Annotated in this window: 47 protein-coding genes and 1 pseudogene (1 of these 48 only partly in view); 28 read left to right on the plus strand and 20 right to left on the minus strand. The window is 72.9% G+C overall.

The features are described from left to right. From ACFUJR_RS08530 to ACFUJR_RS08570, 9 genes and pseudogenes are all read right to left on the minus strand, one after another. Positions 1-2,326: pseudogene (locus ACFUJR_RS08530) on the minus strand (hypothetical protein); the annotation flags it as partial. 9 nt (positions 2,327-2,335) lie between these two features. Next, on the minus strand, positions 2,336-2,494 hold the full coding sequence (locus ACFUJR_RS08535; protein WP_018492281.1) for a DUF6760 family protein: 159 nt from the start codon (positions 2,492-2,494) through the stop codon (positions 2,336-2,338). Further along, a complete protein-coding gene (locus ACFUJR_RS08540) occupies positions 2,491-3,006 on the minus strand; it encodes a hypothetical protein (RefSeq protein WP_383178500.1) in 516 nt (171 codons plus the stop codon). The genes ACFUJR_RS08535 and ACFUJR_RS08540 overlap by 4 nt, the downstream gene beginning before the upstream one ends. Then, the gene (locus ACFUJR_RS08545) at positions 3,003-3,443 is read right to left on the minus strand and encodes a phage tail protein (protein WP_383178503.1); all 441 of its coding nucleotides are present in this window, start codon (positions 3,441-3,443) and stop codon (positions 3,003-3,005) included. The genes ACFUJR_RS08540 and ACFUJR_RS08545 overlap by 4 nt, the downstream gene beginning before the upstream one ends. Positions 3,444-3,464: 21 nt before the next feature. After that, positions 3,465-5,018: a phage tail sheath family protein gene (locus tag ACFUJR_RS08550; RefSeq protein ID WP_383178506.1), complete on the minus strand. Its 1,554-nt coding sequence runs from the start codon at positions 5,016-5,018 to the stop codon at positions 3,465-3,467. Positions 5,019-5,337: 319 nt separating this feature from the next. Beyond that, positions 5,338-7,659: an ATP-binding protein gene (locus ACFUJR_RS08555; protein WP_383178512.1), complete on the minus strand. Its 2,322-nt coding sequence runs from the start codon at positions 7,657-7,659 to the stop codon at positions 5,338-5,340. Positions 7,660-7,712: 53 nt separating this feature from the next. Then, positions 7,713-8,411, minus strand: a complete 699-nt coding sequence (locus ACFUJR_RS08560) for a DUF4255 domain-containing protein (RefSeq protein WP_383178509.1) — start codon at positions 8,409-8,411, stop codon at positions 7,713-7,715. Continuing rightward, positions 8,408-11,593, minus strand: a complete 3,186-nt coding sequence (locus ACFUJR_RS08565) for a hypothetical protein (protein WP_383450286.1) — start codon at positions 11,591-11,593, stop codon at positions 8,408-8,410. The genes ACFUJR_RS08560 and ACFUJR_RS08565 overlap by 4 nt, the downstream gene beginning before the upstream one ends. Positions 11,594-11,708: 115 nt before the next feature. Beyond that, positions 11,709-12,353 (minus strand): response regulator transcription factor, encoded by a 645-nt coding sequence (locus ACFUJR_RS08570; RefSeq protein WP_383174143.1) that lies wholly within the window; start codon positions 12,351-12,353, stop codon positions 11,709-11,711. 215 nt (positions 12,354-12,568) lie between these two features. Between ACFUJR_RS08570 and ACFUJR_RS08575 the strand changes: the two genes are divergently transcribed. After that, positions 12,569-13,909, plus strand: a complete 1,341-nt coding sequence (locus tag ACFUJR_RS08575) for a hydrolytic protein (RefSeq protein WP_383174201.1) — start codon at positions 12,569-12,571, stop codon at positions 13,907-13,909. Between the two features lie 213 nt (positions 13,910-14,122). On the opposite strand, the gene ACFUJR_RS08580 is transcribed toward ACFUJR_RS08575, so the two are convergent. Beyond that, positions 14,123-17,068, minus strand: a complete 2,946-nt coding sequence (locus ACFUJR_RS08580) for a BTAD domain-containing putative transcriptional regulator (protein WP_383174146.1) — start codon at positions 17,066-17,068, stop codon at positions 14,123-14,125. A gap of 152 nt (positions 17,069-17,220) precedes the next feature. Here ACFUJR_RS08580 and ACFUJR_RS08585 point away from each other — a divergent pair, with 152 nt between their 5' ends. Next, positions 17,221-18,036 (plus strand): hypothetical protein, encoded by an 816-nt coding sequence (locus ACFUJR_RS08585; RefSeq protein ID WP_383174149.1) that lies wholly within the window; start codon positions 17,221-17,223, stop codon positions 18,034-18,036. Between the two features lie 103 nt (positions 18,037-18,139). Here ACFUJR_RS08585 and ACFUJR_RS08590 read toward each other — a convergent pair whose 3' ends face one another. Then, complete coding sequence (locus tag ACFUJR_RS08590; RefSeq protein ID WP_383174152.1) at positions 18,140-19,198, minus strand: Ku protein; 1,059 nt, start codon at positions 19,196-19,198, stop codon at positions 18,140-18,142. 49 nt (positions 19,199-19,247) lie between these two features. Between ACFUJR_RS08590 and ligD the strand changes: the two genes are divergently transcribed. The 7 genes from ligD (at position 19,248) to ACFUJR_RS08625 (ending at position 28,753) form a co-directional block, all read left to right on the plus strand. Then, complete coding sequence (gene ligD / locus ACFUJR_RS08595; protein WP_383174155.1) at positions 19,248-20,132, plus strand: non-homologous end-joining DNA ligase; 885 nt, start codon at positions 19,248-19,250, stop codon at positions 20,130-20,132. Next, positions 20,129-21,046 (plus strand): DNA ligase, encoded by a 918-nt coding sequence (locus tag ACFUJR_RS08600; protein WP_383174158.1) that lies wholly within the window; start codon positions 20,129-20,131, stop codon positions 21,044-21,046. The genes ligD and ACFUJR_RS08600 overlap by 4 nt, the downstream gene beginning before the upstream one ends. 239 nt (positions 21,047-21,285) lie before the next feature. Continuing rightward, a complete protein-coding gene (locus ACFUJR_RS08605) occupies positions 21,286-23,400 on the plus strand; it encodes a PBS lyase (protein WP_383174161.1) in 2,115 nt (704 codons plus the stop codon). 397 nt (positions 23,401-23,797) lie between these two features. Further along, positions 23,798-24,586 carry a hypothetical protein gene (locus ACFUJR_RS08610; RefSeq protein WP_383174164.1) on the plus strand — a complete coding sequence of 263 codons (789 nt, stop codon included), beginning with the start codon at positions 23,798-23,800 and terminating at the stop codon, positions 24,584-24,586. Beyond that, entirely contained in the window at positions 24,583-25,851 is a 1,269-nt protein-coding gene (locus tag ACFUJR_RS08615) for an ATP-binding protein (protein ID WP_383174167.1), read from the plus strand. Before ACFUJR_RS08610 ends, ACFUJR_RS08615 begins: the two co-directional genes overlap by 4 nt. Positions 25,852-25,907: 56 nt before the next feature. Continuing rightward, complete coding sequence (locus tag ACFUJR_RS08620) at positions 25,908-27,287, plus strand: FtsW/RodA/SpoVE family cell cycle protein (protein WP_383174171.1); 1,380 nt, start codon at positions 25,908-25,910, stop codon at positions 27,285-27,287. Continuing rightward, on the plus strand, positions 27,284-28,753 hold the full coding sequence (locus ACFUJR_RS08625; RefSeq protein ID WP_383174175.1) for a penicillin-binding transpeptidase domain-containing protein: 1,470 nt from the start codon (positions 27,284-27,286) through the stop codon (positions 28,751-28,753). The genes ACFUJR_RS08620 and ACFUJR_RS08625 overlap by 4 nt, the downstream gene beginning before the upstream one ends. A gap of 28 nt (positions 28,754-28,781) precedes the next feature. On the opposite strand, the gene ACFUJR_RS08630 is transcribed toward ACFUJR_RS08625, so the two are convergent. Together ACFUJR_RS08630 and ACFUJR_RS08635 are read right to left on the minus strand one after the other, a co-directional pair. Next, positions 28,782-29,606, minus strand: coding sequence for a hypothetical protein (locus ACFUJR_RS08630; protein ID WP_383174178.1), 825 nt, complete (start codon positions 29,604-29,606; stop codon positions 28,782-28,784). 68 nt (positions 29,607-29,674) lie between these two features. Further along, the gene (locus ACFUJR_RS08635; protein ID WP_383174180.1) at positions 29,675-30,823 is read right to left on the minus strand and encodes a ferritin-like domain-containing protein; all 1,149 of its coding nucleotides are present in this window, start codon (positions 30,821-30,823) and stop codon (positions 29,675-29,677) included. 172 nt (positions 30,824-30,995) lie between these two features. Between ACFUJR_RS08635 and ACFUJR_RS08640 the strand changes: the two genes are divergently transcribed. From ACFUJR_RS08640 to ACFUJR_RS08665, 6 genes are all read left to right on the plus strand, one after another. Beyond that, on the plus strand, positions 30,996-31,931 hold the full coding sequence (locus tag ACFUJR_RS08640) for a diiron oxygenase (RefSeq protein WP_383174183.1): 936 nt from the start codon (positions 30,996-30,998) through the stop codon (positions 31,929-31,931). Positions 31,932-32,004: 73 nt separating this feature from the next. Next, on the plus strand, positions 32,005-32,727 hold the full coding sequence (locus ACFUJR_RS08645; protein ID WP_383174186.1) for a TetR/AcrR family transcriptional regulator: 723 nt from the start codon (positions 32,005-32,007) through the stop codon (positions 32,725-32,727). A 10-nt stretch (positions 32,728-32,737) separates the two neighbouring features. Continuing rightward, positions 32,738-33,007: a hypothetical protein gene (locus ACFUJR_RS08650; RefSeq protein WP_383174189.1), complete on the plus strand. Its 270-nt coding sequence runs from the start codon at positions 32,738-32,740 to the stop codon at positions 33,005-33,007. A gap of 77 nt (positions 33,008-33,084) precedes the next feature. Further along, positions 33,085-34,383 (plus strand): NlpC/P60 family protein, encoded by a 1,299-nt coding sequence (locus tag ACFUJR_RS08655; protein WP_383174192.1) that lies wholly within the window; start codon positions 33,085-33,087, stop codon positions 34,381-34,383. A 109-nt stretch (positions 34,384-34,492) separates the two neighbouring features. Further along, a complete protein-coding gene (locus ACFUJR_RS08660; RefSeq protein ID WP_383174195.1) occupies positions 34,493-35,161 on the plus strand; it encodes a histone deacetylase in 669 nt (222 codons plus the stop codon). Between the two features lie 177 nt (positions 35,162-35,338). After that, a complete protein-coding gene (locus tag ACFUJR_RS08665; RefSeq protein WP_383174198.1) occupies positions 35,339-35,878 on the plus strand; it encodes an RICIN domain-containing protein in 540 nt (179 codons plus the stop codon). A gap of 55 nt (positions 35,879-35,933) precedes the next feature. Here the strand turns inward: ACFUJR_RS08665 and ACFUJR_RS08670 are convergent, their stop codons facing one another. Genes ACFUJR_RS08670 through ACFUJR_RS08690 form a run of 5 tightly spaced genes read right to left on the minus strand, consistent with a single transcriptional unit; the run spans position 35,934 to position 41,709 of the window. Beyond that, positions 35,934-37,193 (minus strand): styrene monooxygenase/indole monooxygenase family protein, encoded by a 1,260-nt coding sequence (locus ACFUJR_RS08670; protein WP_383174679.1) that lies wholly within the window; start codon positions 37,191-37,193, stop codon positions 35,934-35,936. 26 nt (positions 37,194-37,219) lie between these two features. Next, positions 37,220-37,885: an ATP/GTP-binding protein gene (locus ACFUJR_RS08675; RefSeq protein WP_383174676.1), complete on the minus strand. Its 666-nt coding sequence runs from the start codon at positions 37,883-37,885 to the stop codon at positions 37,220-37,222. Further along, positions 37,866-38,285, minus strand: coding sequence for a DUF742 domain-containing protein (locus ACFUJR_RS08680; RefSeq protein ID WP_383174673.1), 420 nt, complete (start codon positions 38,283-38,285; stop codon positions 37,866-37,868). The genes ACFUJR_RS08675 and ACFUJR_RS08680 overlap by 20 nt, the downstream gene beginning before the upstream one ends. Beyond that, positions 38,282-38,764: a roadblock/LC7 domain-containing protein gene (locus ACFUJR_RS08685; protein WP_383174670.1), complete on the minus strand. Its 483-nt coding sequence runs from the start codon at positions 38,762-38,764 to the stop codon at positions 38,282-38,284. Before ACFUJR_RS08685 ends, ACFUJR_RS08680 begins: the two co-directional genes overlap by 4 nt. Then, on the minus strand, positions 38,761-41,709 hold the full coding sequence (locus ACFUJR_RS08690; protein WP_383174684.1) for a nitrate- and nitrite sensing domain-containing protein: 2,949 nt from the start codon (positions 41,707-41,709) through the stop codon (positions 38,761-38,763). Before ACFUJR_RS08690 ends, ACFUJR_RS08685 begins: the two co-directional genes overlap by 4 nt. 385 nt (positions 41,710-42,094) lie before the next feature. Between ACFUJR_RS08690 and ACFUJR_RS08695 the strand changes: the two genes are divergently transcribed. Next, positions 42,095-42,877 carry a hypothetical protein gene (locus tag ACFUJR_RS08695; protein ID WP_383174668.1) on the plus strand — a complete coding sequence of 261 codons (783 nt, stop codon included), beginning with the start codon at positions 42,095-42,097 and terminating at the stop codon, positions 42,875-42,877. A 29-nt stretch (positions 42,878-42,906) separates the two neighbouring features. Here ACFUJR_RS08695 and ACFUJR_RS08700 read toward each other — a convergent pair whose 3' ends face one another. Continuing rightward, positions 42,907-43,389: a MarR family winged helix-turn-helix transcriptional regulator gene (locus ACFUJR_RS08700; RefSeq protein ID WP_383174665.1), complete on the minus strand. Its 483-nt coding sequence runs from the start codon at positions 43,387-43,389 to the stop codon at positions 42,907-42,909. A gap of 210 nt (positions 43,390-43,599) precedes the next feature. Between ACFUJR_RS08700 and ACFUJR_RS08705 the strand changes: the two genes are divergently transcribed. Further along, positions 43,600-44,421: a lysozyme gene (locus tag ACFUJR_RS08705; protein WP_383174662.1), complete on the plus strand. Its 822-nt coding sequence runs from the start codon at positions 43,600-43,602 to the stop codon at positions 44,419-44,421. Between the two features lie 337 nt (positions 44,422-44,758). Further along, positions 44,759-45,622, plus strand: a complete 864-nt coding sequence (locus tag ACFUJR_RS08710) for a lytic polysaccharide monooxygenase (protein WP_383174659.1) — start codon at positions 44,759-44,761, stop codon at positions 45,620-45,622. 128 nt (positions 45,623-45,750) lie between these two features. Here ACFUJR_RS08710 and lon read toward each other — a convergent pair whose 3' ends face one another. Beyond that, complete coding sequence (gene lon, locus ACFUJR_RS08715; protein ID WP_383174656.1) at positions 45,751-48,162, minus strand: endopeptidase La; 2,412 nt, start codon at positions 48,160-48,162, stop codon at positions 45,751-45,753. Between the two features lie 192 nt (positions 48,163-48,354). On the opposite strand from lon, the gene ACFUJR_RS08720 reads away from it, so the two are divergent. From ACFUJR_RS08720 to ACFUJR_RS08765, 10 genes are all read left to right on the plus strand, one after another. Continuing rightward, positions 48,355-49,005: a DNA alkylation repair protein gene (locus ACFUJR_RS08720; RefSeq protein WP_383174681.1), complete on the plus strand. Its 651-nt coding sequence runs from the start codon at positions 48,355-48,357 to the stop codon at positions 49,003-49,005. A gap of 157 nt (positions 49,006-49,162) precedes the next feature. Next, positions 49,163-49,867 (plus strand): RNA polymerase sigma factor, encoded by a 705-nt coding sequence (locus ACFUJR_RS08725; RefSeq protein WP_383174653.1) that lies wholly within the window; start codon positions 49,163-49,165, stop codon positions 49,865-49,867. Beyond that, positions 49,833-50,072 carry a hypothetical protein gene (locus tag ACFUJR_RS08730; protein WP_383174650.1) on the plus strand — a complete coding sequence of 80 codons (240 nt, stop codon included), beginning with the start codon at positions 49,833-49,835 and terminating at the stop codon, positions 50,070-50,072. The genes ACFUJR_RS08725 and ACFUJR_RS08730 overlap by 35 nt, the downstream gene beginning before the upstream one ends. Continuing rightward, positions 50,069-50,317 (plus strand): hypothetical protein, encoded by a 249-nt coding sequence (locus ACFUJR_RS08735; RefSeq protein WP_383174647.1) that lies wholly within the window; start codon positions 50,069-50,071, stop codon positions 50,315-50,317. Before ACFUJR_RS08730 ends, ACFUJR_RS08735 begins: the two co-directional genes overlap by 4 nt. A 16-nt stretch (positions 50,318-50,333) precedes the next feature. After that, complete coding sequence (locus ACFUJR_RS08740; protein ID WP_383174644.1) at positions 50,334-50,909, plus strand: hypothetical protein; 576 nt, start codon at positions 50,334-50,336, stop codon at positions 50,907-50,909. A 514-nt stretch (positions 50,910-51,423) separates the two neighbouring features. Next, positions 51,424-51,831, plus strand: a complete 408-nt coding sequence (locus tag ACFUJR_RS08745) for a glycoside hydrolase family 3 C-terminal domain-containing protein (protein WP_383174641.1) — start codon at positions 51,424-51,426, stop codon at positions 51,829-51,831. Between the two features lie 116 nt (positions 51,832-51,947). Continuing rightward, complete coding sequence (locus tag ACFUJR_RS08750; protein ID WP_383174638.1) at positions 51,948-52,613, plus strand: spermidine synthase; 666 nt, start codon at positions 51,948-51,950, stop codon at positions 52,611-52,613. 59 nt (positions 52,614-52,672) lie between these two features. Further along, the gene (locus ACFUJR_RS08755) at positions 52,673-53,410 is read left to right on the plus strand and encodes a response regulator transcription factor (RefSeq protein ID WP_383174635.1); all 738 of its coding nucleotides are present in this window, start codon (positions 52,673-52,675) and stop codon (positions 53,408-53,410) included. Next, entirely contained in the window at positions 53,407-54,504 is a 1,098-nt protein-coding gene (locus ACFUJR_RS08760; RefSeq protein ID WP_383174633.1) for an ATP-binding protein, read from the plus strand. The genes ACFUJR_RS08755 and ACFUJR_RS08760 overlap by 4 nt, the downstream gene beginning before the upstream one ends. 280 nt (positions 54,505-54,784) lie before the next feature. After that, positions 54,785-57,483: the 5' portion of a multifunctional oxoglutarate decarboxylase/oxoglutarate dehydrogenase thiamine pyrophosphate-binding subunit/dihydrolipoyllysine-residue succinyltransferase subunit gene (locus tag ACFUJR_RS08765; protein WP_383174630.1), read on the plus strand. 1,147 nt of this gene lie beyond the right edge of the window; the window shows 2,699 of its 3,846 coding nt (coding positions 1-2,699); it begins with the start codon at positions 54,785-54,787; the stop codon falls past the right edge of the window.

Raw genomic sequence — 57,483 nt, forward strand, 5'->3', positions numbered from 1 at the left:
GCGTCCGGGTCGCGTCGGGCCGGGCCTTCGCACGTTGCACGGGAGCGGACGCGGAAGCGGACGTGGGGCCGGGCTGCGCCGAGAAACCTTCGGGCACGCCCGTACTGACGACGAGCGGACGGTCGGCGAGGAGCCGGCGCGCGCGCTGGACGGCGGTGACGGGGGCGGAGGTCCGCCCGACCGCCGGTCGGGACTGAGCGTCCCCGAGGGGCGCGGTGGGCCCCGCCGGGCCCGTCGTCCTTCCGCCGGTACGAGCCATCTGGACCAGCGGGATCGGCAGGCTCGGCGGGGTCGGCGGATCCGAAGGCCGCTGAGACGAGCTGGAGACCGGGGTTACGGAAGTTCCCGCCGGGACCGCCGGGGCGTCGCCCGGGTGCGCCACGTCACGCTGGACGGAGCTGCGGTCCGTGGGCGTGGCCGGCCGCCGCTCGGGGCGAGCGGTCGGGGCGGGGCCGCCGAGCAGGGGCGCCGCAGGGGTGGCCGTCGGGGGGAGCTCTCGCAGCGGGGCACCGAGACCGGAACGCGTCGTGGGCCTCGGACCGGTCGTCGCGTCGGCCTCCGTCACGCGCCTCATGACGGGCAGCGGTGGTGCCTCGCTCGCCCGCGCGGGAGCCGGGGCCGTCGGGTTCGTGAGGTCCGTACGCCGTGCCGTGACCGGGAGTTCGGCGAGCGGTTCGCCCAGGCCGGGCCGTGCGGCGGGCGTACGGGGGCTCCGGTCCGCCCTCGCGGGCGGTGCCGACTCCTCTCGTACGGAACTCTTCTCGGGGTCCGGCTTGGGCGCCCGGTCGGCGGTCGTGGCCGGTGCGCTCGGCGGTACCACGGCGAGCACGCGCGGTGCGACCGCCGGGCGCCTGGCCACGACCAACGACGTGCCGACCGGGCGTGGCCGGACAGGTGCCGGCCGGGTCCGCCGGGGGGTGGCGGACGATTCGGGGGTCCCGGGGGCCCGCTCCGTAGCGGTCGATCCCGCGGGGTCGCCGGAGGGGTCCGGGCGCGACCCGACGACGGGCAGGACGGTGGGCCCGTTCGCATCGGGCCGGGCCGGTGCGGCCGGCTCCGTGCGCCGGAGGATCGTCGGCATGCCGGTGCCGGTACCGAGGGTCCGGGCCGCGGCTGAAGGATGGCGCGGCAGCGGGCCGGCGTCTGCGGCCGAGGCGTCGGGCGTGGCCGCGTCGCCGTTGGGAGTGACCGCTGCCTTCGGCGCGGCCGAGGCTTTCGGCGTGGCCAAGGCGTCGGGCGTGGCCAAGGCGTCGGGCACAGCCCGCCGGTGAGGCGTGGCCGAGGTGCCGGGGCCGGCCGAGGCGGTGGGCGTGGCCGCGTCTCGGCCGGGCCCGGCCGGCCTGTGAGGAGTGGCCGGGTCGCTGCGCGTGCCCGACCTGGCTGACGTGGCCGAAGCGTCGCGCCCGGCCGAGTCGCTGCGCGCACCCGGCCCGTTGGACGCGGTCGAGGTGTGAGGCGTGGCCGGCTTCATCGGCGTGGCCGAAGCGCTCGGTGCGGCGGTCGCGGAGTTCTTGGGCGCCCCGGTCGTCGCGGGGGTGGCCGGGGACGGACCCGTACCGGGCTCGGCTCCCGTCCGCCGGGAGACGACCAGCGGGTCGGTCGCCGCCGCCGTGGAGCCGCTTCCACTCGCGTCCACCGTCCGCCGCGACACCGTCAGCCCGTCGGACGCCCCGGAATCCGCGCCCAGCACAGGCGCGGCGGCCGACGACCCACCCTCCGCCGCGTGCCCGGAAGCCGACGCCGCCCGCCGGGGGGCGGCGGGCGGCGTCGGGGTACCGGGCTCGGCTCCCGTCCGCCGGGAGACGACCAGCGGGTCGGCGGTCTCGGACCGCTCCGGGCTCCGCGCGGGTACGGCCGCGGGAGCCGGTGTCCCGGTTCGCCGCTGGACCGCGTGCTGGGGACCCTGCGACGGCGTCGCCGACCCCGGCTGGACGTGCGTCCCGGTGTCGGCGTCGGCGTCGGCGTCCCGCACCGCGCGCAGCAGGAGCGGGCCGCCGCCCTCGACCGTGGTCGTACGCGGGCCGGTGGCGGGACGGGCGACGCCGTGGATCAGGCCGACGGGCGCGGACGGCATGAGGCCGTGACCGAGTCCCGAGGTGAACGTGGGGTTCTGCCAGGCTGCGAGGCCCGAGCGGAAGCGCAGTCCGTCGCTGACGCCCAGGGCCGAGCGCGCGATCGTGACCGACGGCGGGGCCACCTCGCGCCAGCCGCCGTCCCAGTCCGGGCGCCCGGCCGGCACCTCCGGCGCGGCGGCCGTGTCGTGCGGCTCGGGCGCGGCGGGCGCCTGCGCGCCGCCGCCCCGTCGGAACCTGTCCCAGAAGCCCATGCCCTCACCTCACCCGCCCTCGTTCACCCGTGTGTTGATCCGCGCTATCTCCCGCACCCACTGCTGTCGCTCGGCGTGGGTGAGGTCGAGGATGTCCTCGCGCTGCCAGTGGAAGTGGTAGGCGACGTACGCGATCTCCTCCCGCAGCCGGGGAAGGGCGTACGTCACGATTCCCCCAGGCGCCCGCCCGAGAGGTCCACCTCGAAGTCGCCCTGGCAGTGGGGGCAGGTCACCGCGGCGTGCGTGTGCCCCTCGCTGTTGATCCGCCGGTAGAAGTCCTGGAGGAAGGCGACGTCGGTCGCGTACATCCGCTCGACGACTCCGGCGTGGACGTCGGTGATCGTGCCGAGCGTGGTGATCACCTGGCTGAGCAGGACCACGCTCAGGTACGCCGGGTTCTCCTTCACCCGCAGGTCGATCTGCGGACGCAGCTCGTCCCGGGCGGTCGCGAGCCGCATGGTGCCGGTGCGGTGGACCGTGCCCTCGTCGTCGACGTACCCGCGGGGCAGCTCGAAGGTGAACTCGGTCTGGAGTTGGTCGCGTTGCCGCGCCGCCGGCGGGGGCGGGGCCGCCGCCGGGGCCGGGGCGGCCGCCGGAGTGGCGGCCGCCGCGCGCTCGGCGGACGAGGCGGCTTCGAGGAGTTCTTCGAGGCCGCCCGAGGTGACCGTCCTGCGCCTCATTCGATCACGATCTCCTCGAAGGTGATGGTCACCGTCTCGGTGGCGGCGCTGGACTCGCCGGCCTTGAGCGAGGGCCCTTCCCACTTGCTCGCCCAGCCCTGCAGGAGCTGGATGCGGCGGACGGTCTCGCCGGCGGCGTCCTTGACCTCGATCGTGAGGTTCTGCCGGGCCGAGTCGACCGCGCCGTTCTCCAGCGTCTCCTTGACCCACTTGGTGAACTCGGTGCTCTTGTCCATGCCGCGGGTGATCGTCACCTCGCCGGCCTGGCGCGCGCCCGGCTGCTTGCGGATGAGCAGCTTGCCGTCGGGGGTCACCTGGCGGACCTCGACCACGTCCTCCTCGTACGACAGGCCGCTGATCTCCTGGATCGACTCGACCATGTAGCCGCCCAGCTGCACGCCGAAGACATGAGTGGAAAGAGCGTCGCCCTTTGCCATGACTGCTTTCACCTTTTCCTGTTACTCGTTGACGAGGCTGGTGCTGTCGGAGAACTGCGAGAGCCGGAAGATCACGAACTCGGCGGGCTTGACGGGTGCGACGCCGATCTCGCACACCACCTGGCCGAGGTCGACGGACTCCTGCGGATTGTTCTCGCGGTCGCACTTGACGTAGAACGCCTCCGCCGCCGTCCGACCGAAGAGCGCGCCCCGACGCCACTCCTCGGTGAGGAAGGCGGTGACGTTCCGCCGGATGCTCGCCCACAGCCGGTCGTCGTTCGGCTCGAAGACCACCCACTGGGTGCCCAGGAGGATGGACTCCTCCAGGTAGTTGAAGAGCCGGCGGACGTTGAGGTAGCGCCAGGCCGGGTCCGAAGACAGGGTGCGGGCGCCCCAGATGCGGATGCCCCGGCCCGGGAACGCGCGGACGCAGTTGACGCCGATCGGGTTGAGCAGGTCCTGCTCGCCCTTGGTGAGCCGGACGTCCAGGTCGACGGCGCCGCGGATGACCTCGTTCGCCGGGGCCTTGTGCACACCGCGCTCGCCGTCGCTGCGCGCCCAGACACCCGCGACATGGCCGCTGGGCGGCACGGTCGTGTTGCGGCCGGTGGCCGGGTCGAAGACCGAGATCCAGGGGTAGTACAGGGTGGCGTAGCGGGAGTCGTAACCGGCCTCGTCCTGGCGCCAGGTACGGATCTGCTGCGCGTTCATGCTCGGCGGGGAGTCGAGGACCGCGACGCGGTCGCCCATCTGCTCGCAGTGGGAGATGACCGCGAGCTGGACGGTCCTGACACCCTCGGCGTCGATCTCGCCGCGCTGGTGGGCGCCCATCAGGTCGGGTACGGCGACCATGGTGATCTCGTCGATGGCCTCCAGACCGGCGAAGCCGGTGCGGGCGGCGGAGTCGCCGACGTACTCGGTGGGGTCGATCCGCGCGACGCCGCCCGGGGCCGTGGCCGCCGGGGTCGCGGCGGGGGCGGCCGCCAGCGTGACGGTCTGCTTCTCGGGACGGGTCTGCGCCGTGCCGGGCTGCTCGGCGACCTCGATGAGCTTCGACTCGCGTACCTGGTTGAGCAGATAGCCCTTGACGTTCTTGCGGACGGAGGCGTCGTACGTCTCCACCACCTTGCCGCCCTGGCGGACCAGCAGTCTGAACTTGTCCTCCGGCGGGTTCTCGCCGTCGGCGTCGGCGATCTCGACGGAGACGTCCGCTCCGGCGCCGGGGCGGGCCGAGAGCAGGAAGCCGCCGAGCGCGGTGGGCCGGGGCGCCTGGAGGGCGGCGGAGCGGCCGTCGTCGGCCTGGTCGGCCGCCGGGCCGCCGACGCGGACGACGTACGCCGTGCCACCGCCGTTGGCGAAGTAGCCGTAGACGGCGTGGGCGAGGTAGGTGCCGGTCGTGAAGCCGCCGAACGTCTGGACGTACTGGTCCCAGTTGGTCACCAACGTCGGCCGGTGAAAGGGCCCCTGCTCCGCGAAGCCGACGAAGGCGGCGACCGCGGTGCCGACTCCTTCGATCGGCCGCGCACCGGACTGCACCTCCTCCACATACACGCCCGGGGTGAGGTACGACGGCATACTCGCTCCTTCAAGTGGCCACTGGGTCACCACCGAGTCTCATCGCCCCGACATGCCTGGTCATAGGCCCCCAGGTCCCCGGCGGAGGGCAACGGCTCTGCCTGAACGGGCAGGTCGGAGGGGGCGAACCGGCAGGCCGGCCCGCCGGTCGCCCCCGTCCGGCGCTGGTCCCGTCCGCCGCTCCGCCGGTCGCCCCTCGTCCGGCCCTGGTCCCGTCCGCCGCTCCGCCGGTCGCCCCTCGTCCGGCCCTGGTCCCGTCCGCCGGCCCGCCGGTCGCCCCTCGTCCGGCCCTGGTCCCGTCCCGTCGGGCCGCCGCCGGTCAGCCCGCCGTCAGGGCCTGTCCGCTCCGCAGCCAGGGGCCGAACTCGCTCTCCAGGACCAGGCGCCCGAGCTTGCGGTACTCCTGCAGCACGGCGGAGACGAGCTGGGACATGCCGAGCGGCCGGCCCGCCTCGGCCGCGAGGTAGGCCGCCGTCACCGCGCAGGCGCGGATCGAGCCGCCCGCGAGCTCGAAGCGGTCGGCGCAGAACGGCAGGTCGAGGTCGTCGCCCCGGGGCATCTCGGGGCCCAGGCAGCGGTCCCACAGCGCCAGCCGCTCCCGCGCGTCGGGCATGGGGAAGTCGGCGATCACGTCGATGCGGCGGGTGAACGCCTCGTCCAGGTTGGCCCGGAGGTTGGTGGTGAGGACCGCGATGCCGTCGAAGGACTCCATGCGCTGGAGCAGGTACGCCGACTCGACGTTGGCATGGCGGTCGTGCGCGTCCTTCACCTCGGAACGCTTGCCGAAGATCGCGTCCGCCTCGTCGAAGAGCAGGACTCCGTTGATGTCCGAGGCCTCGACGAAGATCCGCTCCAGGTTCTTCTCCGTCTCGCCGACGTACTTGTCGACGACCGTGGAAAGGTCCACCACGTAGAGCTCCATGCCCAGTTCGGCGGCCACGACCTCCGCGGACATCGTCTTGCCCGTACCGGACTCGCCGGCGAACAGGGCGATCACGCCGCGTCCGCGCCCGCCGCCGGGACGCATCCGCCAGCGGCCGAGCACCTGGTCACGATGGCGGGCGCGCAGGGCGAGTTCACCGAGCTGGCGACGGGTGGGCGGGGGCAGGACGAGGTCGTCCCAGCCGACGGCGGGGTCGATGCGACGGGCGAGGCGTTCGAGGCCCGCGCCGTTCTGGGCACGTACGGCGGTCCGCAGGTCCTGCGGTACGACGGGCCGCCGCTGCGCGACCGCCGTGCGGACGGCGACCGTCGCGGCCTTGCGTACCTGCTCGGCGTCGAGGCGGTACGAGGCGACGGCCGCGTCGAGTGCGTCGTCGTCCGGAAGGGTTACGGGAGCCGAGTGCGGGACCTCGGCCCCGGAGGCCCCGGAGGGCGCGGAGGCCCCGGAGACCGCGGAGACCCCGGAGACCCCGGAGACCCCGGAGACCCCGGAGACCCCGGAGACCGCGGAGACCCCGGAGACCCCGGAGACCCCGGAGACCCCGGAGACCGCGGAGGGTACAGAGGTCCGGGAGACCGCGGAGGGTACAGAGGCGGCCGCCGCGTCCGTCAGGGCCTGGCGCCACTGCGCCGCCCTGCGTCCGGGGGCGGGCGGGCCGACGGTGAAGGGGACCGGGCTGTGCCGGGACCAGAGCGGGTCCCAGTTCTTCGAACCGTGGGTGATCAGCGGGAGACCCGCCGCGGCGGCGCACAGGTCGCGCAACCAGCGGGCCCGCTCCGGGCGTTCGGGTTCGAGGGCTTCGAGCGGTCCGACGACGATGCCACCGCCGGAGAGCCGGGCCTCGGTCGCGAGGAGCCGCGGCAGGCGGGCCGCCTCGGGGTCCGTGGTGAGCGCGGCGACGTCGAGGACCAGAGGCCGGCGGCCCGCGGCGGTGAGCGCCTCGACGGCGGCCCGGCCGGCGTCGCCGCCCCGGGCCTGGAGGTGGACCGGGCCGGTGCCGGGGGCGGCTGCCGCCGCCACGCGCAGCACCGTCTCGTCGTACGGCCCCGGGGCGTACGCGCCCGTGTCGACCAGTCCCGCGAGCCTGCCGTCGGGCTCGTCGTTGCCGAGCAGATGTGCGGCGACCCGGTCGGGGACGCGCAGGGTGCGCGAGAGGAGCGGACGGTCGGGTTCCGTGATCTCAAGGAGACCGCCGCGCACCAGGGGCGCGGCCGTGGAGAAACGGAACCGCCCCGGGCCGGCGACGGGTTCCCCGCTCAGTTCGAGGGCGAGGCCGATGGTCGGGCGCCGCCGGGTGAGGTCGTCGTTGAGGTAGCCGTAGAGCGCCTCGAATCGGGCGTCGACATCGGGGACGAGGGCGACGAGCAGCAACTCCTCGTCCAGCGGGAGGAGTCCGAAGTCCTCGGCGAGGCGGCGCAGCCGGGACCCGGGGGATACCGGGGGCGCGTCCGCCGGAGCGGCGGCGGGGTCCGTACCCGGGTGGTAGGCGGCCGGGGCGCGGAGAAGCCGCTCCGCGCCCTCCGGGGTGAGGTACTGGCCCCGGTACGGGTCGTCCGGTGCCGGGTCGGTCGCGTGGCGGGACGCCACCGCGTCGCGGACCCGCAGTTCGACCCGGGCCAGCCGCTCCCAGAGGTGGGCGAGCCCGGCCGGATCCCCGGCCCCTCCTCCGGCCCCGTCCTCCCCGACGTCCGTCTCCACGTCCACGTCCGCCTCCGCCTCCGCCACCGCGTACGTCCGTACGTCGTCCTGGATCACCGGACGGGCCCCCGGTGGCGGCGAGTCGGCTGGGGTCTGTCGCGCGGGATGGCGAAGCCCTGCGGACCGGGGTCGCCGGCACCGTCGTAGCGCAGGCGCCGGCCGGGGCCCGACGGTGTGTCGTCGGCCGCGGGGGTGACGCGTACTTCCATCCCCTCGGTGACCGGCGGCGCGGCGTCGATGAGCTCGCCCGCCAGCGGAGCCAGGACCCTGAGGTCGATCGCGGCCTTCAGCTCGCCGCCGAGGGCGGACCAGACGTCTCCGGCCGACCGGCCCTGCGTGCCGCCGCCGGCCACCTCGATGGGGACGGCGAGGCCCAGCTCGGCCAGGGTGCCGGTGCGCAGCCGGGCGGGCAGCACGTCCGTGCGGGCCATGCACCGCAGCACCTCGGAGAGCAGCCGGTGCTCGTCCTGGGGCCGGTTGGTCCAGGCCGTGACCAGGTAGGTGAGGTCGAACCAGCGCGGCGGGGTGCGGTACGCCACGATCCGCCCGGTGTCGTCGTACTCCTCGAGCCTGCCGGTCCGGCGCCGTTCGACGTCCTCCCTGATGTCGTAGAGGAAGACGCTGACGGTCGGGGCGTTGCGGCGCGCCGCCCACTCACGGGTGGGCGGGTCGAAGACCAGGTCGACCCCGCTCTCGGTCAGGCCGGACTGGGTGAGCAGCAGGCGCAGCCCCTCGTCGACTTCGTGGATCACCGGCGCGCCACCTCGTCGGGCGGGGCGACGTTGCCGGTGACGACCAGGAAGGGTGTGGTGACCGGCGAGAACCCGGCGCCCTTGGCGGTGATCGTGCGCGGTCCCGTCTCGTCCTTGGCGAGGATCAGGAGCTGGGCGATGAACGTTCCGTCCGCCTTGGGGACGGTGGGCACGGCCGCGGCGGTGATGCCCGGCTTCCAGCTCAGCGTGACGGGGGTGCCGGGCGGGAAGTCCTTGCCGCGCACGGAGGTCACGAAGCCGGGCTTGCCGACGGCCGGTAGGGCCACGATCTTCGGCTGGAGGATCCGGATCCGCAGCCGGTCGGCGTTGTCGGACGCGTCGGCGTCGGTGCCGGAGGTGGTGATCCGGCCGTCGGCGGTGGCTGTGATCGCCTTGTCCGGGTACAGGACGATCGTGACGACGGTGGAGGCTCCGGGCGCGAGGTCGCCGAGGGCGCACACGCCGTCGACGCACCCGGCGGGGGCCTTCCCCGCCGGGATGCCGCGGGGGAGACCGAGCCGCAGGGAGATACCGGTGGCCAGCGCCTCACGGCCGTTGCGGACGGTGTACGTGAGGACCACGCGGCCTCCGACGTACCCCGGTTCGGGCTGGGCGGTGAGGGTCAGCGCGGGGCCTGCCTCGGGCGCGGGCGGCGGCGGGACGGGCCTCGGCGGGGTCGGCGTGGGTATCGGCGTCGGCGTCGGTGTGGACGGGGTCGGGGTCGGCGTCGGGGGCGCCGGGGCGTCGTCGACGGGGACGAGGGTCCGGGTGGCGTTGTCGGACGGGCTGCGGTCGATCACGGCGCCGGTGACGGACCAGTCGATCAGCTGGTCGCCGGGGGTCACGCCGGTCAGCCGCACGAGGACGGTGACGCTCTCCCCCGGGGCGAGGACGCCGAGGTCGCACTGCGGGGACCCGGGCTCGCACCGCCCCTTCGACGGGGTCAGCGCGTCGAGGCGTACGCCGGGCGGAACGGCCGCGGTGAAGGTCGTGCCGGGCGCGGCGGAGGGCCCCTGGTTGGTGACGGTCACGGTCACCGTGCCGGTCTCGCCCTCGGTCACCGGGTCCGCGGCGGGCGGCGCGGTGACCGTCAGGTTCACGGACTGCTGGTACGCGGGCTCCTTCTGGCGGCCCGGAAGGGCACCGGTCAGGGACGTGACGGCGCCGGTGGCGAGCTCGACGGTGGACAGGGCCTCCGGCGAGTTGGGCGCCAGGGCGCGGCGGGAGCTGAACACGAGCCGGCTCGCGTCCGGGGACCAGGCCACGTCACGCGGCTGGAAGGGGCCGGTGGCGGAGGTGTCGGGGACCTCCCGCCGACATGCGTCGGAATCGCCGCTCCGGCCCGTCGGCAGAAGGACCTGGCAGCGGCCGTCGGTGAGGTCGGTCATGAGGACGCTGTTGCGCGCGTTGACCCGGCCGCCCCCGTCCTTGCGGTTGAAGGCGAGGCGCTTGCCGTCGGGCGAGAACGCGGGGCTGTCGTCGATGACCTGGCAGTTGCCGGGGCAGAGTTCGGCGCTCAGGTTCCGCTGTTGGTCGAGAGCCTTCACGGGCACGGTCCAGATGTGCTTGTTGCCGCCCACGCCGTCGATGACCTGGTTGCGGGTGAAGGCGAGGGTCGTGCCGTCCGAGGACCAGGTCGGCTGGGCGTCGCCGCCGTTCTGTCCGGCGGGCGGGCGTACTTCGCCGACGAGTGCGCCGGTCGTGGCGTTCGCGACGAGGATACGGCCGGGGCCGGAGGCCGTGCCGACGCCGCCGGGCGAGGTGCGGGTGAAGGCGAGAAGTCTGCCGTCGGGCGAGAAGGCGGGGTCGGTGTCCCAGTCCTTCTCGCCCCGTCCGGCGAGCGGTACGAGGGCGGGGTCGGTGCCGTCGGCGTCGGTGAGCCAGATCTGTTCGGTCCGGCCGGTCTCGGAGTCGCCCCGGAAGCGGGACACGACGATCCGCCGGCCGTCGGGGGTGTAGCTCTGCCGCTGGGTCCACGGGTCGTAGCCCTTGGCCGGGTTGAAGAGCGGGTCGGCCGCCGGATCGGTGGTGGTCCGTGCGGCGGGGTCCTCAAGGAGGATCTTGACGCCGAGGTCGCGCGGGTCGGAGCCGTCGGGCCGTACGTCCTGGAGGTACGCGTGGTTGCGGGCCTCGGCGGTGGTGCGGGTGACGACGACGGAGCCGCCGTTCTGCGGGCCGAGCCAGGTCGGGGAGTCGACGGCACGGTCCTCGTAGAGCACGGCCTCCGCCCTGGTGGTGGAGTGGGCGACGGCCCGGTAGACGGTGTCGTACGGGTTGGTGCAGCCGCAGGGGCCGTTGATGCTGAGGAAGAGGAGGGTGTCGCCGTCGGGCTGCCAGGCGGCGGCCCGGGTGTTCCAGCCCGCCTGTTCCCCGGAGAGGAGCGGGCCGTCCGCGCCCCGGCCTGCGGTGACGCGCAGCCGGGAGCCGGTCTCCTGACCGCCGGGGGCGAGGGTGAGGGTGTAGGCGACGAGGTCGCGGTTGACGGTGTCGTCGACGGGGTTCCAGGCGGGGTCGTCGGCTTCGCCTGCCGGACCGTCGCTGATCCGCTCGGATGCTCCGCCGGCCAGCTGACGGCGGTGGATCTGCCGTCCGCGCAGGGGGTCGGCGTCGGTCGCGTACGCGATCCTCGCGCCGTCCGGCGAGACGGTGGGAGCGGTCTCGTTGGCGGGGGTCTCGGTGAGGCGGCGGGCCCCGGACCCGTCCGTACCCACGATCCACAGGTCGCGCTGGGTGCCGCCGATGCCGGGTTCGGCGGAGTCGAACACCACGGACCGTCCGTCCGGGGTGAGTTCGGGGTTGGCCGCGTCGCGGTCGGAGGTCAGCTTGTGGATGCCCCCGGCGGCGTCCCGCAGGTACACCTGGGGACGGGTGCCGTCGCGCAGGCTGGTGAAGACGACCTGGTCCCCGCGGGCAGAGGCCTCGGTGTCGTAGTGGGCCGGGCCCTTGCCGAGCAGCGGTTCACTCGTGGCCGGGTTGCCGGTGACGCGCCCCATGGAGCGGTGCTCGGTGCCCGCGAAGGCGATGCGGCCGGTCTCGTCGGCGGCCGCCGCCGCGCGGGCGGGCGCGGCGGCGGGGGTGGCGGCACGGGGTGAACTCACCGCGAGCAGGGGCACGATCAGCGCCACGGCGACGGGCAGTCTGCCCAGCCTGATACGGCCCAGCGGGCCGGGGGTGCCGATCACGTCCACCTCACAGTCTGGGAGCGGTTCACCGTCGTCGAGCGTCACAGCCCGGCTCGGGCGGTGCCAGGGCGCGAGTACCCGTGCCGGGGGAAGCGTCCGCTGCTCTTTCGGGCATTCATATGAGTCCGTGCCGCATCGCGTAGCCGACCGCGTGGGCGCGGTTGCGCAGTTGGAGCCGGGTGGTGACCTCGTGCAGCACGTTCTTGACGGTCCGTTCGGAGTACGAGGTCTTCTGCGCGATCTCCACGGTGTCGAAGCCCTCGGACACCAGCCGGAGCATGTCGGCCTCACGTGTCGTCAGCGTGGAGAGGGTGAGCCCGCGCGGGTCGAGGACCGTCCGCTGGAGGCTGCTGACATGGGCGAGCAGCTTGCCCAGCAGGTCGCCGGGGAGGACGCCCTCCCCCTTGGCCAGCGCCGTCACCAGGTGCACGAGGCGGTCCTGGTCGGCCTCGGCGCGGCGCAGTACGGCGGCGACCGAGCATTCGATCACCGTCTGGAGCGCGCCTGCCTCGAACCGTCCGACGACGAGCCCGGTGCTCGTGGCGGTGTTGCGCTGGAGGCGGCGCAGCAGTTGCACGGTGGAGTCGTCGACCGTGTCCACCACCACCAGGGTGGCCCTGGCCCGGTCGGCGTCCGCCTCGGCCAGCAGCTCCACCTCGGGGCGTCTGCGCAGTTGTTCGGCGATTCCCGCCTGGAGGATCAGGTCTTCGGCGTAGACCGAGACCGACACCCTGGAATTGCACTGATCGCTGTTCGTCACGTTCGTCCCACCCGATTCATGTTTCGTCCCACCCGTTTCATGGTCGTCCGCCGGCCGGCGGGTCTACGGCCGGCGGGTGTTCAGATGTGGCGCGTGGCCGTGCGGCGTTGGTCCGCGGGGGCATCCGGGCTGCCCGGTCGTTGGCCCCGACGCCCCTGGAGAAGGGCACGTCGGCGGCCTAGGTTCCCTGCGTGACCACTTCTGCCGAACTCGAAATGCCGACCGTGACGGTCTCGCCCGGCGGCGAGGCGACGACCACCCTGAACGTCCGCAACGACAGCGACATCGTCGAGGCGTACACGTTCACGGTGGTCGGCGAGTGCGCCGCGTGGAGCACCGTCGAGCCGGCCCGTGTCTCGCTCTATCCCGGCACCTCCGAGACGGTGACGGTGCGGCTGGCCCCGCCGCGCTCCCCCGAGGTCCGCGCCGGCGAGAAGCCGCTCGGTGTGCGGGTCCTGCCCGTGGAGCATCCGGAGAACGTGACGGTCCCGGAGACCACGGTGCGTGTGGGGGCCTTCCGGGAGGTTCGTCAGGAGCTCGCACCCCGTCGGCGGCGCGGCTGGCGCGGAGCGCGCTACCGGATCGCCCTGCGGAACCAGGGGAACACGCCCGTGTCGCTCGCTCTCTCCGGCCGGCAGGCCGGGGAGGAGCTGAGCCTGCGCACCACTCCGCAGCGGAAGCGTCTTGAGCCCGGCGAGTCCGCCGAGGTCGCGCTGAAGGCGGGGGTCCGGCCGCTGATCTGGTTCGGCGAGCCGGTGAGCCACCCCTTCGAGATCGAGGTGGCGGAGGCGGTCGAGGCGGTCGAGGCCGGTGCGGACGCGCCGGGGATCGCCAAGACCTCGGGGTCCGCGCAGAGTTCGTGGAGCCCGGAGAGCGGCGGTGAGCCCGCCGTGTCGGGCGTCGTCGAGGGCGAGTTCGTCCAGCTTCCGGTCCTGCCGAAGTGGCTGCTGATTCTGCTCGCGGTGCTGATGGCGCTGCTGGTCGCCTGGTTCGCCCTGGTCACGCCGGCGGTGCGCAGCGCCGCGAAGGAGGCCGCGACCACCGCGCAGAAGGAGGAGGCCGCGAAGCAGCAGGAGGCGGCCGAGAAGCAGAAGGCGCAGGCCAAGCCGGGCGACGAGACCGGAGGGCAGGACCAGGGTTCCGGCGGTGGGCAGGGCGACGGCGGGTCCGGTACGGGCCGTGCCGGATCCGGTCCCGGTCAGCAGAGTTCGGCCACCATCGACGTCCAGACGGGCGCGGGCGGCAAGAAGGCGGGGACGTATCAGGTGCCCCCGGGGAAGGTGTTCGGGGTCACCGACATGGTCGTGGCGAACTTCCAGGGTGACGAGGGTGTCATCACGATCTCGTTCGGGGAGCGGAAGATCACCACGATCGCGCTGGAGACTTTCCGGAATCAGGACTACCACTGGGTCACCCCCATCGAAATCCCCGAGAACTCGACCGTGACCGCGGAAGTGACCTGCGCGAAGCCGGGTACTCCGGCAACCGGGCGGCAGGCGTCCGGCTGCCACGCCGTGCTGAATGTCAGTGGTGTGCTCCGCGACCTGCGGCCGTGAAGCGGAACGTAAACACATCTTTGTTCTCGGTTTCGTGAACGGGAAGACCGGACTGATGGGTTCGTCCTGAACCCATCGCCTCTGCCGGTCTTCTGTTGTCCGCGTCGGGGAACGGCGTGACCAGTCCTGATCGTTGGCCACGACCCGATTCTCTGAGAGCGGTTTCAGGGGCAGGGTAGGCAGGGTCCAGTGCCGAAAAAGTGACGTTCCGCTTCAGCACGGCTCCGGCGGCGCGAGCGGGTCCCGCTCGGCGAGCCGCTCCCTGACCTGCTCGGCGTCGGGATGCCCCAGGTGCTCGAAGAGTTCCAGGGCTTCGCGCCAGGCGACGGTCGCGGCGACGGGGTCACCCGCGGCCGCGTGGCTGTCGCCCAGGTGCGCCAGGGTGTCGGCCTGCAGGCTGAGGTCCCCGATCTCGCGGTAGAGGGCGATCGCCCGCGCGTAGGCGTCGAGCGCCTCCGCGTGTTCACCGCGGTGGTGTCTGGCGTAGCCGACGCTGTCCCAGGCCGCGGCCTCGCCGTTCCGGTTCCCGTTCCGCCGGTGCAGGAGGACGGCTCTGCCGCAGTCGTCCAGCGCCTGTTCGTAGGCGCCGGTGAGGATGTGGGTCCAGCCGATCTCGTTGAGCACGGCCGCCGCACCCGTGCGGTGTCCGGAGGCCTCGTAGAGGGCGGACGCCAGCCGGTAGTGATCCAGCGCCCGCGCGTGCCGCCCCCGCGCGTTGCTGAGGAACGCCAGGTTGCGGTGGGCGGCCGCCTCTCCGTCCCGTTCGCCGGTGGCGGTGAAGCGGTCGAGCGCCTGCGAGAGCGTGTTGTGGGACTCCTTGTACAGTCCGAGCCTGCAGTACGCGAATCCCAGCGCGCGCAGGATGTACGCCTCGCCCGTGGTGTCGCCGGCCCGGCGGGCGGCGCGCAGGGCCCGTTCCTGGATGACCCGCTGCTCCTCCCAGCGACCGGCCCGGTCCAGGAAGAGTTCCAGCGTCGCGGCCAGCCGCCAGCAGAGACCTTCGCCGTCGTCGCCGTCCGCGGCGGCGGTCTCCACGGCCGCGAGCAGGACCTGGCGCTGCCGGTGCAGCCACTGCGCGGCCGATGTCTCGCCGGTCAGCTGCTCCGGTACCACGCCCTCCCCCGGGGGCGGCAGGGGAACCCGGTCCCGGTACGGGGCGAGGAGGGCGTCGGCCGCCCACGCGCTGTGCAGATGGTGCTCGACCAGCCGTCGCCGGGCCCGTGCCCGCTCCGCCTCGTCGTCCTGTTCCCGGCTCAGCTCCCCGGCGTACGCACGCAGCAGTTCGTGGCAGGAGTAGCGGCCCGGCGCCTCCTCCAGGAGCAGCTGGCTCTCCAGCAGTTCGGCGATCTGGCGGCGGGCCTCCCGTACCGGCACCCCCGCGAGACTCGCGGCGGCGGGAACGGAGAGTTCCGGCCCCGCGTGCGCTCCGCCGAGCAGCCGGAAGAGGCGGGCGGCGGGCGGGGTGAGAGCACGGTAGGACCAGGAGAAGACGCTCCGGGCGTCGGCGCTCGCGTCACTGCCGGAGAAGGAGTCCAGACTGCCACGGGTGGTGCGCAGTTCCGTGGCGATCGCCTCCAGGGCGAACCCGGGGTTGAGCAGGGCGCGGGCGCAGACGATCGCGAGGGCGAGCGGCAGGTGGCCGCAGAGCTCGACGATGTCCCCGGCGGCCTCGGGCTCGCTCGCGACCCGGTCCAGGCCGAGCCGCCGCGTCAGGAACTCGAAACCCTCCGCGCGGGAGAGCACGTCCAGACCGAGGAAGCGGACGGCGTGGGTGACGACGAGCCCGTCGAGGCGGTGGCGGCTGGTGATGAGGGTCAGACAGCCGGGGGTGCCGGGGAGCAGGGGCCTGACCTGCTCGGAGTCCCGGGCGTTGTCCAGCAGGATCAGCATGCGGCGGGGCGCGAGAAGGCTGCGGTAGAAGGCAGGGAGGGCCTGCGGGTTCTCCGGGACGCGCTGGGGCGGGATCCCGAGCGCCGAGAGCACCTCCCGCATGACGTCGGGCGCGCCGAGGGGGGCCATGGTGGGGTGGAAGCCACGGAGGTTCACGTAGAGCTGACCGTCCGGGAAGAGGTGCGCCACGCGGTGGGCCCAGTGCACGGCGAGCGTGGTCTTGCCCACGCCGGCCATGCCGCTGATCGCCGCGATCGCCGGCGCCACGCCGGATCCGGTGGCGCCCTCCGTGCCGTCGGTAGCCTCCAGCAGCTCCCGTGACAGGGCCAGTTCGGCCCGGCGCCCGGCGAAGGTGGGTATGTCGAAGGGGAGTTGGGCGGGCAGGAACGCGGGTGCGGGCGGCCGGGTCTCCGGTTCCGCCGCGTCGCCCCGCGGGTCCACGGCGCGGGCCACGACGGGCACGGTCTGCCGAAGGACGCGTTGGTGAGCGGCGCGCAGCTCAGGACCCGGATCGACGCCGAGCTCCGCCACGAGCCGGGAGCGGACGGACTGGTGGACGGCCAACGCCTCGGCCTGCCGTCCGAGGGCCGCGAGCGCGGTGACGAGCCTGGCGTGCAGCGCCTCGTCGAACGGGTAGTGGTGCGTGGCCTGTTCGAGCAGCGTCAGTACCCGCTCGACGTCGGCCTGCCGCGCCGCCGGGACGTGCTCGGTCGCCGGGGCGCGCTCCGTCGCCTGCGTGTGCCCGGCCACCAGGGCGAGGTCGGCGGCCTCCTTGACGGTGGCCAGGTACTCGTGGTTCAGCGCGGTGAAGAGGGGATGCGCGGCCACGCCCGTCGGCAGGCCCGCACCGGCGGGACCTCCCCACAGCCCGAGGGCGTCGACGAGGAGCGACACCGCCTTGTCGCGGTCGCCGTCCGCCGTGGCCCGGCCGGCGTCCTCGCGCAGGGACCGGAAGCGCAGCAGGTCCAGCTCCCCCGGTTCGACGCGCAGCCGGTAGCCGCCGGCCCCCCGAAGCAGGCGCCTCGCGGCCGTCCGGCTGGGCAGTTCGGGTTCCAGGAGCCTGCGCAGCGCCCCGACATGGCGGTGCACGACGTTGACCGCGCTGCCGGGCGGCTCCTCCCAGAGGGCATCGATCACCTCCTGGGGTGTGAGCAGTTCTCCCGCCCTCGCCAGCAGCAGCGCCAGCACGGCCTGCTGCTTCGGGGGCCCCAGGGCCAGTTCGGCGTCTCCCCGCCACACCCGCACCGGTCCCAGGATCCGGTAGTGCATCTGCCGCCTCACCTCTCGCTTTTCGCACCCGCGTTCGCTCACGTTAAGTGTCGGCGGAGGCGAACCCGTTAAGGCTGACCGCAGCGTGTTTCCGTCACGTAACCTGTGGCGATCCGGCCACCGAACGCGAACCGGGGCAGAGGGGACCACCCATGGAAACGCTTCTCTACGTCACCGACCTCGGCTACCAGGCGCGCGGGCGGCGCTACTGCGACGAGGACATCTGGCTCTCCGGACGGCTGCGCGAGGAGTTCGGCGTCGCGCTCTGCCATCCGCTCGACGCGGCCGCGCTGATGGACCGCTTCGACGCCGTCGTCGTGCGCAACAGCGGGCCCGTCCTCCACTACCAGGAGGCGTACGACGCCTTCACCCGCGCCGCGCGCGAGGGCGGCGTGCGGGTGTTCAACTCGCTCACCGGGAAGGGCGACATGGCTGGAAAGGACTACCTCCTCCAGCTGTCGAGGGAGGGATTTCCGGTCATTCCCACGGCGGGCCGGCGCGAGGAGTTCGCACGGCTGCCGGAGGCCGAGGAGTACGTCGTCAAGCCGATCCTCGGGGCGGACTCGGTCGGCCTGCGGTTCGTGGAGCGGGCGGCGCTCCAGGACGTGGACCCCGCCGGGATGCTCGTACAGCCGCGGATCCCGTTCACGTACGAGGTCTCGTTCTACTTCGTGGGGCACGCCTTCCAGTACGCGCTGTACGCGCCCGACCCGGACGCCCGGTGGAGGCTGGAGCGGTACGAGCCGACCTCCGACGACCTCGCGTTCGCGCGGCGGTTCGTGGACTGGAACGGCCTGGAGTACGGCATCCAGCGCGTCGACGCCTGCCGGGCGCCGGGCGGGGAACTGCTGCTCGTGGAGCTGGAGGACCTCAATCCGTACCTCTCGCTCGACCTGGTGGGCGAGGCGGAGCGGGAGACGTTCGTGACCGCGATGAAGGGGTCGCTGCGGGAACTGCTGAAGAGCTGACGCCCGGGCCTCGGGGGCGGGCGCGCCTCGGGGGCGGCCGGGTCGCGGCGCCGGGAGCGGCGGGCGGGTCGCGGCGCCCGCGTTCCGGGGCACCGCCTCGCGACTACGCCGACCGCTTGCGCGGGGTCGCCTTCTTCGTGGACGCCGTCGTCTTCTTCGCCGCCGTCTTCTTCGCGGTCGACTTGGCCGTCGACTTCTTCGCCGCCGCCTTGCCGCCGGCCGCCCCGGACCCCGCCGTCTCCGACGTCGACTTGCGGGCCGGGGCCGCCTTCTTCGCCGCCGCCTTCGACGTGGACTTCCGCGCGCCCGTCTCCTTCGGCGTACGGGAGGAGGTCTTGCGGGCAGGCAGCTCGGTCACACCGGCGACCCCGCCACCCTCCCCGCGCGCCTCCTTCGCCGCGCGGACACTGCCCTCCAGGGCCGCCATCAGGTCGATGACCTGGCCGCCGCCCGCCGCCTCGGGCTCCGGGGGCGCCACCGCGGCGCCGCCCTCCGCCTTGGCGGCGATCATCTGCTCGACGGCCTCCCGGTAGTCGTCGTGCAGCGTGGTGATGTCCACCTCGCCGAGGGTCGCCATCAGGGCGTCCGCCAGGTCGAGTTCCGCGTCCCGTACCGAGACGGGGGTCTCCGGGGCCACCCCCTCGGGCGCCCGGATCTCGTCCGGCCAGAGCAGCCCGTGCATCGCGATCACGTCGTCCACGACCCGGAGCATCCCGAGCCGCTCGCGCCCGCGCAGCGCGTACTTCGCGACCGCCACCTTGTCGCTCCGCTTGAGCGCCTCGCGCAGCAGGGTGTACGGCTTGGCGGCCGGTGCCCCGCTCGCCGAGAGGTAGTACGCGGCGTCCATCTGGAGCGGGTCGATCTCCCCGGCCGGCACGAAGGCCACGATCTCGATCGTCTTCGCCGTCGGCAACGGCAGCGCCGCCAGATCCTCGTCCGTGATCGGGATCATCGTCCCGTCGGACTCCTCGTAAGCCTTGCCGATCTCCGCCTGGGAGACCTCCTCGCCGTCCAGCTCGCACACCTTGCGGTAGCGGATCCGGCCGCCGTCGGCGGCGTGGATCTGGCGGAAGGACACGGACCGGCTCTCGGTGGCGTTCACCAGCTTGATCGGGATGCTCACCAGACCGAAGGAAATAGCGCCGTTCCATATGGATCGCACGTTTCATCCCTTTCGCACGACACTTCCTGATTCGTGGGATTCTCATCGTATGACGCCCATCACGGAGGTGGAGGGGCGGCGCCTCGCGCTCAGCAATCTGGAGAAGGTCCTCCACCCCTCCACCGGCACCACCAAGGGCGAGCTGCTGCACTACTACGCCACCGTCGGCACCGCGCTCCTCCCGCATCTGCGCGATCGCCCGGTCTCCTTCCTGCGCTATCCGGACGGCCCCGACGGGCAGCTCTTCTTCACCAAGAACCCGCCGCCCGGCACACCCGCCTGGGTGAAGACCACCCCCGTGCCCCGCTCCGGCGACCCGCGCGCGCGGCAGGTCGTGATCCAGGACCTCGCCTCCCTGATGTGGGCGGCGAACCTGGTCGTGGAGTTCCACACCCCGCAGTGGCGGGCCGGCTCGCAGGCCGTCGCCGACCGCCTCGTCCTCGACCTCGACCCCGGGCCGCCGGCCACCGTCGTGGACTGCTGCCGGGTGGCCCTCTGGCTGCGCGAGCGGCTCGCCGCGGACGGCCTGGAGGCCTTCGCCAAGACCTCCGGCGCCAAGGGCCTGCACCTGCTCGTACCACTGGAGCCGACCCCGTCCGACCAGGTCTCGGCGTACGCGAAGCAGCTCGCCGTCCAGGCGGAGGCGGATCATCCGGCGCTGGTCGTCCACCGGATGACGCGGTCGCTGCGGCCCGGGAAGGTCTTCGTCGACTTCAGCCAGAACGCGGCCGCCAAGACCACCGCGACCCCCTATACCCTGCGCGCCCGCACCCGGCCCACCGTCTCCGCGCCGGTGACCTGGGAGGAGGTCGAGGCGTGCGACGCGCCCGAGCGGCTCGTGCTGCTGATGGACGACATCGCGCCACGTCTGGAGCGGTACGGGGACCTGCTCGGGCCGCTCTTCGACCCGGACCGGACAGGGGTCCTGCCATGACCGCCGCCCCCCGGCCCGGGCCCGCGGAGGGCCCCGTCCTGCGTCCGCCGGTCGACGTGATGCGCCCGCGCCCGGCCGACGAGATCCCGGCGCAGGGAAGCACGCCGGGGGGCCTGCAGTACTCCCTCAAACTCGACGGTTTCCGCGCCCTCGCCTTCGTCCTCGAGGACCGCAGGGTCTTCCTGCAGTCGCGCTCGCACCGGGACCTCTCCCGGGAGTTTCCCGAGATCGCGGCGCATCTGGGCGCCCGGCTGCCGGCCGGGGTCGTCCTGGACGGTGAGCTGTGCGCGTACCGCGAGGGGCGGCTGAGCTTCACCGACCTGCTCCGCTCGCACGCCGACCGCAGACAGGCCGGCGTGCCGGTCTCGTACATCGCCTTCGACGTCCTCGCCCTCCCCGGCCGGGACGTCCGGCCGCTGCCGCTCGTCGAGCGCTGGAAGCTGCTGGGCGTCGCGCTGAGCGACGTCGGGCCGCCCGTGCAGCCCGTGCTCGCGACGCTGGACGAGGAGACCGCGCGGGGCTGGTTCCGCGATCTGCGGGCCGTGGGCGTCGAGGGGATCGTGGCGAAGGCACTGCGCTCGCCGTACCGGGCGGGCGAGACGTGGGCGTGGCGGAAGGTGCGGCACGCGGACACCCTCGACGGCACGCTCCTCGGCCTGGTCGGCCCGGCGGACCGGCCCCGGGCGCTGCTCGTGCGCCTCCCCGACGACCGTACGCTGACGACCTCGCCGAAGCTGACTCCGGTGCAGGCCCGCGAGGTCGCCGCGCTGGCAGCGGGCCGGCTCGGGGCCCCGGTGGAGCATCCCGAGCACGGCCCGGTGACCCCGCTCGCCGACCCGCTGGCGGTCGAACTGCGGCAGCAGGCCGGTCGGCACGAGACGGCCCGCTTCGTGCGCGTACGGTCCGACGGCTAGGTCGCCGGCGACGGTGCGGCGGGCGCCCGTGCCCCCTCCGTACGCCCGTTCTCCCGCACTCCTCGTACGCCACTTTTCGAACCGGCGCGAGCAACTCCGCGTACCGCTCCCGCAGATGGCGCAAAGCGAGCGGCTCGCGGGCCCTTCGGGGACCGCGTCCGGTCAGCGGGTCCTCGTTCCCGGTGTGGTGGTGCACACTTGCTGCCTGGTACAGCGCTCACGGGGAAGGCGGCGGCCGCATGCTGACGGGGATCGAGGAGGTCGACTGGGCCTCGTTGGGGCATGCCTACGGACCAGCCGACGATGTACCGGGGATGCTGCGCGGACTCGCCTCGTCCGACCCCGGCGAACGGGAGCTCGCCCTCGACGGCATGTACGGCTCGGTGCACCACCAGGGGGACGTGTACGACTCGACTCTCGCCTGCATCCCCTTCCTGCTCGAACTCGTCGCCGACGCGGAGGTCCAGGACCGGGGCGGCATCGTCGAGTTGCTGACCAGCATCGGCGGGATCGAGCTGAGCGGCGAGGAGGAGCTCGACGAACTCGACCCGGACGACGAGGACTTCATCCCGGCCGCGAACTACGCCATGGCGGCGGCCGCGGTCGCGGCGGGCGCCGACGTCTTCCTCGGGCTCGTCGGCGACCCGGACCCCGAGGTGCGGCTCGCCGCCCCCTGCGCGCTCGCCTCGCTGCACCCGGACCCGGCCGGTGTGCTGTCCCTGCTGAGGGAGCGGCTGACCGTCGAGCGCGACACGGAGGTGCGGCTCGCGCTGGTGGAGGCGGTCGGGCGGATCGCGCGGCGGCACGAGTCGCTGCGGGACGAGACCGTCGACTGGCTCGGCTGGCTCACCCGCGCGGCCCACGCACCCGGCCTGCGGCTCGCGGCGCTCGCGCAGCTGGCCCGGTGCGCGCCGGGCGAGATCCCGGACGACGTGGTGGAGCGCGTGACGCGGCTGCTCGACGAGGTGCGGACCGCGCCGCCCGAGGCGGCCGCCGCGGAGAGCGCCCGGCCGTCCACGCCCACGTTCGCCGGGCAGGTCCGCGAGCTCTTCGAGGAGCATGCCGTGGGCCGCCCCACCCCGTGGACCGACGAGCTGATGCGCACCCTGCACACCGCGCTCGACGACCGTGTCGAGGACCGGATCGCACTGATCCTCGCCCAGCTGCGCAGCCCGGACCGGTGTCAGCGCGCGGACGCCATCTGGCTGAGCGGCGGTCTGATACGGGTCTGGCGCGGGGGGTACGAGGAGGTGGTGCGGCTGATCGGGACGCAGCTCGCCGACCCCGATCCCCGGCTGCGCGAGGCCGCCACCTCGTTCCTGGAGGGCCTGTTCGAGCTCACCGGCCCCGCGACCGACGCCCTCGCGGCCCGGCTGGCCGCGCGCCCGGGACGGCCCGAGCGGCCCGAGTGGGAGGAGTGGGCCGATCGGCCGGAGGACGCGCCCGGGGCACCGGACGTGCGCGGCCGCGCCCTGCTCGCCCTCACCCGCTCCGGGGACGCGCGGGCCGTACCGCTGCTGGCCCGCGCCCTGGTCGAGCCGGAGGTCCGGCGCGATCTGCTGTACGCCGTCCCGACCCTGGGTCCGGCCGCCGCGCCGCTCGCGCCGCTGCTGCGCCGCCGGCTGGCCCGCGTCGACCTCGACGACCGGCTGTACGAGCACGCGGCGCCGCTGCTCCATGCCCTGGCCTCGGTCCGGGGGGTACAGGCGATGCCCGAGGTGCTGCGGGTTCTGCGCGGGGCGCCGTCGAACCGGCGGGACTGGGTGCAGGAGGCGGCGCTGAGAACGCTGGCCGCGTTCGGGCCCGCGGCGCGGGAGGCGATCCCGGACGCGCGGGCCCTGCTGGAGAGCGAGGCGGCGGCGGTCTCGGCGCAGGCGGCGCTCACACTCTGGGCGGTGGAGGGCGACCGGGAGGCCGTGCTGCCGGCGCTGGTGGCCTGGCTGGGCCCGGACGCCACCGCTCCGGACCGGTGCGCGGCGGCCCGTGCCCTGGGCTCGATCGGCCCGGCGGCGGCGAGCGGCGCGCCCGCTCTGCTCCCGGGGCTCACGGCCCTGGACCTGTGGGTACGGGTGCGCAGCGCGGCGGCCCTGTGGCGGGTCTCCGGGGACACGGCGGCGGCGCTGCCGGTACTGCTCGCCGCCTGGGAGGAGAACCGGCACGCGCGGGTGGAGATCGCGGAGTGCCTGGCGGAGATGGGGCCGGAGGCGGTGGAGGCACGGTGGGTGATCCGTTCGGAACTGGCCCGGCCGCGCCGCCACAACGTGCGTGAGAGCGGCTACAGCAGCCATGACGTCTACGAGGACGAGAAGCTGCTCACCTTCTGCCGCGCCGCGCTCGACCGGATGGAGCGGTAGGAACCGGGGGTGCGACGGCATCGTCGCACCACGTACGGGCCACTGTCGCAAGGCCGCGACAGCGGACATTCGGCTTCGGATCCATCACTCCGCACGCCGAGGGTCCGGAGCCTTCGATGAGCGGCACCGTCACCGCCCGCGCCGTCGGCGACCTCTCGTCGGCGACCTCTTGTCGGTTCGGCGCTCCCCCTCGCGCTCGGTGACGGCCTCCTCGCCTGCGGGCCGGGCAGGTCGACAAAAAGTACTTCCCTACGAATATGGTCTACGGGAAGACAGACCGTCCCGAACTCCGGCTGATCACCTGTGGCGCCCGATCGTGGACGGTCACCGAAGTGACCACCTCATCCTCTTCGCCGACCTGGTGGAGCAGCGAACCGATCGCCCCCGGAGGAGCAGCGTGAGACCGCGCGGACGGCCGCTCGTCGCCGCCGTGGCCCTGGCCGCGGCGGCGCCGCTCGTGCTCTGCGGCTGCGACACCGAGGGCGAGCTGAGGAGCGCGGGCACCACGCCCACCGCCGTCGGACCCGTGCGTCTCTGGCCCGATCTGCCGCCCGCGACCGCACCACCGCTCGACTACGGCGAGACCGACACCGAGTCCGTCCCGGGCATCGGCGTCCCCGACGACGACGTCCACCGGGTGGACGCCGTGGCCGTGGTCCGCGCCGAGGCGAAGGCCCACCCGGACACGTACTCCGGGGCCGACGGCATGTACGAGGAGACGGCGCGGCAGATCGACCGGTGTACGGCGGAGCCCGCGGCGTGCCCGGTCATGAAGCCGTACTACCGGGACCTGACCGGCAACGGCCGTGACGAGCTGATCGTCGGCATCCGGATGCCCGAGCAGCAGGTGGGCGTGCGGGTGTATCTCGCCCGGAACAGCGGGCTCACCCGGATCATGTCCACCGTCGAGCAGGTGGTCAGCGTGGAGCTGGCGGGCCGGGACCTGATCGTACGGGCCTCATCGGCCGGCATCCCGGGGTACGAGTACCGCACGGCCTGGTCCTGGGACGAGCAGCGGGGCGCGATGCTCCCGGCCAGGGACGAGATCGTCCGCGTCAAGCCGCCGGGCCCGTCCGCCTCGGCGGCGCCCGAGCCCCGGCTCGTCGAGCCGACACCCACGCCCGGACCGGCGGGCTCCTCCGCCGAGCCCTCCGACACCGACGACGCCTTCGGGGAGGCCCCGTGACCGCGCGCGGACGGCCCCGCCTGCCCGCCTGGACCGCGACGCTCACCTGGAAGTCCGCGGTCTTCATCACCGTCATGTGCTGCGCCCTGGCCGCCCTGCTCGGCGCCCTCGTCCATGCCTCCGTGTCCCGGCAGACCGAGGACGACTTCCGCGAGCGGGCTCTCACCCGGCTGACCACGGCCTCCCGGGCGTACGAGGCGGGCGACCCGCTCCCCCGGGCCGCCGGGATCGACCCCGAGGACCTCCCGGACGAGCTGCGCGCGCTCGCCCTGAATGGGGAGCGCGGCACGATGGCCGGGGAGTACCGGGACCGGCCGGTGATGTGGGCGGCGGGACCGGCCGACGGCCGCGCCCTCGCCGTCCGGGTGGACTACTCCACCGGCACGGAGATCATCGACGGCCTCGACCGCTCGATCGTGGGCTCCTCGGTCCTCGCGATCGGGGCGACACTGCTCGTGGGCGCGTTCGCGGTCACCCGGGTGACGCGGCGGCTGCATCTGACGGCCCAGGTGGCCCGGCGGATCAGCGCGGGCGATCTCGACGCGCGCGTGGACGACCCCCGGACGAAGGTGCCCGGACGCCCGCAGGACGAGGTGGCGACGGTCTCCGGGGCGCTCGACACGATGGCCTCCTCGCTCCAGCGCAAGCTCCAGACCGAGCAGCGCTTCACCGCGGACGTGGCGCACGAGCTGCGCACCCCGCTGACCGGCCTGTCGGCCGCCGCCGAACTGCTGCCGGAGGGGAGGCCGTCGGAGCTGGTACGGGACCGGGTGAAGGCGATGCGCGGGCTGACCGAGGACCTTCTGGAGATCTCACGGCTCGACGCCCGCAACGAGACCGTCGACCTGGCGACGCACGATCTCGGGCCGCTCGCGCGCGGGGTGGTACGGGCCTCCGGGACCGAGACGGAGGTACGGGTCCTCCGGGACGCGATGGTCGAGACGGACAGGCGGCGCCTGGAGCGGGTCCTCGGCAACCTCGTCGCCAACGCGCACCGGCACGGCGCCCCGCCGGTCGTCCTTACCGTGGACGGCCCCGTCGTCACGGTCCGGGACCACGGGGCCGGATACCCGGAGTACCTGCTGGCGTCCGGGCCGCAGCGGTTCCGCACCGAGAGCGGCGGCAAGGGGCACGGCCTCGGGCTCACGATCGCGGCCGGCCAGGCCGAAGTGATCGGCGCGGAGCTGGTCTTCGGCAACGCGCCGGACGGCGGTGCCGAGGCGAGGCTGACGCTGCCGGAGTACGTGCCGTTCACCGACCCCTGACGGCACACCGTCACACATAAGGGATATAAGCCATATCGCTTGCTACGTTGCGGACCATGACCGCAACGACGGCGGACGCTCCCCCGCCCGCGCTCCGCATCCCGAAGCGCCGCGGCGTGGAACTCTCCCTCCTCGTCTGCGCCGTCCTCATCTCCGTCATGGGCTATGCGGGCGTCGGCCTGGCCAGGAACGACGCCGTCCCGCCGGACGCCCTGCGCTACGGAGCCGGTCTGGGCGCGCTCGCGCTCCTCGCCCATCTCGCCGTACGGTTCCGCGCCCCGTACGCGGATCCGCTGCTGCTGCCCATCGGTGTTCTCCTCAACGGCCTCGGTCTGGTGCTGATCTACCGGCTGGACCTGGAGACGCCGAACGACCAGGCGGCCTTCACCCAGCTGGTCTGGTCGGCGCTCGGCGTCGCGCTCTTCGGCGCCGTCGTGGTGCTGCTGCGCGACCACCGGGTGCTGCAGCGGTACGCGTATCTGTCGATGGCCAGCGCCCTGGTCCTGATGCTCGTGCCGATCCTCTTCCCGGCGGTGAACGGGGCCAAGATCTGGATCCGGATCGGCGGACTCTCCTTCCAGCCGGGCGAGTTCGCCAAGATCCTGCTCGCGGTCTTCTTCGCCGCCTACCTGGCCGCCAACCGCAACGCGCTGGCGTACACCGGCCGCAGGATCTGGCGGCTCCAGCTCCCCACCGGCCGGGTGCTCGGGCCGATCGTGGCGATCTGGGTGCTGAGCGTGGGCGTGCTGGTCCTGGAGCGGGACCTCGGCACGTCGCTGCTCTTCTTCGGACTCTTCGTGATCATGCTGTACGTGGCGACGGGCCGGACCGGCTGGATCGCGGTCGGGTTGCTCCTGGCGGGCGTCGGGGCGTTCGCGGTCGGCTCGCTCGAACCCCACGTCCACAGCCGCGTCGAGGACTGGCTGAACCCCTACGCCTCCATCGAGGCGGGGGACGGGCCGAGCCAGCTCGCGCAGTCCCTGTTCTCCTTCGCCGCGGGCGGGATGCTCGGCACGGGGCTCGGCCTCGGGCACTCCATCCTGATCGGCTTCGCCGCCAAGTCCGACTTCATCCTGGCGACGGCGGGCGAGGAGCTCGGACTGGCCGGGCTGACCGCCCTGTTCCTGCTGTACGCGCTGCTCGTCGCCCGCGGGTTCCGGGCCGGGCTCGCCCTGCGCGACCCCTTCGGGCGGCTGCTCGCGATCGGTCTCGCCTCTATCCTGGCGCTCCAGGTCTTCGTCATCGCCGGCGGGGTGATGGGCCTGATCCCGCTCACCGGCATGGCCATGCCGTTCCTGGCTCAGGGCGGCTCGTCCGTCGTCACCAACTGGATCATCGTGGCGCTGCTGATCCGGGTCAGCGACTCGGCCCGCGCACCGCTTCCCGACACGGTCGAGCCCGGTGTCGTCGCGCCGGTGGTGGAGGACGCCCGGTGATCCCGTACATCCGGCGCGCTGCCGCGCTCTGCCTGCTCCTGCTGGTGGCGCTGCTCGTCAACGCGGCGCGGGTGATGGTCGTCCGGTCCGACGAACTGAACGAGAACCCGGCCAACCGGCGCGCCACGATCATCCGCTGGGGCGAGCCGCGGGGCGAGATCGTGGTCGAGGGCCGGCCGGTGACCGGCTCGCGGGACAGCGGCCAGCAGCTCCGCTACGAACGTACCTACAAGCAGGGGCCGTTGTACGCGCCGGTGACCGGCTACGCCTCGCAGACGTACGGCACGACCCTCGTCGAGCACGCCGAGGACGACATCCTGGCCGGCACGAGTCCGTTGCTCGCCCCGCTGCCGTTCTGGAACGACGCGGCCCGGGGGCGGCAACCCGGCGGCGACGTGGTGACGACGGTCCGGGCGTCTATGCAGGAGGCCGCGTACCGGGGACTCGCCGGGAAGCGGGGCGCGGTGGCGGCCATCGAGCCGTCGAGCGGGCGGATCCTGGCCCTGGTCACCTCCCCCTCGTACGATCCGGCGCTGCTGTCCGGGACGGGATCCGCGGTCAAGGGTGCCTGGGCCCGGCTGAACACCTCGCCGAGCCAGCCGATGCTGAACCGGGCGATCCGGCAGACGTATCCGCCCGGCTCCACGTTCAAGATGGTCACGGCGGCGGCGGCGCTGGACACGGGTGTGGTGACGGACGTCGACGCGCCGACGGACACCCCGGACCCGTTCGTGCTCCCGGGGACGCGGCAGGTGCTGCCGAACGAGGCGAAGGGGTGCGGGAACGCGTCGCTCGCGTACGCGATCCAGTGGTCGTGCAACACGGTGATGGCCAGGCTCGGGGTGGAGGTCGGGCTTCCCGGGATGGTGCGGGCGGTGGAGAACTTCGGCTTCAACGACACCGGCCTGTCGATCCCGTCCTGGGTCGCCAAGTCCAACTTCGACCGGAAGATGAGCGACGACCAGCTCGCGCTCTCCTCGATCGGCCAGTTCGACACGACGGCGACGCCCTTGCAGATGGCGCTGGTGGCGGCGGCGATCGCCAACAACGGGGAGATCGCCCACCCCTATCTGGTGGAGCGGACGACGACGGCCGGCGGTACGACGGTCGACACGACGGGCCGCCGCAGCTACCGCCAGGCGATGCGCCCCTCGACCGCGAACCGGCTGCAGCGGCTGATGGTCAAGGCCGTCGAGGAGGGCACCGGCACCAACGCGGCGATCCCGGGGGCGACGGTCGGCGGCAAGACCGGCACGGCCCAGCACGGCCTGGGCAACACGGGCACTCCGTACGCCTGGTTCATCGCCTGGGCGCAGGCGGCGGACGCGGCCCAGCCCGCGGTGGCGGTCGCGGTCGTCGTGGAGGACGCGGAGGCCAGGCGTACGGAGATCAGCGGCGGCGGCAGCGCGGCGCCGATCGCCCGGGCCGTGATGGAGGAGGCGCTGCGGCCCCGGGACGCCGGCTGACCGGCGAGCCGATCGGCTCGCGGGCCGGCTAGCCGATCGGCTTGCGGATCTCCGCGCGGACCCTGGCCGTGGTCTCGGCGAGTTCGGCCAGGTCGATGTCCTTCGGGTCGGCGGTCGCCGACCCGGGGGTGACGAGGGCCACGGCGGCCGCGGTGTTGTCGTCGCCCCAGGCGCACATGGGGAGCGTGGTCGTGGCGAGGGCGTCCTTCGACGTGGTGACCTGGCAGCTCACGGTCACGCCGTACCCGGCGGGGGTGAAGTCCTTGGGCGGGACGGCGAGCGTGGAGCCCTTCTCAGCGGCGGCGCCCTTGAGGATCGACCGCCGGGTGACCGCGGCGTTCTTGATGCGCCCGTGCATACCCGAGACGACGAGGACTGCCCCGTCCTTGCCGGTGTACTGGCCGACCGCCGCCTCGGCGTCCTTCACGGTGAGATCGGGGGTGTCCTCGATCTCCTTGCCCTGGGTGTCGGAGAGGTCGGAGACCAGCGTGTACTCGCCGGCGAGGAGCGTCTTGGGGACGACCAGCTTGTGCGTCGCCTCGGGGAAGGAGCCGGTGACTCCCGAGAGCCCGGCCTTCGCCGCGTAACCGAGACCGCCGACCAGGACCAGGGAGCCGAGGACGATGGCGACGATCGCCCCCGCCGAGAGCGACTTCTTCGGCGGGGGCCCCATGGGCGGCTGCCCCCAGGCCCCGGCACCCGGCCCCTGGTACTGCGGAGGGAAGCCCTGCGGAGGAACGCCCTGCGCCGGATACCCCTGCGGAGCCCCGTACGCGCCGGGCTGCTGCGGAGGCGGGACGGGGCCGCCGTACGGGTTGTGGGGCGGCTGGCTCGGCGATGGCGGCATGGTCATGGCGGGCACGCTACGTCACCGGTACGACATCCCACCCTCCGGGTCCCTCCCGGGCCCCCCTCTGCCCCCTACCCCTCCGCCGCGCCCTGCGCGACGGCTTCCTCGACCTCCGCCACCCGCTCCGCCTCCTCCGTCGCGAACCGCTCCCGGTCCAGGGCCTCCGCGATCTCCTCGTCCTGGGTCATCAGGAGATCCAGGTTCGAGTCGCCGAGGTCGAAGACGCCCATGTCCAGGTAGGCCTTCTGGAGTCGTTCGCCCCAGAGGCCGATGTCCTTCACGCAGGGCACGATCCGGCTGAACAGCAGTCTGCGGAAGAGGCGCAGGAACTCGCTCTGTTCGCTGAGCTCCTCCGCCTCCTTCCTCCCGATGCCGAAGTTCTCCAGGACCTCGACCCCGCGCAGCCGGTCCCGCATCAGGTAGCAGCCCTCGATCACGAACTCCTCGCGCTCGCGCAGTTCCGCGTCCGTCAGCTGCTTGTAGTAGTCGCGCAGCGCCATCCGGCCGAAGGCCACGTGGCGGGCCTCGTCCTGCATCACGTACGCCAGGATCTGCTTCGGGAGCGGCTTGTCCGTCGTGTCGCGGATCATGCCGAACGCGGCAAGGGCCAGGCCCTCGATCAGGACCTGCATCCCGAGGTACGGCATGTCCCAGCGCGAATCGCGGAGGGTGTCGCCCAGCAGGCCCTGGAGGTTGTCGTTGATCGGGTAGAGCATCCCGATCTTCTCGTGCAGGAAGCGGCCGTAGACCTCGGCGTGCCGTGCCTCGTCCATGGTCTGCGTCGCCGAGTAGAACTTGGCGTCCAGGTCCGGGACGGACTCGACGATCCGCGCGGCGCAGATCATCGCGCCCTGCTCGCCGTGGAGGAACTGACTGAACTGCCACGAGGCGTAGTGGCGGCGCAGTTCCGCCCTGTCCTTCTCCGTCATCTTCGCCCAGTGGCGCGTGCCGTAGAGGGTGAGGACGTCGTCGGGCGTGCCGAGGGGGTCGTACGGGTCGACCTCCAGCTCCCAGGCGATGCGCTTGGAGCCGTCCCACTGTTTGTCCTTGCCCTTCTGGTACAGGGCGAGGAGGCGTTCGCGACCGGAGCCGTTCTTCTGGCCGACGAACATGGCCTCCCAGCTGAAGCGAGCCGAACCGGTCGCCGGCACCTGCCAGACGGGGTCTTCCGTGGCGTTCGCGGCTTTCATGGTCTTCGTGTAGAGGTCGTACGCCGACACTGACGTCTCCTTGCTCTCACGTGGACGTGATGGCCCTCCGGGCAGGCTGACACCTTGGTAGACATCGAGTCAACAAGTCGCGCACGGGGGATTGACGGGCTTACTGACGGGCAGTCTGATAGGAGTGACCGCCGGTAACCCGACTGCGAGCACAGCGAGGTGTCGCACCGTCATGACCACTCGGACCGAACTGGACTTCCGCCTCCTCCAGGACGCCCTCGGCCCGCTCCGCGACCGGGAACAGGTCGCGGCCCGGCTGCTCGAGTCCTCCCTCAAGCACTCCTTCGACCCCGAGACCGAACTCGACTGGGCCGCACCCCTCGAGGACGGCAAGTGGTTCTGGCCGCCGGAGCTGGTCTCGCTCTACGACACCCCGATGTGGCGGCGGATGTCCGAGGAACAGCGGATGGACCTCGCCCGGCACGAGGCCGCGTCGCTCGCCTCGCTCGGCATCTGGTTCGAGATCATCCTGATGCAGCTGCTCGTCCGGCACATCTACGACAAGTCGCCCACGAGCGACCACGTGCGGTACGCCCTGACCGAGATCGCCGACGAGTGCCGGCACTCGATGATGTTCGCCCGGATGATCCAGAAGGGCGGCGCGCCCGCCTACCCCGTGCCGCGGATCTACCACAACCTCGCCCGCATCCTGAAGACGGTCTCCACCACCCCCGGCTCCTTCGCCGCCACCCTCCTCGGCGAGGAGATCCTGGACTGGATGCAGCGGCTGACGTTCCCGGACGAGCGCGTCCAGACGCTGGTACGGGGCGTGACCCGCATCCATGTCGTCGAGGAGGCCCGGCATGTGCGCTACGCCCGCGAGGAGCTGCGGCGCCAGATGGTGACCGCGCCACGCTGGGAGCAGGAGTTCACCCGCCTCAGCTGCGGCGAGGCCGCCCGGGTGTTCTCCACCTGCTTCGTCAACCCCGCGGTGTACGACAACGTCGGCCTGGACCGCCGCGAGGCGGTCGCCCAGGTCAAGGCGAGCGGCCACCGCCGCGAGGTCATGCAGTCGGGCGCCCGACGCCTGACCGACTTCCTCGACGACATCGGGGTGCTGCGCGGCCCCGGCCGGCGGCTCTGGAAGTCGTCGGGGTTGCTGGCGTGAGCCGCCGGCCGGGCGGGGCGGTGGCCACGGGCCTCGGCTCCGGGCGTCATCACGCGGAGCTACCCTGCGAGGCATGACCAGTGCCGCCTCGCCCGCGTACCGCAGGCTCAGCGTCGAGGAGCGACGGGTGCAGCTCCTCGCCGCCGCCCTGAATCTCTTCGCGCACCGGGCGCCCGACGAGGTCTCCCTGGACGACGTCGCCGAGGCGGCGGGCGTCTCGCGACCGCTCGTCTACCGGTACTTCCCCGGCGGCAAGCAGCAGCTCTACGAGGCGGCCCTGCGCTCCTCCGCCGACGAGCTGGAGCTCTGCTTCGCCGAGCCGCAGGCCGGCCCGCCGACCGAGCGGCTCAGCCGGGTCCTCGACCGCTATCTGGCCTTCGTCGACGAGCACGACGCCGGGTTCAGCGCCCTCCTCCAGGGCGGCAGCGTCGCCGAGACCTCCCGGACCACCGCGATCGTGGACGAGGTGCGGCGTGCCGCTGCGGAGCAGATCCTCGTCCACCTGGGGGTGGACCTCCCCGGGCCCCGGCTGCGGATGATGGTCCGCACCTGGATCGCCGCGGTGGAGGCGGCCTCGCTGATCTGGCTCGACGAGGGGAAGCAGCCCCCGGCCGGCGAGCTGCGGGACTGGCTGGTCGACCATCTGGTCGCGCTGCTCGCCGCCACGGCGGCGAGCGACGAGGAGACGGCCTCGGTCGTCTCCCTGCTCCTCGCGCAGGAGACGGCCGACGGCCCGGTCGGCGCACTGGCGCGGCGAGTGACCCCCGTGGTGAGCAGGGCGGCCCACCTCATATGAGACTGGTCCCGTGAGAAGCGAGAACACCCCATTCCGCGGCGGTCCCCTGGACGGCCAGGTCCTGTCCGTCCTCCTCGGACACACCGGACATCCACCGAAGTGGTACGAGGTGCCCGTACCGGACGCGGACGGCGGCCCCCCGACGGTCCACGCCTATCGCCGGGAACCGGCCGGGCACACCAAGCGGCTCGGGATCCAGCGCGGCTGGGTCTACGAGTACGTCCCCGAGGGCCGCGAGCGGCAAACGCCGAAGTGGCCCTGGTCCAAGCCGAACGGGTGAGCCGATTGCTCCGGTTCGCCCCTTTGTGAGGTCATCCGACCGCACGGTCCCTCCATCATCGCGGTGGAGGTGATGACGTGTCAGGAAGGTTGCTGCGCACGGTCTGCACGGGGGTGCTCGCCGCGACGACGGCGCTGTCGGGGGTCCCGGCGGCCACGGCGGACGACCCGCCGGACGCGGGAGTGGAGGCCCCGGTACAGGCCGCGGAGACTCCGGTGGAGACCCGCGCGAACCCCCCGGGCGAGGATGCCGAGCCAGAGGGCGCCGAGGACCCCACCGGCGGCACCGATCCGGCCGACGGCACCCCCCTCGACGACGCCGCCGAACTCCCGCCCTCCGGCGGCGACTCCGTCGTGGCGCTCCTCGGCCGGCTCCGGACGCTCTACCGCCGTGCCGAGCAGGCCACCGAGGCCTTCAACGCCACGGACGAGGCCCTGCGCCTCCAGACCGCCGACACCAAGAAGGTCAGCGGCGCCCTCACCGAGGCACGCGAGCGCCTCGCCCAGGGACGGAACGCTGCCGGGCGGCTGGCCAGGGAGCAGTACCAGGGGCGGGTCACGGCCTCGGCGTTCTCCTCGTATCTGCGCCTGCTGCTCGGCGACGACCCCCAGCACGCCCTTGACCAGGGGCGTCTGATGGACCGCGCGGCCCGCGACCGGGCCACCACCGTGTCCCGGCTCACCCTGGCCGAGAAGAGGGCCGACGAGCTCGCGAGCGCCTCCCGCAAGGCCCTGGACCGGCAGCAGACACTCACCGCGCGGCGGCTGAAGCAGCGCGAGGACGTCCGGAAGCGGCTCGCGGAGGTCCAGCGGCTGCTCGCCTCGCTCCCCGCGGACCAGCTCACCCGACTGACCGACCTGGAGCGTACGCAGACGGCGGGGGCGCAGCGCGAACTCCTCGACTCGGGCGTCCTGGACGGCGACCGGACACCGTCCCGGGCGGGCGGCGAGGCCCTGCGGTTCGCGGTGGGCCAGATCGGCAAGCCGTACGTGTGGGGCGCCGAGGGACCGGAGTCGTACGACTGCTCCGGGCTGACCTCCCGGGCGTGGGCGAGCGCCGGCCGGGAGATCCCGCGCACCAGCCAGGAGCAGTGGCGGGCCCTCCCCAGGGTGGAGCTGCGCGAGCTGCGCCCCGGCGACCTGGTCGTCTACTTCCCCGAGGCCACGCACGTGGCGATCTACCTCGGCCACGGACTGGTCGTGCAGGCCCCCCGACCGGGCGCCAAGGTCAAGGTGTCCCCCATCGCCGCCAACCCGCTCCTCGGGGCGGTCCGTCCCGACCCGGACGGCGAGGCCCTGGAGTCGTACACGCCGCCCGATCTCCCCGCCGGAGCCAGGGACGGCACCGACGAGGGGTTCGATCAGGGGACGGCCTGAGCCTGTCGGCGACGCGCCCAGCCCGTCGCCCAGCCCGTCGGCCTGCCCGTCGGCCCCGCCCGTCGGCCCCGCCCGTCGCCCAGCCCGTCGGCCCTGTCCAGGAGCGCCCATGCCAGAGCCCCACCGTCCGACCCCCAGACTCCCCCGTGCGGTGGCGCCGCCCCCGCACGTCTGGTACGCCGCGTACGGCTCCAACATGCACATCGCGCGGCTGCTCCACTACATCACCGGGGGCCGGCCCCCCGGCTCCGCCCGGAGCCACCCCGGCTGCCGCGACCGGACGCCGCCCGCGCGGTCCGTGGCGGTCGTCCTCCCGGGTGCGGTGTACTTCGCCACGGAGTCGGCCGTCTGGACCGGTGGCCGCGGCTTCTACGACCCCGCGGCACGGGGTCCGGCGCTGGCGCGGGCCCATCTGATCACCGCGGGGCAGTTCGCCGACATCGCGGCGCAGGAGATGTACCGGGAGCCGGAGAGCGACCTGGACCTGACCGAGGCCGTCAGCCGGGGCCGCTTCGAACTCGGGCCGGGGCGGTACGAGACACTGGTGTGCCCCGGCACGCTCGACGGCGTCCCGGTCCTCACGCTGACCGCGCCGTGGCGGATGACCGACGTGGCCCTGCGCGAGCCGTCCGCCCCCTACGTCCAGCACCTGGCGGCCGGCCTGAACGAGACCGGAGCATGGCGGCCCGCCGAGATCGCCGCCTACCTGGGCACCTGCCCGGGGGCGGCGGGCCGCTGGACGACCGAGGACGTCCTGGCCCTCATCGACCCCGACTGACCACCCGACGCCGTCGGCGCCGCGAGGCGGAGGAATCGATTCCGCCCACCCGGCGGACCCGCGCGCCGCGTACGGCCCAAATGGGCGGCAGGAAAGATCAGTTACGTCGAAAACCTATGCGATCATGAACGGCGATTTCCGGCCTCTCGCCGGATTCCCTATGGATTGCAGAGGAACATGAAGTTCAACCCGATCGTCCGCGCCCGTCGCGGCCTGCTCGTTCTTGCCGCATCCCTCGGTCTCGTCTTCGGCGCCTTGGCTGTTCCGGCCCAGGCCGCGCCGACCCTCCACTACGGGGGCGCAGTCGAGATCCGCGCGGCCCACTCCGGCCAGTGCCTTGAGGTGGCGGACTGGAGCAAGGCGAACGGCGCTGCCGTCCGCCAGTGGCCCTGCACCGGTGGCGCCAACCAGAAGTGGGAGCGCTACTACTACAGCAGCACGCCCATCGGCGCGTGGTACTACCGGAACGCCAACAGTGGCAAGTGCCTGGAGATCGGCGGCTGGGGACGCAACAACGGTGCGACCGCCAACCAGTGGGACTGTCACTACGGCCTCAACCAGCTGTTCCACGGCGACGGCGTTCTCTACATGGACCCCGACTACGTCTGGCGCAAGTGCCTGGAGATAGCCGACTGGAGCACGCAGCCGGGCGCTCGCGCGCGGCTGTGGGACTGCCACGGCGGCGCCAACCAGGGCTTCAGCATGCGGGCCGTGTGACCCCCCGGGCGGGCGTCGGGCACCTGCCCGGCGCCCGCCCGGCTTTACCCGACCGTCAGGCCCCGGCGACCGACGCCAGGTAGGCCTCGGCCTTCTCCGGGTCGTAGAAGAAGTTCTCGAAGTCGGCCGGGTCGTTGAAACCGTTCGCGAAGCGGTCGGCGACCGGCTGGAGGCCGCCGGCGGCGCCGAGCAGGTTGAGGACGTGCTCCGGCGGGACGCCGAGCATCGCGTTCGTCCACTTGGTGACGTGCTGGGCCGTGTCCCAGTAGCGGTCGAACGTGGCCTGCATCCACTCCTCGTCGAACGGCCTGTCGCCGTGCTCGACGATCGACGCGAGGTAGGTGGCGGCGCACTTGGAGGCCGAGTTCGAGCCCTGGCCGGTGATCGGGTCGTTGGCGACGACGACGTCCGCGACGCCCAGGACCAGACCGCCGCCGGGGAGGTGGCCGATCGGGTTGCGGACGGTCGGGGCGTAGCGGCCCGCGAGGGTGCCGTTGGCGTCGGTCAGCTCGACCTTGGTCGCGCGCGCGTACTCCCAGGGCGTGAACCTCTCCATCAGCTCCAGGGTCAGCGACAGGTGCTCCGCCGGGTCCTTGACGCCCCGGAAGACGTCGAGCGGACCGCCGGGGACGCCCTCCCAGAAGAGGATGTCCGCGCGGCCCGAGGTGGTCAGCGTCGGCATGACGAAGAGCTCGCCGACGCCGGGGACCAGGTTGCAGCGCACGGCGTCGAAGTCCGGGTGCTCGGGGCGCGGGCCGAGGCCGTGGACGTACGCGACGGCCAGCGCGCGCTGCGGCTCGCCGTACGGGGAACGGGCGGCGTCCCGCCCGAACATGGAGACCAGCTCGCCCTTTCCGGCGGAGACGAGCACCAGGTCGTACGTGCGGGAGAAGAAGTCCAGGTCGGAGACTGCCGCGCCGTGGATGACGAGCTGCCCGCCGCGCTGGGCGAAGGTCTCCATCCAGCCGGCCATCTTCACGCGCTGGTCGACGGACTGGGCGTAGCCGTCGAGCTTCCCGACCCAGTCGACGGCCCTCCCCCGGCTACCGCCGGGGGTACCCCCGGACTCCGGGCCGGCGACGGAGACGCCGAGTCCCTCGATCCGGGGAGCCTGGGACTCCCAGAAGTTGATGCCGAGGTCGCGCTCGTGCTGGAGCGCGGTGTCGAACATGCACTGGGTGGACATGACCCGGCCGGCCCGGATCTCGTCCGCCGTGCGGTTGGACATGAGGGTGACCTCGTACCCCTGCGACTGGAGTCCGAGGGCGAGCTGGAGGCCGGACTGACCGGCTCCGACGATGAGTATCTTCCGCATGGCGGGTGTCCTTACGACGGGTCCGACTATTCGGGGGAGGATTCGAGCGCGTGCCCGACCATCGCGAGCAGGGTCTCGACGACGCTGTACCGCTTGCGCGCGTCCATGATCACGACGGGTACGTGCGGGGGCACCGTCAGGGCGTCCCGGACGTCCTCGGGCTCGAACCGCTCGGTTCCCTCGAAGTGGTTGACGGCGACGATGTACGGCAGCCCGCAGCTCTCGAAGTAGTCGAGGGCGGTGAAGCAGTCGGCCAGCCGACGGGTGTCGGCGAGCACGATCGCGCCGATCGCGCCCCGCACCAGGTCGTCCCACATGAACCAGAAGCGCTGCTGGCCGGGCGTACCGAAGACGTACAGGACGAGGTCGTCGTCGAGGGTGATCCGGCCGAAGTCCATCGCCACGGTCGTGGTGAGCTTCTCGGGCGTCGCGGAGAGATCGTCGGTCTCCTCGCTCGCCTGCGTCATCAGGGCCTCGGTCTGGAGCGGGGTGATCTCCGAGACTGCCCGGACGAAGGTCGTCTTGCCGACGCCGAACCCGCCCGCGACGACGACCTTGGTCGCTACGGGGGCCCGGGTGTGGTCCAGCTGCCAGTCCCGGGCGCCGTCCTCCGTGGCGACGTCGGCGGGTCGGGGCTGTGCGGGGATTCCGGCGGACGCCGGGGCTGCGGCTTCAGAGACGGCGGAGTCCACTCAGCACCCTTTCGAGGAGCGCGCGGTCGGGCTGGCCGGTGCCGTGACCGGTCCCGTACACACGGATCTTTCCCTGGTCGGCCAGGTCGCTGAGCAGCACGCGAACGACACCCAGCGGCATCCTCAGGAGCGCCGAGATCTCAGCGACGGTACGCATGCGGCGGCAGATCTCGACGATGGCCCGCATCTCCGGCATGAGCCCGCGGGCGGGGCCGCCGTCCGTGAGCACCTTGCGCTCCGGCGCTGCCGCCAGCGCCGCGACGAACGTCTCGACGAGCAGGACGTGACCGAAGCGGGTGCGGCCGCCGGTGAGGGAGTACGGGCGCACGCGCGCGGGGCGGCGGCCCTCACCCCGTACCGGCAGCTTGTGGGCGTGATAGACCGACGGCACGGACGTCACTGGGCGCTCTCCATCGATTTGCGCAGCTCACTGCGGAGTTCGGGGGTGAGTACGTGTCCGGCGCGGCCGACGAAGAGGGCCATGTGGTACGCCACGACGCTCATGTCGCAGTCCGGCTCGGCGTGCACGCCGAGCAGTGAGCCGTCGCTGATGGACATGACGAAGACGCTGCCCTCGTCCATCGCCACCATCGTCTGCTTGACCCCGCCGCCGTCCATCAGCCGGGCGGCGCCGACGGTGAGGCTGCCGATGCCGGAGACGATCGTGGCGAGGTCGGCGCTTGATCCCCGCGGGCCGGTCGGGCGCTCCGCGGCGGGCGCGGCGTTCTGTGCCGCCGGGTCGGACGAGAGCAGGAGGAGTCCGTCGGAGGAGACGACGGCGACCGAGCGGACCCCGGGCACCTCCTCGACGAGGTTGCCCAGCAGCCAGTGCAGATTGCGGGCTTCCCTGCTCAGTCCGAATGTTCCGGTCGCAGTCAACTACGTGCCTCCTCGACTGTGTCCCCCGACTTCTCCTCTGTACGCGCGGTGTCCACGGCCGCGTTCCCGGTCTCGGTCTCGATCTCGGCCGTGGTCTCGGCTCTCCTGTCCCCGGTTCCGGTCGCGGTCGCCGCCCCGATCTCGGCCTCCACGTCGCGGCGGCCCTCCTTGGCCCCCTGATGGAAGCCGCCGAGCCGGCGGCGCAGGGCCTCGGCGTCCACTCCGCCCGTACGGGGGGTGGGCGAGGTGTCGGACTGCTGGACGATCTTCGGAGTGCGCTTGGGCAGGCCCTTGTCCGTGAGGCGCTGTGCGCCGGGCCCGGTCTCCTCGGAGGCGCGCTCGTGGGCGTCGGGCTCCGGGGAGGGGTCGGGGAGGCGGACCTGGAGCGTGGTCTCGGCGAGCGCCGGCCCGGCGGACTCGACCGACTCGGAGTGCCCGGCGGGCGCGGCGGACTCGGAGTGGCCGGCGGGCGCGGTGTGCCCGGCGGAGTCGGAGTGGCCGGCGGGCGCGGTGTGCCCGGCGGAGTCGGAGTGGCCGGCGGGCGCGGGGGACTGGGCGGACTCTGCCCGCCCGGCGGGCCCGGTGCTCTCGGCGGCCTCCGCAGCCGTGTTCGTCTCCTCCTCCGCCGCCTCGAAGGCGCGCTCCGCGGCCTCCACGAGCGGGTCGCGCGTGCGGGACGGCAGGGTGTTGGAGTTGGCCTCGGCGACCGAGCCCGGCAGGTTCAGCGTGGGGGCCGCGCCCGCGACCGGGACGGCCGGCGGGCCCGCGGCCGGCGGGGCCGCCGGGAGCAGCGGCAGCGGCAGGACGACGACGGCCGCGATGCCCCCCTGCTTCTGCTCCCTCAGCTGCACCCGTACGCCGTGACGCGCGGCGAGCAGGGCGGTGACGCGGATGCCGAGCCCCTCCCCCGCGACGTCGGCCGGGTCGGCCTCGGCGAGCCGGGCGTTGAGCTCGACGAGCCGGGACTCGGTCATGCCGATGCCCTCGTCCTGGACGGAGAGCATGACCTCGCCGGACTCCAGGAGCCAGCCGGAGAGCTGGACCTGGGTGTCGGGCGGCGAGAAGGAGGTGGCGTTCTCCAGGAGTTCGGCGATCAGGTGGCTGAGGTCGTCCGCGGCGAAGCCGGCGATGTGGGCGTGCGGCGGCAGGGACTGGATCGCGACCCGCTCGTACCGCTCGATCTCGCTGACGGCGGCGCGGAGCACGTCCACGAGCGGGACGGGCCCGGGGTGGCCGTGGACGTGCTCGTGGCCTGCGAGGACGAGGAGGTTCTCGCTGTGGCGGCGCATCACGGTCGCCATGTGGTCGAGCTTGAAGAGGGTGGCGAGCCGTTCCGGGTCCTGTTCCCGCTCCTCCAGCTTCTCGATCACGCCGAGCTGGCGCTCCACCAGGCCGAGGCTGCGCAGCGAGAGGTTGACGAAGGTGTGGTGGACGCTGTGCCGGAGCCGTTCGAGCTCGGCGGTGAGGAGTGCGGTGTGGCCCTGGAGTTCGGCGCGCTGGGCGGCGAGCTCCGCGGTGAGGGCCTCACGGGATCCGGTGAGGTCGGCACGCTCGCTGTCGAGCCGCGCGGTGCGCCGGCCGAGGTCGGCGAGCTTGCCGTGGAGCGTGTTGAGGGACCGTACGACCTGGGCGAACTCGTCGTTGCGGCCGGTGAAGCGGACCGGCTCCTCGGTCTCCGGCTCCGGGGCGGCGGCGAGGCGCGCGGCGCCGATGCGCAGCACGGCGAGCGGGCGGGTGAGGGTGCGGGCGACGTAGGTGGAGATGCCGATCGCGACCAGGAGGCAGCCGCCGAGGAAGGCGATGCGCACTTCGAGCGCCGTGACGTCGTCGTCGCGGAGCTGGGAGAGGCGCTCCACCCGGGTGGCGGCGAGGGCCGACTCGACGCCGCGCATCTGCTCGACACGGGCGGAGAGCGCGGCCTCCAGCTTCTCCGGGTCGGTCTTGCGCTCGGACTTGCTGAGCTCCGGCTGGTCGGTGAGCCGGGCCAGGAGCCGCTCGGCGTTCTTGACGTCGGGGCCGGTGACGGTGGCGGCGAGGGAGTCGCGTCCGGTGCTGGAGGCGGCCTGGTCGAAGTCGGCGAGGGTGGCCAGTTCGCGGACCCGGGCCTGCTGGGCGGCGGCCGTGAGGGCGTTGCGGATCCGCTCGGCCTCGTCGGCGCCCTCCGCCTTGACGGGGACGTACGTGCCGGTGATCGGGTCGTAGGCGACACCGCTGGACTCGGGCTGGGGCACGGCCAGGGCGGCGAGGAGCAGTCCGCGCGTGGCGGACGCCTGCTCGACGGCGCGACCGAGGGCGGCGGGCGCCCTGGTGTCCTGGGCGGCGCGGGCCGGGGTCTGTTCGGCCAGCTCTTCGGCGAGCGCCTGGAGCTTGGCGATGACGTCCGTGTACGCCTTGTGGGCCTCCAGGGCGGTGCCCTTGCCGGTGAGCGCGGTACGGCGGATGGAGGGCAGGCCGGCGAGGTCGCGGCGCAGTTCGGCGGGGGCGGCCGGCCGGATCTCGTCTATCTGGCGGTCGACGCGGGTGGACCGGGCGCTGGTGACCTGCCGCTTCTCGTCGGTGTCGCCCTTCTGCTCGTCGCGGCCCGCGGCGATGTACGCGACGACCTCGTCGCGCTCGTCGGCGAGGGAGTGCGCGAGGGTGACGGCCTGGCGGTCGAGTTCGGCGAGGGTGACCAGGCTCTGGGAGTCGCTCAGTGCACCGGAGGCGGTGAGGACCGCTGGGGCGCCGGCGGCGAGGACGGTGACGCCGACGAGGGCCACACCGGCGACGAGGCGGTTGCGGACGCGCTTGGAGCGGCCCGGCTTCGCCTGCGGGGGCACGGCGGCGGGGCCCGTGCCCGCCTGCGCGGGTACGACGGCGGGGCCCGTGGCGTCGCCCGTGCTCAGCGGGTCACCGGGGGCCTGGCTCCGGCTGCCGTTGTTGCTCCGAGGCCGCTTCTTCTGCACCGGTGCTCGCATTCTCGACTCGTCCGCCCATGAAGCAGAGGTGACGACCGGTCACGTGTTAGAGCGCCCCCACCCCTGGTACGGCTTCCGACCATTCCAGCGCTTCTGGGAAGGGGACGCGCATCGGCCGCTCCGCCACCCGAACGAGTGAACAACAATCCCGAGTTGGGGAACAACTTCCGGCGGCGCCCTCCGCACGTCCGCGCGGTGCGCCGGTTGGATCTTCCGCCCCGCCTTTGGCAGGATGCCCACCCGCAGCTTGCCGGAGGTTCCGCTTCCGCCTCTCGTGCGGCCCTGGAGGCCTTGGTACAGGCCATGTTCGGCTCCATGGAGACGCCGTGAAGGCGCGGTGCGGGCCCGGTCGGCCGAGGGCAGACTGGGGATCATGCGCACCGAAGTCGCCACCCTCCCCGGCCACCCCGAACGCCCCAACGAGGACTGGGCGGCCACGGCTCTTCCCGCGTCCGGCGCGGGCGGGACGGTGGTGGTCCTCGACGGGGTGACACCGCCGGCGGGCGATGACGGTTGTGTGCACGACGTGCCGTGGTTCACCGCCCGCCTGGGCGGCGCACTGACCGAACTGTCCGCTTCGCGGCGTGACATGACGCTGGACGGGATCCTCGCGGAGGCAATCCGGCGAACCGCGGACGCCCACCGCGACAGCTGTGACCTTTCTCACGTACGCACGCCCCAGGCGACCGTGTCGATGGCGCGCTGGGACGCGGCGACCGTCGAGTACCTCGTGCTGTCGGACGCCGTGCTCCTCCTGGCAGCGCCCGACGGGTCCGTACGGGCGGTGCTCGACGACCGTCTCGACAGGATCCCGGACACGGTCAGGCGTTCGCTGGAGGCGACGGACCGGCTGCGGAACCGCGAGGGCGGCTTCTTCACGGCCGCGGCGGACCCGGACGTGGCACGGCGGGCGGTCACCGGGACGACGCCCCGGGCGGCCGTGCGGGCGCTGGCGGCGCTCACGGACGGGGCGGCGCGCTGGGTGGAGCTGTTCGGGCAGGGCGACTGGGCGGACTGCATGGGGGTGCTCGGGAAGGAGGGCGCCCACGGGCTGCTGGCGCGCGTCCGGTCGCTGGAGGCGGGGAACGAGGCGGCGGGCCGGAGCCTTCGCTGGAAGCTCCACGACGACGCGACGGCGGTGTACACGGTCCTCTGAACGGGCCCGGCCCAGGGTCCTCCCAGGGCTCAGCCCTCGGCGCGGGTGTTCAGCTGGTGGAGCAGGCGGGCCAGTTCGGCCACCTCGCCGCGGTCCCAGTCCGCGAGCTTGCGGACGTACCGCCCGCGCCGCGCGTCCCGTACCCGCCGGAAGCGGAGCCGGCCCTCCTCGGTCAGCCGCACGAGCGAGGCGCGTCCGTCGGCGGGGTCGGGGTCGCGGGCGACGAGTCCGAGCTCTTCGAGGGCGCGCAGCTGGCGGCTCATGGTCGCCTTGCCGACGCCGAAGTAGCCCGCGAGTTCGGTGGCGCGCTGGGGCCCGGTGTCGTCGAGCCGCACGAAGAGTCCGTACGCGGAGGATTCGAGCTCGGGATGGACCTCGCGGGCCATCTCGCCGGACTGGGCGCGGGCGCGGCGCAGAAAGACCGCCAGTTCCCGTTCCAGGGCGAGGAACTCCTGGTCCACACCACTCCTCGCAGTGGACTCGCCTTCACTCCCCGTACCGCTTCCGTGCACGTCAGCACCCCTCGCGCGCTTTCCGGTCGCTGAAAGTTTCCTTCGTCCGCGGTCATCGCCGCAGCTCCTTCAGTATTTCGCAGGCGTAGACCAACGGCGGCACCCGGCCCCCCTTCCGCCGAACCGGTCTACGTGCGTAGCGTCTTGAATGACATGTCCACACCAGGACTGTCCGGCACGCTCCCCCACCGAGCCTTTCGGAGGCACGCAATGCCCGTGCACAGATCCGGAAAGACCCTCGCCGGCGCCGCTCTCGCGGCCCTGGCCCTCCTCCTGCCCCTCGCCCTCACCGGCCCGGCGAACGCCGCCGACACCGACGCAGTTCCCCCACGCGGCTCCGCCCACATGGGCATGGGCGTCATCGAACACGACGGCCGGAGCGGCACGCCCGGAACGCCCCGGGTCGCCCAGACCGAAGGCGTGGACGTCTCCAGCCACCAGGGGAACGTGGCCTGGTCCACGCTGTGGAACAGCGGGGTGAAGTGGGCCTACGTCAAGGCGACGGAAGGCACCTACTACAAGAACCCCTACTTCGCGCAGCAGTACAACGGTTCGTACAACGTGGGCATGATCCGCGGCGCGTACCACTTCGCCACCCCGGACACGACCACGGGCACGGCTCAGGCCGACTACTTCGTCAACAACGGCGGCGGGTGGTCCAGGGACGGCAAGACCCTGCCGGGCGCGCTGGACATCGAGTGGAACCCGTACGGCGCCACCTGTTACGGCAAGTCGCAGTCGGCGATGGTCACGTGGATCCGCGACTTCCTGAACCGCTACAAGGCGCGGACCGGTCGTGACGCGGTGATCTACACGGCGACGAGCTGGTGGACGCAGTGCACGGGCAACTACGCCGGCTTCGGCGCGAGCAACCCGCTGTGGATCGCGCGGTACGCCTCGACGGTCGGCACACTGCCGGCCGGCTGGCCGTACTACACGATGTGGCAGTACACCTCGACCGGTCCGACGGTCGGCGACCACAACCGCTTCAACGGCGACCTCTCGCGCGTGAAGGCGCTGGCGAACGGCTGAGCCGGCCTTCACCCTCGTTCGGCGGTCTCCGGGATGCGCGGCGGCGCGTCCGGGAGACCGCCTTCGCCTTCCCGCTCCTCCGTCGCCCGCCTTCCCCACTCCCCCGCCGCCGGCCTGCCTCACTCCCTCGCCGCCCGCCGCCCGCCGCTCGCCGACCCACTCCCCCGTCGCCCGACGACCCCACCCCTGCGCCCTCCCCGCCTTTTTCGCTCCCCCTCTTGCCGATTGGTATGGACCAATGCGAGTCTCTGAGGCGACGCGTGCGGCTTTCAACTTCCGTACGCCACGCGCTCATTGCTCGTTCCGTCCTCCCCCACGCACGAGAGAGAGCCCCGACATGCCGTCCTCGTACCGCCGCACCGCCGCAGCCGTCACCCTGTCCGCGGCCGCGCTGATCCCCCTCACCCCGTCCGCCGCGGGAGCGCACGGCGCGGTCTTCAACCCGGTGAGCCGGGTCGCGGCCTGCTACGCGGAGGGGCCCGAGTCCCCCGACTCCCAGGTCTGCAAGGACCTCGTCGCCGACTCCGGAACCCAGCCGCTCTACGACTGGAACGAGGTGAACATCGCCAACGCCGACGGGCAGCACCAGGTGGTCATCCCCGACGGCAAGCTCTGCTCGGCCAACCGCGAGAAGTACCGCGCGCTGGACTGGGCCCGGACGGACTGGCCCGCGACGGCGGTCGGGGCGGGCTCCTTCGACTTCAAGGTCCGGGTCACGGCGCCCCATTCGGGCACGATGACGGTCTACATCACCAAGCAGGGCTTCGACCCCACCAAGCCGCTGAAGTGGTCGGACCTGGACGCGACGCCCGTGGCCACCTACGCCACCCCGCGCACCTCGACGGACGGCTACTACGACTTCACCGGCGACCTGCCCGCGCGCACCGGCCGCCACATCGTCTACAAGGTCTGGCAGCGCAACGACAGCCCGGAGGCGTTCTACAGCTGCTCGGACGTCACCTACGGCGGTGCGACGACGGTGGCGGGCTCGGCACCGAGCGAGGCCAAGATCGCCGCGGGTGCCGACCGTTCGACGGTGAGCCACGCGGGTCATGGCGGTGACGAGCAGGCCCCGGCGCTCTCGGCCGAGGCCGCGCGGACCTCCCCGTCCCCGCTCCCCCTGGCCCTCGCGGGGGCGGGCGCGCTGGCGGCCTTCGGCGCGGGCAGCCTGCTCCTGACGCGGCGCCGGAACGTGTCGTAGGCGGCGGTACGAGTGGAGCGGGGCGCCCCCGATCAGGGACGCCCCGCTCCTCGTACGGCGGCACCGCCGTACCGCGTGTCGCCGCACTCCGTACAGCAGTACCGCCGTACCGCGTGCCGCCGTACCGCCTACGCGGCCGCGCTCACCGTCACCTCCGCCGGGGTGAGGGCGATCTCCAGGACCTGGCGGACGTCCGTCACCGGGTGGACCTCCAGCCTCTCCAGGATCTCGGCCGGGACGTCGTCCAGGTCCGCCTCGTTCCGCTTCGGGATCACGACCGTCGTGACGCCGGCCCGGTGGGCCGCGAGCAGCTTCTGCTTCACGCCGCCGATCGGGAGGACCCGGCCGGTCAGCGACACCTCACCGGTCATCGCCACGTCCGTCCGGACCAGCCGGCCGGAGAGCAGCGACGCCAGGGCCGTCGTCATCGTGATGCCCGCACTCGGGCCGTCCTTCGGCACCGCTCCCGCCGGGAAGTGGATGTGCACGCCCCGGTCCTTCAGACCGGTCACGGGCAGCTCCAGCTCCGCGCCGTGCGAACGCAGGAAGGAGAGCGCGATCTGCGCGGACTCCTTCATGACGTCGCCCAGCTGGCCCGTCAGGGTCAGCCCCGCCGCGCCCGTCTCCGGGTCGGCGAGCGACGCCTCCACGAAGAGGACGTCACCGCCCGCGCCCGTGACGGCAAGCCCGGTCGCCACGCCCGGAACCGCCGTACGGCGCTCGGCCGGGTCCTGGGCGGACTCCGGGATGTGGTGCGGACGCCCGATCAGCCCGCGCAGATCGTCGACGCCGACCGTGAACGGCAGCTCCCGGTCTCCCAGTTCGTGCTGCGCCGCGACCTTCCGCAGCAGCCGCGCGATGGACCGCTCCAGGTTCCGTACGCCCGCCTCACGGGTGTACTCGCCCGCCAGCTTCCGCAGCGACGCGTCCGCCAGGACCACCTCACCCGGCTCCAGACCCGCACGCTCCAGCTGCCGGGGCAGCAGGTGGTCGCGGGCGATGACGACCTTCTCGTCCTCCGTGTACCCGTCGAGGCGCACCAGCTCCATCCGGTCGAGCAGCGCCTCCGGGATGGCTTCCAGGACGTTCGCCGTCGCCAGGAAGACGACGTCGGAGAGGTCGAGTTCGACCTCCAGGTAGTGGTCGCGGAAGGTGTGGTTCTGCGCCGGGTCGAGGACTTCGAGGAGCGCGGCCGCCGGGTCGCCTCGGTAGTCGGAGCCGACCTTGTCGATCTCGTCGAGCAGGACCACCGGGTTCATCGACCCGGCCTCCTTGATCGCCCGTACGATCCGGCCCGGCAGCGCGCCGACGTACGTACGGCGGTGGCCGCGGATCTCCGCCTCGTCCCGAACGCCGCCGAGCGCGACCCGGACGAACTTCCGTCCCATCGCGTGCGCGACCGATTCGCCCAGCGACGTCTTTCCCACACCGGGCGGGCCGACCAGGGCCAGGACCGCGCCGCCGCGACGGCCGCCGACGACCCCGAGCCCGCGCTCGGCGCGCCGCTTGCGGACCGCCAGGTACTCGGTGATCCGTTCCTTCACGTCGTCCAGGCCCGCGTGCTCGGCGTCGAGGATCGCCTTGGCACCCTGGATGTCGTACTGGTCCTCGGTCCTCTCGTTCCACGGCAGTTCGAGGACGGTGTCGAGCCAGGTGCGGATCCAGGAGCCCTCCGGGGACTGGTCGCTGGACCGCTCCAGCTTCTCGACCTCCTTGAGCGCCGCCTCTCGCACGCTCGACGGCAGGTCGGCGGCCTCGACGCGGGCCCGGTAGTCGTCGGACTCGTCGCCGTCCGTCTCGCCGTTGAGGTCGCGCAGCTCCTTGCGTACGGCGTCGAGCTGGCGGCGCAGCAGGAACTCGCGCTGCTGCTTGTCGACGCCCTCCTGGACGTCCTTCGCGATGGACTCGGCCACGTCCTGCTCGGCCAGGTGGTCGCGGAGCTGGGCCGTGGCGAGCCTGAGGCGGGCGACCGGGTCGGCGGTCTCCAGGAGCTCGACCTTCTGCTCAAGGGTGAGGAAGGGCGAGTAGCCGGAGTTGTCGGCGAGGGCGGAGACGCCGTCGATCTGCTGGACGCGGTCCACGACCTGCCAGGCGCCGCGCTTCTTCAGCCAGCTGGTGGCCAGCGCCTTGTACTCCTTGACCAGCTCGGTCACGGAGCCGGGCAGCGGGTCGGGCAGGGCCTCCTCGACGGCGGTGCCCTCGACCCAGAGAGCGGCGCCGGGGCCCGTCGTACCGGCACCGATCCTGACGCGTCCGCGGCCGCGGACGAGCGCGCCGGGGTCGCCGTCGGACAACCGGCCGACCTGCTCGACGGTGCCGAGGACGCCGGTCCCGGCGTACGTCCCGTCGACCCGGGGCACGAGGAGCACCCTGGGCTTGCCGGTCCCGGAACGGGCGGCGGCCTGGGCGGCCTCGACCGCGGCGCGTACGTCGTTGTCGGACAGGTCCAGCGGCACGACCATCCCGGGCAGCACGACCTCGTCGTCGAGCGGCAGCACAGGCAGAGTGAGCGGCACGGACGCCATGGACTCAGCAGCCATGATCTCCCCTTCGGCAGTCAAGTTGAGCTATGTGGACTCAATGCACATGAGCCGTGGGATGTTCCCCAAGGGGCGTTCGCTCTGAGCGATCGAGGCGCGGCAGGGTGTATCGGTTTCGGCCGGCCGTAGGCTGGTTTCCTTCGCGAGGAACAGGAGACCGAGGTGGCCGGGACGAAGACGGTGGCGGATGTCATGGCCGACCTGGCCGGGCTCGAGGACCCGAAGATGCGCGCCGCGAACGAGAAGCGCGGTGACGACCACGGCGTGAACCTCACCAGGCTGCGCGCGCTCGCGAAGGAACTCAGGACGCAGCAGGATCTCGCCCGCGATCTCTGGGCGACGGACGTCACCGCCGCGAGGCTCCTGGCGCTGCTGGTCTGCCGACCGAAGGCGTTCGAGCGGGACGAGCTGGACACCATGGTGCGCGAGGCGCGGGCGCCCAAGGTGCACGACTGGCTCGTGAACTACGTGGTGAAGAAGAGCCCGCACGCCGAGGAGCTGCGCCTCGCCTGGTCGGCGGACCCGGACCCCGTGGTCGCGAGCGCCGGCTGGGCGCTGACCGCCGAGCGCGTGGTGAGGAAGCCCGCCGGCCTGGACCTCGACGGGCTGCTCGACGTCGTCGAGGCGGAGATGAAGGACGCCCCCGACCGGCTGCAGTGGGCGATGAACACCTGCCTGGCCCAGATCGGGATCCAGCACCCCGAGCACCGCGCCCGCGCGGTCGGCATCGGCGAGCGCCTGGAGGTCCTCAAGGACTACCCGACCGCCCCGAACTGCACCTCTCCGTTCGCCCCCGCCTGGATCGCCGAGATGGTGCGCCGCCAGGAGATCAGCCAGGCGTGACGTGGGGCCGGGACCGGGGGCGGGGCCGGGGACGGGAACCGGGGCGGGGACGGGGGCGGGGGCGTTTGGCCTCGTACGACGTGCCGGCACCCGGCGCGTCTCGGGAAAGAGCACGCGGAACTGCAACCTCCGCACCCCTCCGGCGCGTTCACCCGTCGTGACGACGAGTTATCCCGGGTGCGGGCAGTGCACCGAGGACCGGCCGGCGGTCGAGGACGACGCGTGCGACGGGGATCTTGTCCACGCCGTGGCCGACGGCGACAAGGACGCGCTGTCCCGGCTCTTCGCCCGGCACGCCGGCCCCCTCTTCGCCCATCTCCTCAACCGCGGCTTCCCCGCCCAGACCGTCGAGGACGCCGTCCAGGAGACCTTCCTGACCGTGTGGAAGAGCGCCTCCGGCTTCCACGAGGGCAGCGTTCCCGCCTGGCTACGGCGAATAGCCCACTGCCGCGCGGTCGACCTCGAACGGGCCGCCGGCCGCCAGCGCGCCCTGGCGGACCGGGCCCGCGAGCACACGCCCTCCTCCGCCGGAGCCGCGCCATCGGCAGAGGAGTGCCTGCTGGCCTCCTCGCCCCGTTACGCGGCCATCGCCTACGCGCTCGCCGGGCTCCCGGCCCCGCAGCGCGAGGTCATCGAGCTGCGCTACCTCCAGCACTTCAGCGTCCGCGAGACCGCCGAGCGCCTGGCCGTCCCCGAGGGCACGGTCAAGGCCCGCGCCGCCCGCGGCTGCGCCCGGCTGCGTGAGTGGATCGTGGCCCAGGGCGAGGCGGAGGCGGTGGACGGCATCCGGGGGAACGGCGGCCAGGGAACCGGCGGAGGGGGTGCCCATGACCGCGACCGGGTCCCCCGCCCCCGCCCGTGACCAGGCCACCACGCCAGCCCCCGACCAGGTCTCCGCCCGCACCCCCGACCAGGACCTCGCCCACACCCCCGAACAGGTCTCCGCCCCCACCTCCGACCGGGACCTCGCCCCCGCCCCCGACCAGGTCTCCGCCCCCACCCCTGATCAGGCCTCCGCCCACGCCCTCGCTCCGCCCCCCCCACTTCCGAAAGCGGCCCCCGCATGACCGAGTTCTCTCCCCCTGCCGCCCCCGCCCCCGCGCCCGCGCCCGCACGGCATCGGCATCTGCCCGCGGACTGGGTGGAGGGGTACGCCCGCGGAGCACTCTCCCCCGACGTCCTCGGCCACGCCGAGGCCCATCTCGAACAGTGCAGGGCATGCGTGGACGCCGTCGACCAGGCGGTGCGGAGCGGGCCGTACGGTCCCCGTCTCGACTCCGCGCTCGCGGCCCTGGTCAACCGGGTCGGGTGAGGGCAGGATCGTGTCCATGACGCTCAAGGGCGGTAACACGAGGCTCTGGGCCGCTTCGGCGGCACTGGTTCCGGCGCTGACGCTGACCGGCTGCGGCGACCAGGGCACCCCGCCGGGGCCCGCCGCGCCCCGGGAGGGAACCCCGGCACCCGCATCGGTACCGACACCGGACCGGACCGGCGACGTCTCCGTCCCGCCGGTCCCGACCGGGACGGACGGGACCGTGCGCAACGATCACGAGCCCGGTCCGCGCGAGGTCCTCGTCGAGGTGAACGTCAACGGCGGTCTCGCCGGCGTCCGCAACCAGCTGGTCGTCCACTACGACGGCAGCTACACCACCCGGTCCGGGACGGAGGAGCCGCGCGCGGGGCGCATGACCGCCGCCGAAGTGGCCGAGCTTCGCGCGGCGCTGGAGGACCCGGCCTACGCGAAGGTCCCCGCCCGGCCGACGGGAGGCACCGTCCACGACGGCTTCCAGTACGTCTTCACGTACCGGTACCGCGTCGTGGTCGCGGCGGACGGCGAGCGTCCTCCCGCGCTGCAACGCGTCTTCGAGGCCCTCCCCGACGGCGGTCCCCCGACCGGCCCCTGACGGATCGGCCTGACGGACCGGGCCTGGCGGGACCGCCCCCTCACGGGATCCCCGGGGCCCCTCCCCCGTCGGGACCGGCCCCTGACGCACCGACCCTCGACCGACCGGCCCTCGACCGACCAGCCCCTGAGGGACCGGCCCCTGACCGACCGGCCTGACGGACCGGGCCTGGCGGACCGCCCCCTCACCGAGCGGGCGGCGAAGGCGCTGGACGCGGACTCGGACCAGTTCGGCGGCGAGCAGTGCCCGAGGTGATCGTGGAGCTGGTCGGGTCGGGCCGGATCCCGGAGGAGCGGATCGACGCCTCCGTACGGGACTCTTCGACCAACGGCGGTACGTCGACCCGGACGAGGCGGCCGAGACGGTCGGCCGAGACGACTTCAAGGCCGCGGGCGCGGCGGCCCAGCGCCGCCCGCTCACGGTCCTCACGAACGGACCGCTGCCCCTGACCGGACGCCCGAAGCTGTACGTCGAGAACGTCGCCCCGGAGGTCGCGGCCGCGTACGGGGACGTCGTGACCGCCCCCGCCGAGGCGGACCTGGCGGTACTGCGTCTGCGCACGCCGTACGAGGAGCGGCCGAACCGCTTCGAGTCCTTCTTCCACTCCGGCTCGCTCGCCTTCGAGGAGGCCGAGCTGGCCCGGATCCTGTCGCTGCTCGCCACGGTCCCGACGGTGGTCTGCGTCAACCTGGAGCGCCCGGCCGTCCTGCCGGAGATCGCCGAGCGGGCGGCGGCGCTGATCGCCGACTACGGGGCGGGCGACGACGCCCTGCTCGACGTGGCGTTCGGCCGGGCGACGGCGGAGGGGCGGCTCCCCTTCGAGCTGCCGCGCTCGAAGGCGGCGGTGGAGGCGGCCCGCCCGGACGTCCCGAACGACACGGCGGACCCGGTCTTCGCCCATGGCCACGGCCTGACGATCTGAGACCGACCGTGGGGGCCCGGCCCCGGACTGTTCTCTTCCGGTTGTCCAGGCCACCGGCATCCCGCGAGGATGGACGGCCACGACGATCCCCGAGAGCCCGATCGGAGCGAGTACCCATGCCCCAGCCCGTCACCCTCGACCGCCGCGAGGGACCGTACGGCGAGGTCGTGCTGCGTCGGCGCGACGAGCATTTCGAGATCATCGCCAACGGCACCTTCCTGATGGACACCTCCGACGGCCGCTCGGAGCGGCTGCTGGTCGACGCGGCGATGGACGCGCTCGGCGGCCGGCCCGGCGCCTCCGTACTGATCGGCGGTCTCGGCGTCGGCTTCTCCCTCGCGCACGCCTCCGCCGACCCCCGCTGGGCCAGGATCGTGGTCGTCGAGCGCGAGCAGGCGATCATCGACTGGCACCACGAGGGACCGCTGGCCGCGATCTCCGGAGCGGCTCTGGCCGATCCGCGCAACGTGATCCTTCGCACGGACCTGGTCGACTACGTCCACACCTCCCCGGACCGCTACGACGCCCTCTGTCTGGACATCGACAACGGACCCGACTGGACCGTGACCGAGGACAACCAAAGCCTTTACTCCGCCGAGGGGTTGAGGGCCTGCGCAAGGCGTCTGAACCCCGGCGGAATCCTCGCCGTGTGGTCCGCCAAGCCGTCCGCCAATTTCGAAGAGTCATTGCGGAATGCCGGATTCAGCGGGGTACGGACCGAAGAGATCACGGTTGCCCGGGGCGTCCCTGACGTGGTGCACCTCGCCCTCAGGCCTGCGTAGCCGGGACGCTCCCCGTGCCTCTAGGCTGCTGGCCGACACCAGCGATGCGAGGCGGGGCGATGGAGCAGACACACACCACTCACCACGGTGCGGCGGCCACTCCGGGTGCGCAGCGGCGAGTGCTGGTCGTCGAGGACGACACGACGATCGTGGATGCGATCTCCGCGCGGCTGCGGGCGGAGGGGTTCCTCGTCCAGACGGCGACCGACGGCCCGGCGGCCGTGGACGCGGCCGAGGCCTGGCAGCCCGACCTGATGGTCCTCGACGTGATGCTGCCCGGCTTCGACGGCCTGGAGGTCTGCCGCCGGGTCCAGGCCCAGCGTCCGGTACCGGTCCTGATGCTGACCGCGCGGGACGACGAGACGGACATGCTGGTGGGGCTAGGTGTCGGCGCCGACGACTACATGACCAAGCCGTTCTCGATGCGTGAGCTGGCCGCTCGGGTGCACGTCCTGCTGCGCCGGGTGGAGCGCGCCGCGCTGGCGGCCGTGACCCCGCGGAGCGGGATCCTGCGCCTCGGCGAGCTGGAGATCGACCACGCGCAGCGCCGGGTCAGGGTCCGCAACGAGGACGTGCATCTGACGCCGACCGAGTTCGACCTGCTGGTCTGTCTGGCGAACACCCCGCGCGCGGTGCTCTCCCGCGAGCAGCTGCTCGCCGAGGTCTGGGACTGGGCGGACGCCTCCGGCACGCGCACGGTGGACAGCCACATCAAGGCACTGCGCCGGAAGATCGGGGCGGAGCGGATCCGTACGGTCCATGGCGTCGGTTACGCACTGGAGACGCCGGCGTCATGAGCCGCCGGGGGCAGCGCCCCGAGCGCCGGAGCAGGCGCCGGATCGTGATCTCGATCAAGACCAAGCTGGGCATGCTGGTCGTCGGGGCGGTCCTGCTGACCTCCGGGCTCGCGCTGGTGGCGATCCGGACCTCCACGGAGTTCCGGTACATCACGATCTTCGCGATGATCGCGACGCTGTTGATCACCCAGTTCGTGGCGCAGTCCCTGACGGCGCCGCTGGACGAGATGAACGCGGTGGCCGGGTCGATCTCGCGCGGCGACTTCAGCCGGCGCGTGCGCGGCGCGGACCGCCGCGACGAGCTGGGCGACCTCGCCTCGACGATCAACCGCATGGCGGACGACCTGGAGGCGGTCGACCGGCACCGCAAGGAACTGGTCGCCAACGTCTCGCACGAACTGCGCACCCCGATCGCCGCCCTCCGCGCCGTCCTGGAGAACGTCGTCGACGGCGTCTCCGAGGCCGATCCGGAGACGATGCGGACGGCCCTGAGACAGACCGAGCGGCTCGGCCGGCTGGTCGAGACCCTGCTCGACCTGTCGCGTCTTGACAACGGTGTCGTCACGCTCAAGGCGCGGCGTCTCGAAGTCTGGCCGTACCTCTCTGGCGTGCTCCGCGAGGCCAACCTCGCCGCGTCCCAGCGCGGCCTGTCCTCGACGTCGGGGCTGCACAACCGTACGGACGTCCATCTGCATCTGGACGTCTCGCCGCCCGAGCTGACCGCGCACGCGGACGCGGAGCGGCTGCACCAGGTGATGGCGAACCTGATCGACAACGCGGTGAAGCACTCCCCTCCGCACGGCCGGGTGACCGTACGGGCACGGCGCGGGTCGTGGCCGGACTCACTGGCCCTCGAAGTCGAGGACGAGGGCCCGGGGATCCCGGAGTCGCTCCGTCACACGGTCTTCGAGCGCTTCAACCGGGGAGAGGTGCCGGCCCAGTCCGCCAAGGGCAGCGACGGCGGTACGGGGCTGGGGCTGGCGATCGCCCGTTGGGCCGTGGATCTGCACGGCGGCGAGATCGGTGTGGCCGAATCCTCACGCGGCTGCCGCATCCAGGTCACTCTTCCGGGAAGCATTCCGGCGCGCGATTGACGTAGGGTCGAACTGGAAGCACATGTTCTGCGTGTGGATGAACAGGACACGATCAGGACGTGGTCAGGGATGCGTGCCTCAGGGGCCGCAACCCGGGTCTCCTGTACCCGCGGGAGGGCAGAACCACGCTTGTTTCCCGCCAATCCCTGCCCCGAAACTCCGCGTCAAGTGTGACTTGCGCGACGTTGGCGCTGCCCGGCCTGCACCTGTCGGCCAGGGAGGCGTAGCCTTTATTTCCGCTGTCCATCACCTTGTGAAGCGGAAGAGGGCGGTTACCGCCGTGTCGTCTCAGTCCCCCAGTACCCCGAGTACCTCCACCGGCCAAGACGGGCAGGGTCAGAACCCTGCGACCGCCTTCGGCGCCAATGAGTGGCTCGTCGACGAGATCTATCAGCAGTACCTCCAGGACCCGAATTCGGTCGATCGCGCCTGGTGGGACTTCTTCGCCGACTACAAGCCCGGTGCGACGGAGACCCCGGCCGCCGCGCCGCAGGTGAGCCCCGCACAGGCCGCACCTGCCGCGCCCGCCGCTCCGGCGCCCGCCCCGGCTCCCGCCAAGGCCGTTCCGGCCCCGGCCGCCGCTGCCCCGGCCCCCGCCAGGCCCGCCGCGGCTCCGGCGAAGCCCGTCGCCGCCGCTCCGGCGCCCGCGAAGGCCGCGCCCGCGGCGAAGACCGGTGCAGGCACCGGCTCCGCCGGAGCGGCCGGCGCCGCGCGCCCTGCTGCCGCCGCGACCGAGGCGCCCGCCGGCCCCGAGCTGATCACGCTGCGCGGCCCCGCCGCCGCCGTCGCGAAGAACATGAACGCCTCGCTGGAGGTGCCGACGGCCACGTCCGTCCGCGCCGTCCCGGTGAAGCTGCTCTTCGACAACCGGATCGTGATCAACAACCACCTGAAGCGTGCCCGGGGCGGGAAGATCTCCTTCACGCACCTCATCGGCTACGCCATGGTGCAGGCGATCAAGGCCATGCCGTCGATGAACTACTCCTTCGCGGAGAAGGACGGCAAGCCGACCCTGGTCAAGCCGGACCACGTGAACTTCGGCCTCGCGATCGACCTGGTGAAGCCGAACGGCGACCGCCAGCTCGTCGTCGCCGGCATCAAGAAGGCCGAGACGCTGAACTTCTTCGAGTTCTGGCAGGCCTACGAGGACATCGTCAAGCGCGCCCGCGTCGGCAAGCTGACGATGGAGGACTTCTCCGGCGTCACGGTCTCGCTGACCAACCCCGGCGGCCTCGGCACCGTCCACTCCGTGCCGCGTCTGATGCCCGGACAGTCCGTGATCATGGGCGTCGGCTCGATGGACTACCCGGCCGAGTTCCAGGGCACCTCCCAGGACACCCTGAACAAGCTGGGCATCTCCAAGGTCATGACCCTGACCTCGACGTACGACCACCGGGTCATCCAGGGCGCCGCCTCCGGCGAGTTCCTGCGGGTCGTCGCGAACTACCTCCTCGGTGAGGAGGGCTTCTACGACGAGATCTTCAAGGCCCTGCGGATCCCCTACGAGCCGGTCCGCTGGCTCAAGGACATCGACGCCTCGCACGACGACGACGTCACCAAGGCCGCCCGTGTCTTCGAGCTGATCCACTCCTACCGGGTCCGCGGCCACGTCATGGCCGACACCGACCCGCTGGAGTACCGCCAGCGCAAGCACCCCGACCTGGACATCACCGAGCACGGCCTCACCCTGTGGGACCTGGAGCGCGAGTTCGCGGTCGGCGGCTTCGCCGGCAAGTCGATGATGAAGCTCCGCGACATCCTCGGCGTCCTGCGCGACTCGTACTGCCGCACCACCGGCGTCGAGTTCATGCACATCCAGGACCCGAAGCAGCGCAAGTGGATCCAGGACCGCGTCGAGCGCTCGCACTCCAAGCCGGAGCGCGAGGAGCAGCTGCGGATCCTGCGCCGCCTGAACGCGGCCGAGGCGTTCGAGACCTTCCTGCAGACCAAGTACGTCGGTCAGAAGCGGTTCTCCCTGGAGGGCGGCGAGTCCGTCATCCCGCTGCTCGACGCGGTCATCGACTCCGCCGCCGAGTCCCGCCTGGACGAGGTCGTCATCGGCATGGCCCACCGCGGCCGCCTGAACGTCCTCGCGAACATCGTGGGCAAGTCGTACGCGCAGATCTTCCGCGAGTTCGAGGGCAACCTCGACCCGAAGTCGATGCACGGCTCCGGCGACGTGAAGTACCACCTGGGCGCCGAGGGCACCTTCACCGGCCTGGACGGCGAGCAGATCAAGGTCTCGCTCACCGCCAACCCCTCGCACCTGGAGGCGGTCGACCCGGTCCTGGAGGGTGTCGTCCGCGCCAAGCAGGACGTCATCAACAAGGGCGGCACGGACTTCACCGTCCTCCCCGTCGCCCTGCACGGTGACGCGGCCTTCGCCGGCCAGGGTGTCGTCGCCGAGACGCTGAACATGTCGCAGCTGCGCGGCTACCGCACCGGCGGCACGGTCCACATCGTCATCAACAACCAGGTCGGCTTCACCGCCGCCCCGGAGTCCTCGCGTTCCTCGATGTACGCGACCGACGTGGCCCGCATGATCGAGGCGCCGATCTTCCACGTGAACGGCGACGACCCGGAGGCCGTGGTCCGCGTGGCGCGGCTCGCCTTCGAGTTCCGCCAGACGTTCAACAAGGACGTCGTGATCGACCTCATCTGCTACCGCCGCCGCGGTCACAACGAGGGCGACAACCCGCAGTTCACCAACCCGCAGATGTACAACCTGATCGACAAGAAGCGTTCGGTGCGCAAGCTGTACACCGAGTCGCTCATCGGTCGCGGCGACATCACGCTGGAAGAGGCCGAGCAGGCGCTCCAGGACTTCCAGGGCCAGCTGGAGAAGGTCTTCGCGGAGGTCCGCGAGGCCACCTCCGCCCCGGCCCCGGCGCACGTCCCGGACCCCCAGCCGGAGTTCCCGGTCCAGGTCACCACCGCGGTCTCCCAGGAGGTCGTGAAGCGGATCGCCGAGTCGCAGGT

Origin of the sequence: Streptomyces sp. NPDC057271, from assembly GCF_042668715.1 — a bacterium.
Lineage (GTDB): Bacteria > Actinomycetota > Actinomycetes > Streptomycetales > Streptomycetaceae > Streptomyces.

What these genes read in the sequence shown, in the direction of transcription:
- ACFUJR_RS08540 (WP_383178500.1), bottom strand. Translation starts at nt 3,006, where the DNA reads ATGAGGCGCAGGACGGTCACCTCGGGCGGCCTCGAAGAACTCCTCGAA.
- ACFUJR_RS08545 (WP_383178503.1), bottom strand. Translation starts at nt 3,443, where the DNA reads ATGGCAAAGGGCGACGCTCTTTCCACTCATGTCTTCGGCGTGCAGCTG.
- ACFUJR_RS08550 (WP_383178506.1), bottom strand. Translation starts at nt 5,018, where the DNA reads ATGCCGTCGTACCTCACCCCGGGCGTGTATGTGGAGGAGGTGCAGTCC.
- ACFUJR_RS08575 (WP_383174201.1), top strand. Translation starts at nt 12,569, where the DNA reads ATGCCGACCGTGACGGTCTCGCCCGGCGGCGAGGCGACGACCACCCTG.
- ACFUJR_RS08580 (WP_383174146.1), bottom strand. Translation starts at nt 17,068, where the DNA reads ATGCACTACCGGATCCTGGGACCGGTGCGGGTGTGGCGGGGAGACGCC.
- ACFUJR_RS08585 (WP_383174149.1), top strand. Translation starts at nt 17,221, where the DNA reads ATGGAAACGCTTCTCTACGTCACCGACCTCGGCTACCAGGCGCGCGGG.
- ligD (WP_383174155.1), top strand. Translation starts at nt 19,248, where the DNA reads ATGACGCCCATCACGGAGGTGGAGGGGCGGCGCCTCGCGCTCAGCAAT.
- ACFUJR_RS08600 (WP_383174158.1), top strand. Translation starts at nt 20,129, where the DNA reads ATGACCGCCGCCCCCCGGCCCGGGCCCGCGGAGGGCCCCGTCCTGCGT.
- ACFUJR_RS08605 (WP_383174161.1), top strand. Translation starts at nt 21,286, where the DNA reads ATGCTGACGGGGATCGAGGAGGTCGACTGGGCCTCGTTGGGGCATGCC.
- ACFUJR_RS08620 (WP_383174171.1), top strand. Translation starts at nt 25,908, where the DNA reads ATGACCGCAACGACGGCGGACGCTCCCCCGCCCGCGCTCCGCATCCCG.
- ACFUJR_RS08630 (WP_383174178.1), bottom strand. Translation starts at nt 29,606, where the DNA reads ATGACCATGCCGCCATCGCCGAGCCAGCCGCCCCACAACCCGTACGGC.
- ACFUJR_RS08640 (WP_383174183.1), top strand. Translation starts at nt 30,996, where the DNA reads ATGACCACTCGGACCGAACTGGACTTCCGCCTCCTCCAGGACGCCCTC.
- ACFUJR_RS08645 (WP_383174186.1), top strand. Translation starts at nt 32,005, where the DNA reads ATGACCAGTGCCGCCTCGCCCGCGTACCGCAGGCTCAGCGTCGAGGAG.
- ACFUJR_RS08660 (WP_383174195.1), top strand. Translation starts at nt 34,493, where the DNA reads ATGCCAGAGCCCCACCGTCCGACCCCCAGACTCCCCCGTGCGGTGGCG.
- ACFUJR_RS08665 (WP_383174198.1), top strand. Translation starts at nt 35,339, where the DNA reads ATGAAGTTCAACCCGATCGTCCGCGCCCGTCGCGGCCTGCTCGTTCTT.
- ACFUJR_RS08670 (WP_383174679.1), bottom strand. Translation starts at nt 37,193, where the DNA reads ATGCGGAAGATACTCATCGTCGGAGCCGGTCAGTCCGGCCTCCAGCTC.
- ACFUJR_RS08695 (WP_383174668.1), top strand. Translation starts at nt 42,095, where the DNA reads ATGCGCACCGAAGTCGCCACCCTCCCCGGCCACCCCGAACGCCCCAAC.
- ACFUJR_RS08705 (WP_383174662.1), top strand. Translation starts at nt 43,600, where the DNA reads ATGCCCGTGCACAGATCCGGAAAGACCCTCGCCGGCGCCGCTCTCGCG.
- ACFUJR_RS08710 (WP_383174659.1), top strand. Translation starts at nt 44,759, where the DNA reads ATGCCGTCCTCGTACCGCCGCACCGCCGCAGCCGTCACCCTGTCCGCG.
- lon (WP_383174656.1), bottom strand. Translation starts at nt 48,162, where the DNA reads ATGGCTGCTGAGTCCATGGCGTCCGTGCCGCTCACTCTGCCTGTGCTG.
- ACFUJR_RS08720 (WP_383174681.1), top strand. Translation starts at nt 48,355, where the DNA reads ATGGCCGACCTGGCCGGGCTCGAGGACCCGAAGATGCGCGCCGCGAAC.
- ACFUJR_RS08730 (WP_383174650.1), top strand. Translation starts at nt 49,833, where the DNA reads ATGACCGCGACCGGGTCCCCCGCCCCCGCCCGTGACCAGGCCACCACG.
- ACFUJR_RS08735 (WP_383174647.1), top strand. Translation starts at nt 50,069, where the DNA reads ATGACCGAGTTCTCTCCCCCTGCCGCCCCCGCCCCCGCGCCCGCGCCC.
- ACFUJR_RS08740 (WP_383174644.1), top strand. Translation starts at nt 50,334, where the DNA reads ATGACGCTCAAGGGCGGTAACACGAGGCTCTGGGCCGCTTCGGCGGCA.
- ACFUJR_RS08750 (WP_383174638.1), top strand. Translation starts at nt 51,948, where the DNA reads ATGCCCCAGCCCGTCACCCTCGACCGCCGCGAGGGACCGTACGGCGAG.
- ACFUJR_RS08755 (WP_383174635.1), top strand. Translation starts at nt 52,673, where the DNA reads ATGGAGCAGACACACACCACTCACCACGGTGCGGCGGCCACTCCGGGT.
- ACFUJR_RS08760 (WP_383174633.1), top strand. Translation starts at nt 53,407, where the DNA reads ATGAGCCGCCGGGGGCAGCGCCCCGAGCGCCGGAGCAGGCGCCGGATC.